45 protein-coding genes, 20 tRNA genes and 3 riboswitches are annotated in these 54782 nt (G+C 47.6%); of the genes, 45 read left to right on the forward strand and 20 right to left on the reverse strand.

The features are described from left to right. Positions 1-37: 37 nt before the first annotated feature. The 20 genes from QD47_RS19585 to QD47_RS19680 all read left to right on the forward strand — a co-directional run bounded on the left by QD47_RS19585 (position 38) and on the right by QD47_RS19680 (position 2031). Positions 38-114, forward strand: a tRNA-Ile gene (locus QD47_RS19585). Positions 115-138: 24 nt separating this feature from the next. Beyond that, positions 139-214: transfer RNA gene (locus QD47_RS19590), tRNA-Ala, on the forward strand. Between the two features lie 4 nt (positions 215-218). Continuing rightward, a tRNA-Asn gene (locus tag QD47_RS19595) sits at positions 219-294 on the forward strand. Positions 295-394: 100 nt separating this feature from the next. Next, positions 395-483, forward strand: a tRNA-Ser gene (locus QD47_RS19600). Between the two features lie 36 nt (positions 484-519). Then, a tRNA-Glu gene (locus QD47_RS19605) sits at positions 520-591 on the forward strand. Positions 592-597: 6 nt separating this feature from the next. Then, positions 598-673, forward strand: a tRNA-Val gene (locus tag QD47_RS19610). Between the two features lie 31 nt (positions 674-704). Beyond that, positions 705-778: transfer RNA gene (locus tag QD47_RS19615), tRNA-Met, on the forward strand. Positions 779-802: 24 nt separating this feature from the next. After that, a tRNA-Asp gene (locus QD47_RS19620) sits at positions 803-879 on the forward strand. An 81-nt stretch (positions 880-960) separates the two neighbouring features. Continuing rightward, a tRNA-Phe gene (locus tag QD47_RS19625) sits at positions 961-1033 on the forward strand. A 25-nt stretch (positions 1034-1058) separates the two neighbouring features. Further along, positions 1059-1134 (forward strand) — tRNA-Thr (locus QD47_RS19630). Between the two features lie 4 nt (positions 1135-1138). Beyond that, positions 1139-1224, forward strand: a tRNA-Tyr gene (locus tag QD47_RS19635). A 20-nt stretch (positions 1225-1244) separates the two neighbouring features. Beyond that, positions 1245-1317 (forward strand) — tRNA-His (locus QD47_RS19640). A gap of 16 nt (positions 1318-1333) precedes the next feature. Continuing rightward, positions 1334-1408, forward strand: a tRNA-Gln gene (locus tag QD47_RS19645). 4 nt (positions 1409-1412) lie between these two features. Further along, positions 1413-1488, forward strand: a tRNA-Lys gene (locus QD47_RS19650). A 14-nt stretch (positions 1489-1502) separates the two neighbouring features. Then, positions 1503-1589, forward strand: a tRNA-Leu gene (locus tag QD47_RS19655). A 6-nt stretch (positions 1590-1595) separates the two neighbouring features. Then, positions 1596-1670 (forward strand) — tRNA-Gly (locus QD47_RS19660). Positions 1671-1680: 10 nt separating this feature from the next. Further along, positions 1681-1752, forward strand: a tRNA-Cys gene (locus tag QD47_RS19665). Positions 1753-1778: 26 nt separating this feature from the next. Beyond that, positions 1779-1855: transfer RNA gene (locus QD47_RS19670), tRNA-Arg, on the forward strand. A gap of 22 nt (positions 1856-1877) precedes the next feature. After that, positions 1878-1951: transfer RNA gene (locus QD47_RS19675), tRNA-Pro, on the forward strand. A gap of 9 nt (positions 1952-1960) precedes the next feature. Beyond that, a tRNA-Gly gene (locus tag QD47_RS19680) sits at positions 1961-2031 on the forward strand. A 106-nt stretch (positions 2032-2137) separates the two neighbouring features. On the opposite strand, the gene QD47_RS19685 is transcribed toward QD47_RS19680, so the two are convergent. From QD47_RS19685 to QD47_RS19695, 3 genes are all read right to left on the reverse strand, one after another. Next, positions 2138-3241: a PAS domain-containing sensor histidine kinase gene (locus QD47_RS19685; RefSeq protein WP_044647720.1), complete on the reverse strand. Its 1104-nt coding sequence runs from the start codon at positions 3239-3241 to the stop codon at positions 2138-2140. Next, entirely contained in the window at positions 3234-3887 is a 654-nt protein-coding gene (locus QD47_RS19690) for a response regulator (protein ID WP_044647721.1), read from the reverse strand. Before QD47_RS19690 ends, QD47_RS19685 begins: the two co-directional genes overlap by 8 nt. Before the next feature lie 143 nt (positions 3888-4030). Next, a complete protein-coding gene (locus tag QD47_RS19695) occupies positions 4031-4480 on the reverse strand; it encodes a GAF domain-containing protein (RefSeq protein ID WP_044647722.1) in 450 nt (149 codons plus the stop codon). Positions 4481-4779: 299 nt separating this feature from the next. Here QD47_RS19695 and QD47_RS19700 point away from each other — a divergent pair, with 299 nt between their 5' ends. Beyond that, a complete protein-coding gene (locus QD47_RS19700) occupies positions 4780-5520 on the forward strand; it encodes a Crp/Fnr family transcriptional regulator (RefSeq protein ID WP_044647723.1) in 741 nt (246 codons plus the stop codon). Positions 5521-5899: 379 nt separating this feature from the next. Here the strand turns inward: QD47_RS19700 and QD47_RS32600 are convergent, their stop codons facing one another. Then, the gene (locus QD47_RS32600; protein WP_014279404.1) at positions 5900-6061 is read right to left on the reverse strand and encodes a lysine-specific demethylase; all 162 of its coding nucleotides are present in this window, start codon (positions 6059-6061) and stop codon (positions 5900-5902) included. A 292-nt stretch (positions 6062-6353) separates the two neighbouring features. Between QD47_RS32600 and QD47_RS19705 the strand changes: the two genes are divergently transcribed. The 5 genes from QD47_RS19705 to QD47_RS19725 all read left to right on the forward strand — a co-directional run bounded on the left by QD47_RS19705 (position 6354) and on the right by QD47_RS19725 (position 12637). Continuing rightward, positions 6354-7685 (forward strand): extracellular solute-binding protein, encoded by a 1332-nt coding sequence (locus tag QD47_RS19705; RefSeq protein WP_044647724.1) that lies wholly within the window; start codon positions 6354-6356, stop codon positions 7683-7685. Between the two features lie 231 nt (positions 7686-7916). Further along, on the forward strand, positions 7917-8807 hold the full coding sequence (locus QD47_RS19710; RefSeq protein ID WP_044647725.1) for a carbohydrate ABC transporter permease: 891 nt from the start codon (positions 7917-7919) through the stop codon (positions 8805-8807). 13 nt (positions 8808-8820) lie between these two features. Then, positions 8821-9645: a carbohydrate ABC transporter permease gene (locus tag QD47_RS19715; RefSeq protein WP_044647726.1), complete on the forward strand. Its 825-nt coding sequence runs from the start codon at positions 8821-8823 to the stop codon at positions 9643-9645. Positions 9646-9675: 30 nt separating this feature from the next. Further along, on the forward strand, positions 9676-11472 hold the full coding sequence (locus tag QD47_RS19720; RefSeq protein WP_044647727.1) for a sensor histidine kinase: 1797 nt from the start codon (positions 9676-9678) through the stop codon (positions 11470-11472). After that, complete coding sequence (locus QD47_RS19725) at positions 11453-12637, forward strand: response regulator (protein ID WP_044647728.1); 1185 nt, start codon at positions 11453-11455, stop codon at positions 12635-12637. Before QD47_RS19720 ends, QD47_RS19725 begins: the two co-directional genes overlap by 20 nt. A gap of 72 nt (positions 12638-12709) precedes the next feature. Here QD47_RS19725 and QD47_RS19730 read toward each other — a convergent pair whose 3' ends face one another. Next, entirely contained in the window at positions 12710-13615 is a 906-nt protein-coding gene (locus tag QD47_RS19730) for a LysR family transcriptional regulator (RefSeq protein ID WP_044647729.1), read from the reverse strand. Between the two features lie 163 nt (positions 13616-13778). On the opposite strand from QD47_RS19730, the gene QD47_RS19735 reads away from it, so the two are divergent. The 5 genes from QD47_RS19735 (at position 13779) to QD47_RS19755 (ending at position 19086) form a co-directional block, all read left to right on the forward strand. Beyond that, entirely contained in the window at positions 13779-14369 is a 591-nt protein-coding gene (locus tag QD47_RS19735) for a flavin prenyltransferase UbiX (RefSeq protein WP_044647730.1), read from the forward strand. 28 nt (positions 14370-14397) lie between these two features. Beyond that, complete coding sequence (locus QD47_RS19740) at positions 14398-15816, forward strand: non-oxidative hydroxyarylic acid decarboxylases subunit C (protein WP_044647731.1); 1419 nt, start codon at positions 14398-14400, stop codon at positions 15814-15816. Positions 15817-15857: 41 nt separating this feature from the next. After that, entirely contained in the window at positions 15858-16094 is a 237-nt protein-coding gene (locus QD47_RS19745; RefSeq protein WP_044647732.1) for a non-oxidative hydroxyarylic acid decarboxylases subunit D, read from the forward strand. Between the two features lie 59 nt (positions 16095-16153). After that, on the forward strand, positions 16154-16615 hold the full coding sequence (locus tag QD47_RS19750) for a hypothetical protein (protein ID WP_044647733.1): 462 nt from the start codon (positions 16154-16156) through the stop codon (positions 16613-16615). A gap of 134 nt (positions 16616-16749) precedes the next feature. Beyond that, positions 16750-19086: an Ig-like domain-containing protein gene (locus QD47_RS19755; RefSeq protein WP_044647734.1), complete on the forward strand. Its 2337-nt coding sequence runs from the start codon at positions 16750-16752 to the stop codon at positions 19084-19086. A gap of 104 nt (positions 19087-19190) precedes the next feature. Here QD47_RS19755 and sdaAA read toward each other — a convergent pair whose 3' ends face one another. Further along, positions 19191-20090 (reverse strand): L-serine ammonia-lyase, iron-sulfur-dependent, subunit alpha, encoded by a 900-nt coding sequence (gene sdaAA, locus QD47_RS19760; RefSeq protein ID WP_044647735.1) that lies wholly within the window; start codon positions 20088-20090, stop codon positions 19191-19193. Next, positions 20080-20769: an L-serine ammonia-lyase, iron-sulfur-dependent subunit beta gene (gene sdaAB / locus QD47_RS19765; RefSeq protein ID WP_044647736.1), complete on the reverse strand. Its 690-nt coding sequence runs from the start codon at positions 20767-20769 to the stop codon at positions 20080-20082. The genes sdaAA and sdaAB overlap by 11 nt, the downstream gene beginning before the upstream one ends. Positions 20770-20978: 209 nt before the next feature. Then, positions 20979-21092, reverse strand: a riboswitch (glycine riboswitch). Between the two features lie 213 nt (positions 21093-21305). Between sdaAB and QD47_RS19770 the strand changes: the two genes are divergently transcribed. From QD47_RS19770 to QD47_RS19800, 7 genes are all read left to right on the forward strand, one after another. Next, on the forward strand, positions 21306-22883 hold the full coding sequence (locus QD47_RS19770) for a DUF6359 domain-containing protein (RefSeq protein WP_044647737.1): 1578 nt from the start codon (positions 21306-21308) through the stop codon (positions 22881-22883). 324 nt (positions 22884-23207) lie between these two features. Continuing rightward, positions 23208-24239, forward strand: a complete 1032-nt coding sequence (locus QD47_RS19775; RefSeq protein ID WP_082067243.1) for an ABC transporter ATP-binding protein — start codon at positions 23208-23210, stop codon at positions 24237-24239. Beyond that, positions 24217-25143, forward strand: a complete 927-nt coding sequence (locus QD47_RS19780) for an ABC transporter ATP-binding protein (RefSeq protein WP_044647739.1) — start codon at positions 24217-24219, stop codon at positions 25141-25143. The genes QD47_RS19775 and QD47_RS19780 overlap by 23 nt, the downstream gene beginning before the upstream one ends. Positions 25144-25157: 14 nt before the next feature. Further along, a complete protein-coding gene (gene opp4B, locus QD47_RS19785) occupies positions 25158-26126 on the forward strand; it encodes an oligopeptide ABC transporter permease (RefSeq protein WP_044647740.1) in 969 nt (322 codons plus the stop codon). Positions 26127-26166: 40 nt separating this feature from the next. After that, entirely contained in the window at positions 26167-27066 is a 900-nt protein-coding gene (locus tag QD47_RS19790) for an ABC transporter permease (RefSeq protein ID WP_044647760.1), read from the forward strand. A 42-nt stretch (positions 27067-27108) separates the two neighbouring features. Next, entirely contained in the window at positions 27109-28929 is a 1821-nt protein-coding gene (gene opp4A, locus QD47_RS19795; protein ID WP_044647741.1) for an oligopeptide ABC transporter substrate-binding protein, read from the forward strand. 101 nt (positions 28930-29030) lie between these two features. Further along, complete coding sequence (locus tag QD47_RS19800) at positions 29031-29924, forward strand: LysR family transcriptional regulator (RefSeq protein ID WP_268794261.1); 894 nt, start codon at positions 29031-29033, stop codon at positions 29922-29924. 21 nt (positions 29925-29945) lie between these two features. Here the strand turns inward: QD47_RS19800 and QD47_RS19805 are convergent, their stop codons facing one another. The 4 genes from QD47_RS19805 to QD47_RS19820 form a co-directional block, all read right to left on the reverse strand. Further along, complete coding sequence (locus QD47_RS19805) at positions 29946-30596, reverse strand: amino acid ABC transporter permease (RefSeq protein ID WP_044647743.1); 651 nt, start codon at positions 30594-30596, stop codon at positions 29946-29948. A 14-nt stretch (positions 30597-30610) separates the two neighbouring features. Further along, entirely contained in the window at positions 30611-31270 is a 660-nt protein-coding gene (locus QD47_RS19810) for an amino acid ABC transporter permease (protein ID WP_044647744.1), read from the reverse strand. A gap of 18 nt (positions 31271-31288) precedes the next feature. After that, a complete protein-coding gene (locus tag QD47_RS19815) occupies positions 31289-32119 on the reverse strand; it encodes a transporter substrate-binding domain-containing protein (protein ID WP_044647745.1) in 831 nt (276 codons plus the stop codon). Positions 32120-32202: 83 nt separating this feature from the next. Then, entirely contained in the window at positions 32203-32961 is a 759-nt protein-coding gene (locus QD47_RS19820) for an amino acid ABC transporter ATP-binding protein (RefSeq protein ID WP_044647746.1), read from the reverse strand. Positions 32962-33268: 307 nt separating this feature from the next. Between QD47_RS19820 and QD47_RS19825 the strand changes: the two genes are divergently transcribed. Then, complete coding sequence (locus tag QD47_RS19825; protein WP_014279425.1) at positions 33269-33733, forward strand: cupin domain-containing protein; 465 nt, start codon at positions 33269-33271, stop codon at positions 33731-33733. Positions 33734-33823: 90 nt separating this feature from the next. Here QD47_RS19825 and QD47_RS19830 read toward each other — a convergent pair whose 3' ends face one another. From QD47_RS19830 to QD47_RS19855, 6 genes are all read right to left on the reverse strand, one after another. Then, positions 33824-34423, reverse strand: a complete 600-nt coding sequence (locus tag QD47_RS19830) for a GGDEF domain-containing protein (RefSeq protein ID WP_235332308.1) — start codon at positions 34421-34423, stop codon at positions 33824-33826. Between the two features lie 181 nt (positions 34424-34604). Then, complete coding sequence (locus QD47_RS19835; RefSeq protein WP_044647747.1) at positions 34605-38195, reverse strand: collagen binding domain-containing protein; 3591 nt, start codon at positions 38193-38195, stop codon at positions 34605-34607. A gap of 215 nt (positions 38196-38410) precedes the next feature. Beyond that, positions 38411-39037, reverse strand: coding sequence for a class D sortase (locus tag QD47_RS19840; protein WP_044647748.1), 627 nt, complete (start codon positions 39035-39037; stop codon positions 38411-38413). 103 nt (positions 39038-39140) lie between these two features. Then, positions 39141-42839, reverse strand: coding sequence for a collagen binding domain-containing protein (locus tag QD47_RS19845; RefSeq protein WP_044647749.1), 3699 nt, complete (start codon positions 42837-42839; stop codon positions 39141-39143). Between the two features lie 211 nt (positions 42840-43050). Continuing rightward, entirely contained in the window at positions 43051-43818 is a 768-nt protein-coding gene (locus QD47_RS19850; protein WP_044647750.1) for a transglutaminase domain-containing protein, read from the reverse strand. 51 nt (positions 43819-43869) lie between these two features. Next, positions 43870-43951, reverse strand: a riboswitch (cyclic di-GMP riboswitch). Positions 43952-43993: 42 nt separating this feature from the next. Next, positions 43994-44074, reverse strand: a riboswitch (cyclic di-GMP riboswitch). Positions 44075-44173: 99 nt separating this feature from the next. Next, positions 44174-45061, reverse strand: coding sequence for an AraC family transcriptional regulator (locus tag QD47_RS19855; protein WP_044647751.1), 888 nt, complete (start codon positions 45059-45061; stop codon positions 44174-44176). A gap of 724 nt (positions 45062-45785) precedes the next feature. Here QD47_RS19855 and QD47_RS19860 point away from each other — a divergent pair. From QD47_RS19860 to QD47_RS33340, 5 genes are all read left to right on the forward strand, one after another. After that, a complete protein-coding gene (locus QD47_RS19860; protein WP_044647752.1) occupies positions 45786-47042 on the forward strand; it encodes a DUF445 domain-containing protein in 1257 nt (418 codons plus the stop codon). A gap of 41 nt (positions 47043-47083) precedes the next feature. After that, positions 47084-47491, forward strand: coding sequence for a TIGR02328 family protein (locus tag QD47_RS19865; RefSeq protein ID WP_044647753.1), 408 nt, complete (start codon positions 47084-47086; stop codon positions 47489-47491). Beyond that, positions 47475-48092, forward strand: a complete 618-nt coding sequence (locus QD47_RS33330) for a hypothetical protein (protein WP_044647754.1) — start codon at positions 47475-47477, stop codon at positions 48090-48092. The genes QD47_RS19865 and QD47_RS33330 overlap by 17 nt, the downstream gene beginning before the upstream one ends. Positions 48093-48628: 536 nt before the next feature. Continuing rightward, positions 48629-50053, forward strand: a complete 1425-nt coding sequence (locus tag QD47_RS33335) for an ATP-binding response regulator (RefSeq protein ID WP_268794259.1) — start codon at positions 48629-48631, stop codon at positions 50051-50053. Beyond that, positions 50050-50562: a sensor histidine kinase gene (locus QD47_RS33340; protein WP_268794260.1), complete on the forward strand. Its 513-nt coding sequence runs from the start codon at positions 50050-50052 to the stop codon at positions 50560-50562. Before QD47_RS33335 ends, QD47_RS33340 begins: the two co-directional genes overlap by 4 nt. Before the next feature lie 107 nt (positions 50563-50669). On the opposite strand, the gene QD47_RS19885 is transcribed toward QD47_RS33340, so the two are convergent. Together QD47_RS19885 and QD47_RS19890 are read right to left on the reverse strand one after the other, a co-directional pair. Then, complete coding sequence (locus QD47_RS19885) at positions 50670-51818, reverse strand: response regulator (RefSeq protein WP_052646817.1); 1149 nt, start codon at positions 51816-51818, stop codon at positions 50670-50672. 222 nt (positions 51819-52040) lie between these two features. Beyond that, complete coding sequence (locus QD47_RS19890) at positions 52041-52715, reverse strand: NAD(P)H-dependent oxidoreductase (protein WP_044647757.1); 675 nt, start codon at positions 52713-52715, stop codon at positions 52041-52043. A 187-nt stretch (positions 52716-52902) separates the two neighbouring features. On the opposite strand from QD47_RS19890, the gene QD47_RS19895 reads away from it, so the two are divergent. After that, on the forward strand, positions 52903-53286 hold the full coding sequence (locus QD47_RS19895; RefSeq protein WP_044647758.1) for a winged helix-turn-helix transcriptional regulator: 384 nt from the start codon (positions 52903-52905) through the stop codon (positions 53284-53286). Between the two features lie 105 nt (positions 53287-53391). On the opposite strand, the gene QD47_RS19900 is transcribed toward QD47_RS19895, so the two are convergent. Then, entirely contained in the window at positions 53392-54639 is a 1248-nt protein-coding gene (locus tag QD47_RS19900; protein WP_044647759.1) for a stalk domain-containing protein, read from the reverse strand. Between the last annotated feature and the right edge of the window lie 143 nt (positions 54640-54782).

The raw sequence follows: 54782 nt of genomic DNA on the forward strand, positions 1-54782 counted from the left end.
AATGTCCCTTTAGAGGATAATGAAGACATACATATTAGGGCCTTTAGCTCAGCTGGTTAGAGCGCACCCCTGATAAGGGTGAGGTCGGTGGTTCGAGTCCACTAAGGCCCACCACTTCTTGATTAACACAAAATGACTGGGGCTATAGCTCAGCTGGGAGAGCGCCTGCCTTGCACGCAGGAGGTCAGCGGTTCGATCCCGCTTGGCTCCACCAATATTCCCTGATAGCTCAGTTGGTAGAGCACTCGACTGTTAATCGAGTTGTCACAGGTTCGAGTCCTGTTCGGGGAGCCAAATCTTGAATATTTTCCAATTTTATATATAAGGCGGCGTAGCTGGTTGAGGACTACAGTCTATTCCAGTTAGGTAGGGTTTAATCCATATGTTGCTTGTTGGAGAGATACCCAAGTGGCTATAAGGGGACTCTTTGCTAAGGGGTTAGACTGCGAAAGTGGTGCGAGGGTTTGAATCTCTTTCTCTCCGTCATAAAGTTTGAAAATTTCAAGGATTCTTTTGTAAGGCCCGTTGGTCAAGCGGTTAAGACACCTCCCTTTCACGGAGGTAACAGGGGTTCGATTCCCCTACGGGTCATAGTATGGAGGCTTAGCTCAGCTGGGAGAGCATCTGCCTTACAAGCAGAGGGTCGGGGGTTCGAACCCCTCAGCCTCCACCATTTATGTTATACAAGTATTCCCTTTTAATGTCGCGGGGTGGAGCAGTTCGGTAGCTCGTCGGGCTCATAACCCGAAGGTCACAGGTTCAAATCCTGTCCCCGCAATTGATTTTCCTTAGGATTATCTATGGAACTGTGGTGTAGAGGCCTAACATGCCTGCCTGTCACGCAGGAGATCGCGGGTTCGAATCCCGTCAGTTCCGCCATTTTATGAAATATATAACTGGCATTTTTGTGTATTATACATATAATGTGGGTTTGTATATTGCAGCTATAAAACAACATATGGCTCGGTAGCTCAGTCGGTAGAGCAGAGGACTGAAAATCCTCGTGTCGGCGGTTCGATTCCGTCCCGAGCCACCTTTCAAGTGGGAATGAGTAATGTGCCGGTGTAGCTCAACTGGTAGAGCAACTGACTTGTAATCAGTAGGTTGGGGGTTCAAGTCCTCTCGCCGGCACCATTTTGGAGGATTAGCGAAGTGGCCAAACGCATCAGACTGTAAATCTGCTCCCTTACGGGTTCGGTGGTTCGAATCCATCATCCTCCACCAGTCTTTTCATAATCATTATGGCGGTCGTGGCGAAGTGGTTAACGCACCGGACTGTGACTCCGGCATTCGTGGGTTCAAGCCCCATCGGCCGCCCTTTATTTTCATTTAATGGGGATTAGCCAAGCGGTAAGGCAACGGACTTTGACTCCGTCATGCATAGGTTCAAATCCTATATCCCCAGCCATTAAGAGCCATTAGCTCAGCTGGTAGAGCACCTGACTTTTAATCAGGGTGTCGAAGGTTCGAATCCTTCATGGCTCACCATTTATATTTATTTTGCGGTCGTGGCGGAATTGGCAGACGCGCACGGTTCAGGTCCGTGTGGGCTAACCCCCGTGGAGGTTCGAGTCCTCTCGACCGCACCATATTTTGCGGACGTGGCTCAGCGGTAGAGCATCGCCTTGCCAAGGCGAGGGTCGCGGGTTCGATTCCCGTCGTCCGCTCCATTATCCATTCGGCGCCATAGCCAAGTGGTAAGGCAAAGCTCTGCAAAAGCTTCACTCCCCAGTTCAAATCTGGGTGGCGCCTTTACTGCTCATTATGGATTACATTTTGCGCCCTTAGCTCAGCTGGATAGAGCGTTTGACTACGAATCAAAAGGCCGGGAGTTCGAATCTCTCAGGGCGCGCCATTTTCTTAAAAATGTATAATATCGGGATGTAGCTCAGCTTGGTAGAGCACCTGGTTTGGGACCAGGGGGTCGCATGTTCAAATCGTGTCATCCCGATACTGATTTGCGGGTGTAGTTCAATGGTAGAACTTCAGCCTTCCAAGCTGATAGCGTGGGTTCGATTCCCATCACCCGCTTTTTGCTATAGCGGATTCTTGTTGCCTCAGTGGTGACACCTTATAAATAAAGAGAGCCTGTCTGGGGACAGCGCTCTCTCTTTTTTTTGTTTATGCGGCTATATCTTTACACAGGAATGGTCAGTTGGATGGAGGTCCCGTGTTCCGGTGCAGAGGTTAAGCTAATCCATCCTCCTACGCCCCTGGCTCGTTCCTCCATGCTGAACAGTCCCACTCCTTCCCCTTGAGATTGCTCAGAGAATCCGATACCCTCATCCCAAATGGTCACTTGTATGACCTCACCCTGATCCTCTACGTCGACATGTGCCTCAGCTACGTCCGCATATTTGGCTACATTCGTCAAGGCTTCCTGTACAATCCGATAAATCGCTATTTCCTTTCGGATATCAAGGCGTTTACGCAAATTACATTGAAAATGTACCTCAATTCCATAATGAGAACAATAGTTTTCAATATAGGTCCGTATGGCTGGTACGACGCCCAAATCATCCAGAACTGAGGGGCGAAGTTCCCACGCCAGTCCGCGGACATCCTTAATAATGTCAGTCACCTGTGAACGCAGCTTTTCCAGAGCAGGACTAGGCTGTTCAGCAAGCTGGCTATCCAGTTGAATAATCAGCGCAAACAAGCTTTGCCCAATTCCATCGTGAAGCTCTCTTGAGAAACGCTTGCGCTCTTCCTCCTGTATTTGCATCACTTGCGTCATCATCGTCTGAAGCTCAGCCTCTACTTTTTTTAGTTTGGTTACCTCATTACGGATCGCCAAATACTGATAGGGCTTACCTTCTTCGTCCATGAACGGAACGATGGTGGTATTCACCCAATAGTAGGTGTTGTCTTTGGCTCGATTACGTATCTCTCCCTGCCATACCTCGCCTGAACGAATTGTGGTCCACAGGTTTTTCATAAAGGCAGGGGGATGATAGCCCGAATTAATGAGGCGATGATCCCGACCGATCAGCTCTTCACGACTGTATTGCGAAATCTCGCAGAACTTGTCGTTGACGTACTGAATAATGCCCCGGTGATCGGTCAAAGCAACGATAGAGGACGTATCCAACGCAAATTTCAGATTAGATAGCTGGTGAAGTGAGTTACGCAGTGCATGGAGAAAAGGGGATTCCGGTATATGCGCTTCCAAATTATCCAGCAGCTTATCGGCTGACTCGCCAAAAGCATGCTGGAGCAAAGGATTAGAAGGTTCATTCATAATGCAGCAGCCCCTTTTTTAGTGCAAATTTGACCAGCTCGGGCCGTGTTTTCAGGTTAAGCTTCTCCATCAGGTTACTTTTGTGGGACTCAACGGTTTTGACGCTGATCACCAGACGCTCGGCAATTTCCTTGTTTGCATATCCCTTGGCTACCCACGAAAGGATTTCCTTTTCACGTTCAGAAAGGGACTCATACGGGCCGGCTATGCCTTCCTTTTTGATCTTATCCAGATATTCACTCATTAGCCGTTTGGTCGCATTCGGGTACAGATAGGCGCTACCTTCGGCCACAGACTGAATGGCAGCAAGTAATTCCTCGTGAGGTGCGCTTTTCAAAATATATCCGGAAGCTCCGGCCTGAATGGCCCGGAACAGATATTCTTCATCGTCATGCATCGTTAAAATAAGGACTTCCGTATCGGGCAACTGTTTTTTCAATTCAGTGGTTGCCGTAAGACCGTCTTTGCCAGGCGGCATACTAAAATCCATGAGTACGACATGGGGCTGTAACTCTATCGCCTTGCGAATCGCTTCATCCCCGTCCGCTGCATCTCCTACCACCTTAATACCGTGTTTGCCGTCCAATAGGGCCATGAGGCCGGAACGTACGACAACATGATCATCCACTACAAGTATACGAATCAATTTGTCATCCCCTCGAACGGTAGAACCGTACGTTTTGTCATCATCATAGCAAATTTAAGGGATTCCAATCAACATAGACAGTTAGATATAATTATATTTCGTAATATATATCCGTTTCATTTTCTATAAAAATGCCATTAATCTTATAGAGTAAGAGTGTGGGCACATAGCTGACCAAGCTGCTCGGCGACTTGTGTGGCCCCTGCGACGTCGGAATCGGTGAACACTCTCACATCACGATTACCGAGAAGCAATACACCGTTCGGCAGATCCCCTGTGCTGGAAAAGGGAATAGCCACAGCAGAGTGAAGCTGCTCCGCCAGCATCAGCGCACATTCCTGACGTAAACGGATGCTGCCGGAGAGCATAGCACTTACGGTCACGGTACGTCCCAGACGAACAGCCATCCCGGCAATACCATGTCCTACCTTAAAAGAAATGCGCCGATAGCGTTCGCTACGGCTGCCAGAGGCATAATACCATTGCAACCTGCCGCCCGGCTTGGATATGAGCGCAAGTGCTGTGAGATCCCCATAGATACGATCTCTCAACTGATCCAGTGTTTTGCGCATTTCATCCGTTATTTCTAGCATAGAAGACACATCCTTTTTCGTAACAAAACTGTAGCTCTAACTTATTGTAGTCCCGGCAGTTACAAAAGTAAGTCAGGGAACCCCCTGATCTATAGGTGCAGGAAACACTGACTTTTGAACATGCGGGGCAAGAAGTAGGAGGGAAGCCGATAAATTAGGCTCCGCTTGATGGGAGGAGTGATATTTATCACAGCGAATCAGGGAGTAGGAAGGTGTAAAATCAGGTGTTCTCCTGATAACAACTGATGCGTCAAAACATTATGATATAGATATCAGGTAAACACGAGGAGGACACTAACATGCAAGCCACTTGTACGGAACGGTTTGGGGATGAAGTGGAACGCACGGGAATTCAGCTTTTTTTGACTGAGGAACATTTTGGGCTGCTGAAGGATATCATGTCCTGGAAAAAGGTAAAGGCGGGCATTACGCTTTTTAGAGAGGGCGAAGAATCGGAGCAGCTATATTATATACATTCGGGCCATGTTAAGCTTCGCAAGTCGACAGAAGATGGAAAAGAATTGATTTTGACCATTCAGCATCAAGGCGACTTGATTGGGGAGTTCAGCGGGATAGATGGAGAAGAGTATAGCTGCACTGCAGAAACAGCCGATGCCTGTGAGCTGGGCGTCGTGCGTGTTCAGGATCTGGAATCGCTTCTGTCCAAAAATGGAGCGATGGGGCTTCAATTCATTCAGTGGATGGCTATGAAGCAGCGGATTATGCAATCGCGGTTTCGGGATTTGCTGCTGTATGGTAAAACAGGTGCATTGGCCTCTACGCTAATCCGGGCGAGTAACACATGCGGTGTAGCAGTGAAGGATGGCGTTTTACTGAATATGAAGCTGAGTCACTCCGAGCTGGGCGAAATGATTGGAGCGACGCGGGAGAGTGTGAATCGGATGCTAAGCTCGTTGAAGGAGCAGGGGACGCTTGATACGCGGGATGGCAAAATAGTTATTCATGATCTCAAGGTGCTGCGCATGATGTGCTGCTGCCCTTCATACGGCCAATGTGCACATGAAATTTGCCGACTCTAAAAAATATGAACATGAGGATTTTACAAAAATCCACAAAGCGACGTGTAATCAGGAATATATAGATCGAAATGATTTTATTCGTCTATATATTGTACCTTGGAGCGACTGGAATCGAATTTTGCAAAATCCTGACATAAATAAGGCGGAATCCCTGAGGACCCGCCTTGATTTACGTCTTCTGACAACCTGCACTTATACATCAGCATTTTGCATAATTCGATTCTGAACGCTTAAAAGTACAATATATAGACGAACTAAACCATTTCGATCTTTATATTGCTGATTTAAAATCGCTCTTGGGATTTGTGAGAAATTATAACATTTATAACATAAAAAGGCTAATCAACGCTGTATAGCGGTCAATTAGCTGGGGAGACGATTATTGATCTATTTCAACCTGTTCTGTCTGGAGGACACTTAAGGCTTGAAGTTTACGTGTAATTTCCTTTTGCCACTTTATATCTCCGACTTGTACCGCAAGATTGAGAAGATCCAAATAATCATCAATATGCAGGGAGGTTCTACTAAAAGCTTCTTTCACTGCGGTCTTGCCTCCTTTGGAGTCCATGTATATTTCCCTTTTAATAATGAGAATCATTATCAAAGAATGAGCTTATTCATATTATGCCTGTGTTCGAGATAAATTGCAAGTTATGATATGAATGAGTTTTGAAGCGCACGAATGAGGGCTTGAAAAAACAAACTCTTCTCCTTAAGTTCACACATTGTTCACTTCTTTTCTATAGAACATAATGAAAAGAACAAGCGGGCATTGAGTGTTCACAGACGGGAGACAATTCGCGCAATGCTTCAACAAGAGGAGGAAAAAGATAATGGGCAGAACAAAAATGAAAGCGTTTGCTATTTTGATGGCGAGCGCCTTGGCATTGACGCTGACAGCTTGTAATAACGGACAGAGCGCAAGTCCGGGAAACTCAGGCAGCAAGGGTGGAGACGTTGCGAGTAAAGAAGTGACGATCACCTTCCAGAACATTAATCCTGATCCTAGCACTCCTTCATACAAAATGATAAAGCAAATTGTAAGTCAATATGAGCAGAATCATCCGAATGTCAAAATTGAGCTGGATTCGCTGAATACAGATCAACAAAAGCTAAAGCTGAAAACACAGGCGGCGGCGAAGGAAGTTCCAGATATTACAATTGTAAACCCGGCCGCACAGATGAAGCCCTTCGTAGATGCAGGGCTGCTGGCTCCTCTGAACGATGTGGCGGATAAAGATGGGTTAAAAGATACATTTCAGGATGGACTGCTCAATTATTATAGCTTTGATGATAAGCTTTATGCTTTTCCGGACGGCAACAATATAGAAGTAGTGTTTTACAATAAAGAGCTGTTCACGCAGGCGGGAATTCAAAAGCTGCCGACCACCTTTGATGAGCTGATAACGGCGGTTAAGGCGCTGAAGGCAAAGGGGATTACCCCGATTGCGATTGGGGAAAAGGATTCGTGGACCGGATCACTCCTTTTCATGAATATTTTGCTGCGTACGAATGAAGGGCCGAATTTTCTCAAGGATGTGCTGGACGGCAAAAAGACGTTTAATGATCCGGCCTTTGTGGAAGCAGTGGATGCATTTCAGGAACTGGTGCAGGCAGGGGCTTTCCCGGATGGAGCTACATCCATTGACTATAATGCGGGCGGCAATATTTTTAAAACAGGAAAAGCTGCGATGTATATCATGGGCACATGGGAAACAGGGTCTATTGATGCTTCTTCGGTAGCAGGCAAGGTGGGCGCGTTCCAATTTCCTACGGTGAATGGCAAGGGAGATGTGAATGAGTATGTGATTGCGCCGGGCAGTGCGTTTGCAGTATCGGCGAATAGTGAGCATTTGCAGGAGACAAAGGATTTTCTGCACTATTTTATTACAGAGATGCCCAAGATCCAGTTTGATCTGAAAAATGCGATTGGCAGCGGCCAGAAAATGAAAGGTGATCTGAAGGAAGCGGGCTACTCCGAGCTGGCGATTAACCTCAATGAGCTGTTCAAAAATGTGAAGGGCGGCGACCTCGCATTTGATAATACGATGAATCCGGCTATCGCGCAGGCGCATCTGAGCAGTATTCAAAACCTATTCGTGCAAAAAGAAGACTCTGCACAAGTTGCCAAGGAGCACCAGAGCGCTTTTGAAGCGAATAAATAAGTGAGGATTCTGCAAAAATCCAATAAGCGATTTCCAACGAACAATATATAGATCGAAATGGCCTAGTTCGTCTATATATTGCACTTTGGAGCGACTGGAATCGAATTTTGCAAAATCCTGAAGTTGTAGCTTAACAGGGGAGGGGCGCATTAGTTCCTTCCCTGATTTGGGATAACCATGAGCTGCGAATCCTTAGTAGAAGTTCAGAAAAAACACAAAGGAGATTGGAGCATGAATGTACTGAAGGTGCCGGCACGCACCATTGCCGTTTTCGTGCTGCCCTGCCTGCTGCTGTACACCTGTATGGTGTTTGTTCCGATTCTGGTGTCGGTGTACTGTGGACTACTGGATTGGAACGGAATATCTGAGGCGAAGTTTGTAGGGCTGGCGAATTTCGAGCGAATATTTACAGCCGATCCGGTGTTCTGGCCGTCTGTGAAGCGGACGATGATGTTCGCTGTGTTTTCCATGCTGGAAATTCCGTTCTGTCTGCTGCTGGCTATTTTGCTTAATCGCTATGTGCGTAAGGCGAATACACTGGTTACGATGTATTTTCTGCCAGTCATTCTGTCGGTGGTTATTATCGGGCAGCTGTGGAAGACGATCTATAATCCGGCCTCAATGGGTGGGATGCTGAACGGTATTTTGATGTCGGTCGGGCTGGAAGGCTGGACACGCTCATGGCTGACAGAACCGCAGATTGCCATGTACGCTCTCTATTTTGTGTCGTTGTGGCAGTATTTTGGCTATCATTTGCTGATTCAGTTTACCGGGGTGCAAAATATTCCGAATGAGTTGTACGAGGCAGCCAAAATGGATGGAGCTGAGGGTTTTAAAGCAGACCGTTATATTACGCTGCCGCTCATTGTGCCTATTTTCAAAATATCAATGGTATTGGCCTTTATTGGTTCTCTTCAATCGTTCGATCTGATCTGGGTGATGACGGGTGGAGGGCCTGCTCATGCAACGGATACGGTGTCCACGTATATGTACAACATGTCCTTTTTGTCCATGAAATATGGATATGGCAGCGCATTGGCTTCGTTTCTCGTGATTATCTGTTTGTCATTTACAATTGTGATAAATTTTGTTTTCAAACGAATCGAAAATAAGGTAAGCTAAGGGGGATGAAGCTGTGAACACCATGAAAAAAACATTGGTCTTTTCCTTGCTGGCGGTCTTGATCGTCACGCAGCTGTACCCACTCTTCTGGCTGCTGACCTATTCGTTGAAGACGAATGAAGAGATTTTGAGCGCAAGCTTCTTTGCACTCCCTAAAGTGCCCCAGTGGCACAACTATCAGGAAGCTTATGAATCAGGGAGCTACTTGCGCTATTTGGGAAACAGTGTGCTGGTGACTGGAGTTACGATGCTATTCGTCATTTTGTTAAGCTCGATGACTGCTTATGCGATTACGCGTTTCCGCTGGCGCTTTGGGGCTGCTGTGCTGACCTTGTTTCTGATCGGAATGATGATTCCGATGCAGGCAACGCTGCTGCCGCTGATGGTGATGTTCAAAAACATCAACATTCTCAATACGTATTTCTCGCTAATTTTACCCTACATTGCTTTTCAGACACCGATTGCGGTTTTCATCCTGTCCGGCTTTATGCGGTCCATTCCCCACGAGATTGAAGAATCCGCTTACATTGATGGGGCGAGCATTTATCGTATTTTTCGCAGTGTGATCTTACCCATCTCGATTCCGCCGATGATGACGGTGTGTATTTTGACCTTTATTAATATCTGGAATGAATACATTATGGCTGCCACCTTTATCTCGTCAGAGAAGCTCAAAACACTCCCTTTCGGCGTCTATACATTCGTCAGTCAGTATTCTGTGAATTACGGCAATATTGGCGCTTTTCTGGTCATGGGGGCCTTACCGGTCATTATTATTTATTTTGTCCTGTCCGAAAAGATTACCAAGGGCATGGTAGCGGGGGCGGTTAAAGGGTAGGCGAGCGATTCGAAAGGAGCGCACGGAGGTATGATGCGCCGTTTTCAGTCTATTCACCACCGCTTGTTTATTCTATTCCTGTTGAGCATGTCTGGTATTGTGCTGGCGATCAGTTTGTTATTTTATAACCGTACTACAGTACAGTTCCATGATAAGGTCAGCGAGCTGGCTCGTAAAAATGTTTCCCAAACGGCAGGACTGTTCGAATTGCTGCTCAGCAGCTATAACAGTCTGTCCAAATCGATCAGCAACAATATGGATTTGGTTCGTCTGCTAACGACGGATACCGGTGATTTACCCGCCGTCAATTACATCAATGAACGTACAATTACCAATATTCTGGGAGCTATCTATTATTCGCGGGAGGACCTGATAGGCATTCATGTCATCACAGACACAGGCAAGGTATACAACTACGGTAATTATATGAATGTTATTGATACCGATTACGAACACACTGAATGGTATAAGGAAATTCGAAAGTCAGCGGGCAAAATCGCATGGCTGGGCGTTTATCCTCACTCTGTCATTGACCAGGTGGAAACCAGACCGGTGTTTGCGTTCGGGCGCCAGCTCTATGATCTGGATGAGCATAAGCCGATTGGTATCGTCCTGTTTGAAGCTGAACCGCGCTCGGTTCTGTCCGCCCTCCACAATTTGCGGCTGGGTACCAATAGTCAGGTATATCTCGTAGGCAATGAAAATCGGATTGTGTCGGCTACTTCCTCTGAACCGCCACCGGATCTGCAAAGTCTGGAGCAGCAGGTACCTGAGGATGATGTCATTGTAAATCGGAGTAATGAGAAGGTTGTAATCGCTTCCAAGTTGCCGTTTGCCGATTGGTCGGTCATTAGTGTGACCCCCAGCGGGGATTTGAACGTGGAGTTGGTGCAAAATCAAAGGTATTTGCTCATTGTGGTGCCTGTACTCATTATTTTATCCGCGCTGATTGCCTCCATCGTCTCCAGACGTATTTCGCTTCCGCTGAAGCGGGTCATTCGGGAAATGAAACGGGTAGAGACGGGGAATTTCCGCCATACGGTGGAGATTGAATCGTATGAGGAAATCAACCAGCTGGCGACATCCTTCAACCATATGGTAAGACGGATTGCCGAACTGATCGAGCTGGTTCGCATATCATCGGTCAGTGAAAAAAATGCCGAGCTGCACGCGCTCCAGACGCAGGTCAATCCGCATTTTCTGTATAATACGCTGGATATGATCTATTGGATGCTGGATGAAAAGGGGCAGGATCAGCTCGGGGAAGTGGTGCTCTCCTTATCCCATATGTTCCGCTACAGCAGTCATTGGGAGGAAGGGACCGATGTCAGCCTGCGCGAAGAAGTGGAGCAGATCGGGCATTACCTTACGATTATTCAGGCACGGCTGGAAGGCAGGGTATCCGTAGACATCGGTATTGATGAGCGCTGGATGGATATCCGCTTGCCGAAAATGACCTTACAGCCGTTGATTGAAAATGCGGTCAAGCACGGACTGGAGCCTCTTCATGCGAATACAGGCGGCAAGCTGCTCGTCAGGGCAGAGGAATATGACGGAGTATTAAGCCTGCATATTATGGATAATGGCGCAGGGATGGAGTACGAACGATGGGAGGTGGTTCAGGTTGCTTTGGCAGAACCCGGCAAGCAGACGGGCAGCGGGCAGGCGGGAGGCATCGGCCTGCAAAATCTAAATTTACGGCTACGGCACATGTTCGGAGAAGAGTACGGCCTACGGATCTCCAGCGTACCTGGGGCCGGAACGACAGCCACTGTAAGTGTGCCTCTGCCACAGAAGGAGGAGAATCATGAATATTCTGATAGCTGACGATGAAAGTATGATTCGGCAGGGGATTCGGCGCACCATTGGCCAGGCTCTGCCAGCCTGCGGCATTCATCTCGCTGCTTCCACCGAGGAAGCAGCAGGCATTCTGGCGGAGCATCCCGTGGATATTGTATTGACCGATATCCTGATGCCCGGTATGGATGGTCTGGAATTCATGCGCATTTCCAAGCGAAAGCATCCTCATCTACAGTGGGTTGTTATTTCGGCCCATTCCGACTTCCAATATGCACAAAGAGCAGTAAAGCTGGGTGCCAAAGACTACCTGTTAAAGCCGATCGGCAAAAAAAAGCTGCTGGAATGCATTGAAATGCTGGCAGCCGAAGCACTTGTCGCTTCACAGCAGGCGAGCGAGGGCAAGCTTCTCAAGTCCAATATGGTCTATTTGCGTGAAGCTGTTTTTCAACGCTATGCACTTGGACTGGATACTGGGAAGCTCGATATACAGCCGTTTGTGGAAAACTATCCGGAGTTTCATCTCTTCATGGTTCGTATGGAACCTGATCACAGGCAGACGCACCTGGAGCATTTTATGATTGAAAATGTACTATCCGAGCTGATTGAGGCAGGCGGCAGTGGCTTTGTCGTCAGTCTCGACCGCCATAGCCTGCTGGGCATTGCACGGCTGCGGGATGAGGCAGAGGCGGCACGGCTGGAAACGTTGCTCGAATCCCACTTGAAGCGTTATGTGAAGGTGCCGTTACAAATTACGCGTTCGGGGGTTCACCACAATTTTGCGTCCATTCCCGAAGAAGTGGCACGGCTAAGACGAACGCCCGAGGAGATTGCAGCGGCGGCGGTGGATGCCGGAGAATGTTTGCGAAAAGGCATGCATACGGTGGATGTGGCGTTGCAATATATTCGGACACATTTTACAGAGGAATTGTCGCTGGAGAAGGTGGCTTCGGTCGTCTTTTTGAATCCGGTGTATTTCAGCCAGTTGTTCAAGCAAAAAACCGGACAAGGCTACAAGGATTACGTTATTTGCTTGCGGATGGAGGAAGCGAAGCGGCTGCTCGGTGATCCTCATCTTCGGCTGGCTGATATTTCCGAGCGGATTGGCTATCAGGACATGCGGCATTTTACACAGGTGTTCCGGCGCAAATGTGGAATGACTCCGACCGAGTATCGGCATCAGGGAGTCAAATAAGGCGGTATCAACGAAGGAATGATGGAAGTTCCTCCAGCATAAGGCTGTTTCATGAGTAGAGCCGTAGAGCATCTACTCGGGAGCAGTCTTTTTCGTGTCTCCAGCCTGTAGCTGTTCAACCAATTTGCGAGCTGCATTGGATAAATAACGATCCTTGCGCCATACGACGGCAGGCCGTGTGAAGGGGAACGGCTCCTTAATGGAGAGTGTGCGAATTCTGTCCCCGTATTCTTGTCCCAAGCCAGTGTCTGGAATGATGGTAATCCCCATGCCTGTGGATACGAGCGCGAGAATGGTCGATATTTCAGGACAGTCCAGTACGACGCGCGGAATAAGATGGTGTTCCTGAAATTTTCGGATGACAGTTTCGTATAGCCCGTGTCCTTCTGTTCGGCGTGCCAACAAAAGGTCATAGCTGGCTGCTTCCTGTAACGTAATTTGTCCACTCGTATGACGATCTGCCCATTCACACGGAAGTACCGCAACAAAAGAGACGCCCTCCAGTTCAATCGTATGGTACGAGCAGTCGTCTACCGGAAGCAGCAGCAGAGCCAGATCGACTTTATTTTGATGCAGCAGTTCCTCCAGATGATGTGTGTCTCCGTGTCCTATTTTAACGTATACCTCTGGATATTCCTGGTGAAAGCGGCTGAGTTGTTCGGTAATCAGAGACATACAGACCGATGAAGTGCCTATGGACAGGGTGCCGGTTACGTTGCTTTCGAACTCTCCAATTTCTCTACAGGTATCCTCCATTTCGGACAATAATCGCTTGGCGCGGGTGTATAGTGCGTATCCGGCCTCGGTGACCTCCCACTTCTTTCCTTCACGGTAAATCAGCTTTACGCCAAGCTCATCCTCCATATTTTTTAGCTGTTGGCTCAGCGGTGGCTGGGCCATGTTAAGCATTCGGGCGGCCTTCGTGATTTGTCCTTCCTCGACGATGACGCAAAAGTAATGCAGTTGCTTCATATCCATTGGGGGATTCCACCTCATTTCTGAACAACCACTTCAATTTGAATACTTTTAAAGTATGCATTACATATATTATATATATTTTTCGTGTGCAAGGAACAAGCGTATAATTTTTGACAGTGATGCATTGGTGAACATAAAACGATGGGGTGGAAGGAGGGGACATATGAAGAAAATCATTGTAGGAATATCGGGAGCGACAGGGTCTATCTTCGGTATCCGTATATTGCAGCAATTACGGGAGGCCGGAGCCCAGAGCCATCTGGTGCTATCCCCGTGGGCTATTGCGAACATTCCCTATGAGACAGGCTATACGGTGAAGGAAGTGGAGGCCATGGCGGATGCAGTTTATTCGTATAAGGATCAGGCTGCGCGTATTTCCAGCGGCTCTTTCCGGGTAGACGGCATGATCGTCGCTCCTTGCAGCATGAAGACGCTCGCCTCCATTCGTATCGGTATGGCGGACAACCTGCTCACCCGATCAGCGGATGTGATGCTGAAGGAGCGAAAGAAGCTGCTGCTCATGACCAGGGAAACACCATTAAGCAGTATCCATCTGGAAAATATGCTGGAGCTGTCACGCATGGGCGTGATGATCCTGCCGCCGATGCCTGCTTTTTATAATCATCCTGCAAGTATCGAGGAATTAGTGGATCATATTGTTTTTCGCGCATTGGATCAGTTCGGTATTGTCACAACCGCAGCCAAACGCTGGGATGGAATGAAGCAGGCTGACTCCAGACTGCACCAGAATTGAGAAATCGGAAGATGAAGGAGAATGAAAGATGGCTTATAAAGACTTTCGCGATTTTCTGCATACTTTGGAGAAGGAGGGACAATTGCTTACGATCAGTGATGAGGTAAAGCCTGAGCCGGACCTCGCAGCAGCTAACAGAGCGTTAAACAATCTTGGAGATAAGACGCCCGCCCTCTTTTTCAACAATATCTATGGTTATACGGATGCTCGTATTGCAATGAATGTGATGGGCTCCTGGCCCAATCATGCCCTCATGATGGGAATGCCCAAAAACACACCGCTCAAGGAGCAGTTTTTTGAGTTTGCCAGACGCTATGAACAATTTCCAATGCCCGTGAAGCGGGAAGAAACCGCTCCTTTTCATGAAGTGGAGATTACAGAGGATATTAATTTGTTTGATATTTTGCCATTGTTTCGTTTGAACCAGGGAGACGGAGGGTTTTATCTGGATAAAGCGATTTTGGTGTCACGCGATCTGGATGACCCCGACACCTATGGCAAGCAAAATGTAGGCTTGTACCGGATGCAGGTGAAAGGAAAAAACCGTTTGGGTATCCAGCCTGTACCGCAGCATGATATTGCAATTCATATTCGTCAGGCCGAGGAGCGCGGCGAAAATCTGAAGGTCGCTATTGCTCTCGGATGTGAGCCTGTGATTACCACGGCTGCTTCTACGCCGCTGCTGTACGATCAATCGGAATATGAGATGGCGGGCGCCATTCAGGGTGAGCCTTACCGTGTGGTCAAAGCCAAGGATGCAGATCTGGATCTGCCTTGGGGAGCCGAGGTTATTCTGGAAGGTGAAGTGTTAGCGGGTGAGCGTGAGTATGAAGGTCCATTCGGTGAATTTACAGGTCACTATTCCGGCGGCCGCGCAATGCCAGTCATTCAGATTAATCGTATATATCACCGCAAACAGCCTATATTTGAGCATTTGTACATCGGGATGCCTTGGACGGAAACGGATTATATGATCGGTGTGAATACAAGTGTACCGTTGTTTCAACAGCTCAAGGATGCATTTCCTAATGAAATCGTAGCCGTTAATGCCATGTATACGCATGGGCTGGTCGCTATTATTTCCACGAAAACCCGTTATGGCGGCTTTGCGAAGGCTGTGGGGATGCGTACGCTAACGACTCCGCATGGATTGGGGTATTGCAAGCTGGTGATTGTGGTGGATGAGGATGTCGATCCGTTCAATCTGCCGCAGGTCATGTGGGCGTTATCCACCAAGCTGCATCCGAAGCATGATGCTGTCATTGTGCCGGGCCTATCAATTTTACCGCTTGACCCTGGCTCTGATCCGGCAGGCATGACGCACAAAATGATATTGGATGCGACGACACCCATAGCACCGGATATTAGAGGCCATTATTCCCAGCCGCTCGATTCCCCGCTCGGTGTAGCGGAATGGGAGAAAAAGTTGAGTCACATGCTTCGTTAAATATTTTTGAAAATAAAGAAAGATTAAAGGAGTGCTGACAGATGCATATTTGTCCCCGTTGTGAATCTAATCGTTCGGAGGTCGTTACCCGTTCGCCAGTTAAAGGCGCCTGGGAGGTCTTGCTGTGTCCTGTATGCATGTTCACATGGCGCACCTCGGAACCTGATAGCATTACTGATCCGGCAAAGTATAAATCGGCGTTCAAGGTGAACCCCCAAGATATTCCGAATGCCGCCCATGTCCCTCCTATTCCAGAGCGGGTACAGCGTCGTTCGTAAGCAGCCGTAAATTATGGTACTTTGAAGATATAGGCCAAATGTAAAGGGGATTATACTTCATGCAGACACCAAGGATCGGTAAGAAGCTGTTCTCGCTGCTGGATGGCAAGGGGCTGGAAAACAAGCAGCATGAAGCGATGATGCTGCTGACGGTCACGGAGGACCAGTGGCCGCATATTGCAATGATTAGCGTAGGTGAGATTGTGGCGCTGGACGAGAGGAATTTGCGGCTGGCACTATGGCCAGGGACGACTACGACGAGCAACATGATCCGCACCGGGAAGGCAACGCTTGCGGTGTTCATCGGCGGGAAGGCACATTATGTCCGATTGTCGCTGGAACACCTGCCGGCTTTGCCCGGGGCCAAGCATGTACGCGAGCGGTTTGCAGCACAGGTATTCGCAGCCCGAGAAGATTCGGCCCAATATGCGGATATTGTGTCAGGTGTTACAGTCCGACTCAAGGAGCCGGAAGCAGTGTTAAATCGCTGGAAGGAAACAGTGGCAGAACTGTTAATGTAAAATTTAGTAGTTAATAAGGACCAAATTTTCTTTAAAGCCTAAACTATTCTTTTCCACATGTCGACATAAAACGTAGGTATAAGGATTTTGCGAAATCCTTAATTTTAAGTTTCGAAATGGGAGGGAATTAGATTTTGAAGAATAGATGGTCCGGTTTCTTGGCGTTGGTCATCCTGATCTCAAGTTTTACATCATACGCAGGGTTTGCATCCGCAGCTGATCCGGTGCTTTCCAAGATTGTCCTTTCCTCTAACGAGGTAACTGTGCAGCAGGGAGATACGGCTGCGTTGACGGCTACGGCTATTTATGCCGATGGGACGACTTCAAATGTAACTGTAAGCACGGATTGGAAAAGTGATAATGCTGCTATTGCTACGGTATATAACGGTACAGTTTCTGGTAAGGGCGAAGGGGATGCGACTGTGGTTGCTACCTATAAAGATAAGATACAATCGGTTCAGGTACATGTAACGAAAAAGGTTAAGGCGCTCACATCCAGTGTACAAAGCTTGAGCTTGCGTTCAAGCGGCACAGGACAGATCAATCTGACAGCGACTTACAGTGATAATACAACTGCTCAGGTTTCGGGCGATGCTACCTGGACCTCGGATAACCAGAAGGTAGCAACCGTAGTTAACGGATTGGTTACCGCTCAGGGAGCAGGTACAGCCAACATTAAGGCCGTATACGGTCAACAAACCGTAACGATTGCTGTGCAGGTAGAACAGGTTAAACGTTTGGAAGTCAGTTCATCTGAGGTTTCCCTTTTGTTGAAGGATACCGAGAAGGTTAAGCTGACGGCAACATTCCCGGATGGAACGGTGCAGGATGTTACTGAGTCGGCAGACTGGAGTTCCAGCAATGCAGCCGTGGCAGATGTACTGAAAGGCACCATTACCGGCTATAGCGCGGGAAAGGCGACAATTACCGGTAAATACGGTACGATGTCTGCTACCATTTCAGTGGATGTGGATCAAACGAATAAGCTGAAAGCCAGCGAATCCAATATTTTTCTCCGTTTGGATGAATCCAAAAAAGTACAGGTTTCTGCGGTGTACCCGGATGGAACGGTAACGGATGTCTCGGATAAAGCTACATGGTCCACAAGCGATGAAAAAATTGCGACGGTGACCAAAGGAACGATTATGGCGATTGGAGCGGGTTCGGCTACGGTGACCGCGAAGTATGGCGATAAGACGGTTTCGATTAAGGCAGACGTGGAAACGTCCAGATATCTGAATTTGAGCGAGGACAAGCTAAGCCTGAATGCCAAGGAATCCAAGAAGCTCAAGCTAACCGCGACGTACGTAACAGGTACGGAAGAAGATATCACGGATAAGGCAGAATGGAAATCCAGCAATGAAGATATTGCTTTTGTCAGCAAGGGTGAAGTGACGGGCTATAAAACAGGTGAGGCTACGATCACTGCTTCTTATGGCGGCAAAACAGTCACAGCGACGGTATCTGTGAATGTGCCTGGTGATCTGGCATTGTCCTCCAAAACGGCAACGATTGATATTAATGAGGACTATGTTGCGACTCTGACTGCTACCTATGCAGATGGTCGTAAGGAAGATGTTACACAGGATGCAGAATGGACTTCAAGTGCGGAAGATGTTGCTTCGGTATCCAAAGGTACAATTACAGGTAAAGCAGCGGGTAAGGCGGTTGTTACAGCCACTTATAATGGCAAAAAGCTGACCATTAATGTACAAGTCGGTCTCGTAGACCGTTTGGAAACAGACACACGCGTGATTGCGCTTGGTGCCCAGGAAACGAAGCAGTTGAAAGTAACAGGCGTCAAGAGCGGCGGTACAAAAACAGATGTAACCAAGGATGCCACCTGGACGACCAGCAATGTGAAAGTGGTCGAGGTTAGCGAGGGTTTGATCAAAGCGAATGGCAGTGGTAAGGCTACTGTTACAGCTTCTTATGGCAAGCAAAGCATTACATTTACAGTAGAAGTGGATGTAGCGCAACAGATTGAGGCGGATGCTATCGCGTTATCGCTTAAATCAGGAGATCAAAAAACCATCGCAATTGTGGTCAAATCCAGTGACGGCAAAGAAAAGGATGTTACGGCCCAAGCCGAATGGAAAACGTTAAATTATAAGGTAGCTACAGTCAAAAAGGGCCAGGTTACCGCGGTAGGCTACGGTAAAACCAATATTCAAGCGAAGTTTGGCGGGAAATATATCACCGTACCGGTGGATGTCGATACGCTTAAATATTTGCAAACCGACGAAGTCTCGCTGAATTTGAAAGCAGGACAGGTAGCTAAGGTTACGGCTACAGCTACGTATAAGGATGAGTCGGAGAAGGATGTATCCAAGCCGGCAGTCTGGTCCTCGTCCCGAATTATTGTTGCCACGGTCAAAGACGGCAGCATTAAGGCACAGGGTAAAGGTAAAGCTGTGATTACCGTGAAATATGCAGGGAAAACAACGAAGGTACAGGTGAACGTACAGTAAGAAAAATGAGCAAGCATACGTCTAAGGACGACATGCTTGCTCTTTTCTTTATAAGGCGACTGTTCTCTCCCCATGTGTTATTTGGGGTGGCAGTCGCCTGAAAGCTATGACTTATCCTTTTTGGCTGGTATGTTGCGCGTAAGCGACTCCGTCAGACGCTTGCCGGTCGGCGTTTGGGCCAGGCCGCCTTTGGCGGTCTCGCGGTGCTTGGATGGCATCGCGCTGCCGACTTCGAGCATCACGTCGATGACTTCGTCAGACGGGATGGCGCTGCGCACACCCGCCAGAGCCATATCCGCGGCGGCAAGCGCGGTCACGGCTCCCAGCCCGTTGCGCACGATGCACGGAATCTCCACGAGTCCGGCGACGGGGTCACAAATCAGGCCGAGCGTGTTCTTGAGCGCGAGGCCTACTGCATGGATGGCCTGCTCTGGCGTACCGCCACGCAGCTCGACCATGGCCCCTGCGGCCATCCCGATGGCTGAGCCAATCTCGGCCTGACAGCCTCCCTCCGCACCGGAGATGAAGGAATTGTTGGCGATCACGTAGCCAATCGCTCCAGCGGCGAACAGTCCGCGAACCATATGCTCGTCATCCCAGCCGAATCGCTCCTGCGCGCTGATGAACACGCCGGGGATGACCCCGCATGAGCCTGCGGTGGGCGTAGCGACAATGCGCCCCATAGACGCATTGACCTCCGACACGGAGAGGGCATACGCCATGGCGAGTGCCGAGGCATCGCCAGAGCAGGTTTCTCCAGCACGTAAATATTCCGCCAAGCGTTTGCCGTCGCCGCCCGTCAATCCGCTGCGGGATACCGTGTCCTGTGTTTGCCCGCGATGAACGGCTTCCTTCATGACTTCATAATAATCAGACATTTGGCGGAAGATTTCTTCCTCCGGTGTGTTCGTCTCTTGTACCTGTTCCTTGATCATCAGGCGCCCAATCGTAGTGGATTCCTCGGCGCACAAGGCACCTAATTCATGCAGATGGCTAAACCGCATCGGATTCAGCTCCTTTTTTCAAATTAATCATTTTGATTTCATACATATAAGGCAAAGCCCGCAGCTCGGCAATTAATTCAGCCGGAGCGGGGCTATCGGTTTCAATAGCAGTGAGCGCTTCGCCATCCCGGCCTTTGCGATCCACGTGCATGTAGGCAATGTTAATGTCAGCTGCGCCCAGCGCCGAAGTCACCGCGCCCAATGTTCCGGGCTTATCCGAGTGAAGAAGCACCAGCGTAGGCAGCTCTCCGGTCAGATTAACCCGGAATTCGTTGAGCTGCTGGACATGAATGTTTCCGCCGCCGATGGAGGAGCCTAGCAGCGTGCGCTGATCTTCACCCTTCCATAGCTCGAAGCGGACCGTGTTCGGATGAGGGGCGGGCAGTCCGCTGACAGCGAACTCTACTTCCATCCCGGCCTGCTCTGCACATTGCTCGGCATCCGGAATCCGGTAGTCGTCTGTATCGTAATTCAGCAGTCCGGCAATGAGTGCCAGGTCTGTGCCGTGTCCCTTGTACGTATCGGCAAATGAGCCGTACAGCGTCATGCGGGCACGGTCAGGTTGCACACTGAGCCAGTGCCGGGCAACACGTGCGAGCCGCACTGCGCCTGCGGTATGCGAGCTGGAGGGTCCGGTCATAGCCGGACCAATAATGGAAAATACATCTTTGAAACGCATGGTGTGGCCCCCTGTATGTTTGAATACCATAGTATATGGTGCTGCCTCGTCTTGCGCGGGTGCGACGGTTTCTAATGCTGACGCAGCATGTAAGCACAAAAAAGGACAGGATAAGGAAATTTCCCTTATCTCTGTCCTCGTTACCTGAGAGTTTCGTGCGGGTGTATACCGCCTTACCCCTTGGGTGGCTTGCGCTCTCTCCAGAGTTGCGTCAGATGGCGATTCATGGACCTGAGAGATTATCCGCCAGCCGGGTGCTGACGTCTTGCTCCTTCGGTGCTGCCGGGATGTGATTCCCGGACAGACTCTCCCGTCATCTTCATTCGCGTATACCGCTCAACAATTCCTCCTAAGCGTAATGTATGCCATGCCCGGTGTCAATCACAGGTTGGAATTTTACATAATCAGGAATCTTCTCGATAAAAAGGATTAAATTTTACATAATTATGGATGAAAACAGGAAGGAATTAGAAGGTTGATAGCTAATCTGATAGAGGACAAGCTAATCTATGGAATAATGGGAGGGACATTTACGTATGGTAAAAGGTTTCCGGTTCACAGGTTCACGCTTAAAAGGAATGCTGCATCTGGCGGCAATCGTATCACTGCTGGTAGGACTCTTCGTTCCATTCGGCCAGGCCAAGGCAGAGGGCGCGTTGACAGTAGCGGAAGCGCTTCAGCGTCAAAGTAGCGGAGGTACGGTGACGGTAGAAGGCTACGTCGTCGGACACGCCACCGGATCGAAAACGGCTAATTTCTCTGCCCCGTTTGCAAACGATTTTAACGTACTGATTGCGGATCAGGCGAGTGAACGCAATACATCTAATCTGTTAAATGTACAACTGACATCCGCGTATAGAGGACCATTCGGGCTGTCAGGCCATCCTGAGCTGATCGGCAGCAAAATTCGCGTGACGGGTGCGCTGGGTGCCTATAACAATTTTGGTGGAGTGAAAAGCCCAAGCGCTCTGGAACTGGTAAGCGGAAGCGAGCCTGGGAATCCTGGCGAACCTGATCCTGGTACTACATTGCCGGATGGAAAAGGCAAAAAAGTGCTGTTCGATAATACGCACGCACAGACAGCGGGAGCAGCGGATTGGGTTATAGATGGAGCCTTTTCCGATTTTGCCAGCGGACTGCGTAATGCTGGTTTTACCGTGGACCCGTTGAACCGTTCCATTCCTTTTACCTATGGCGAGCAGGCTATAACGTACGACAAGCTGCGTCCATACGATGTGTTCATCATTGGTGAAGCCAATGTTGCCTTTAAGGCATCCGAGCAGGCCGCACTGGTGCAATATGTGAAGAATGGAGGCAGCATTTTCTTCATTTCTGACCACTATAACGCTGACCGGAACAAAAACCGTTGGGATTCCTCCGAGGTTATGAACGGCTACCGCCGTGGAGCCTATTCCAATCCGGCCAAAGGCATGACTACAGAAGAAGCTGCATCACCAGCTATGCAGGGATTAACCAGTTCCGACTGGCTTGCAACGAACTTTGGCGTTCGTTTTCGCTACAATGCACTCGGTGACGTAAATGCGACCGATATCGTAGCGGCAGATCAATCCTTCGGCATTACGAAGGGTGTACGTTCGATTGCGATGCATGCTGGTTCTACATTGGCGATTATTGATCCGACCAAGGCTAAAGGAATCGCTTATATTCCTACAGGCACGAAAAAATGGGGCAATGCCGTGGACCAGGGTGTCTATAACGGCGGGGGACGTGCTGAAGGACCTTATGCTGCTGTAGCCAAGGTAGGTCAGGGCAAGGCAGCGTTTATCGGTGATTCTTCGCCAGTTGAGGATGCTACGCCAAAATATGTGCGTGAGGAAAACGGACAGTCAAAGAAGACGTACGATGGCTTCAAGGAAGTCGACGATTCCACCTTCCTGGTACAGACGGTCCAATGGCTCGCATGGAAGCAGGACTACACGAAGCTGTCCGATGTGGCGGGCCTGACGCTGGACCAGCCAACACAGTTGCTGCCGTTCGAGGAGCCTGCGGCTTCTACAGAACCGCAGCCTGAGCCTTGGGCTGCTCCGGCAGCGGGCTACAAATGGTACGATCCAAGAACGTTCAAATCCGGCTCCTATGGAGCGGCTTCGTAACCAGCGAAGAGAGTACAATTTGAGCTGGACCAGCCAGTCGCTTGATCCCTTTAAGGGGGTCAGGCGACTTTTTTTGTGCTGAAAATTAACCTGTGGTTGGTTATTTCATTACATTTTGTGCCAGAAAGGTCGCGCTACTGCTGAATCATTGGTTTTTTCAATGATCGTGATAGTCTATTCTTAATTGATATATCCATATACTGGTGATAGGATAAGTTCAAATTATTCCGACTAAAACGGTGTGTAATGTTCATGAGAGGTTTAACATCAAGCGTGGCGCGCATAAGCAGGACAAGGCCATGGAGAATGGAGGAAGCATATACATTGAGTAGCGAGTCGGTGTTGGAGATCAAAGGGTTAACGGTATCTTTTCGCATTAAGGATGAATATTACCCCGCAGTCGACCATCTGGATCTGACGGTCAATCCCAATGAAGTGCTGGCTGTGGTCGGAGAGTCCGGATGCGGCAAAAGCGCGTTGGCGCTTTCGATAGCACAACTGCACGATCTGGAGCGTACCCGCGTGCAGGGACAGATTCTTTTTAAAGGCACGGATCTGAATCGTCTCTCCACAGGGCAAATAAACAAAATCCGTGGAGCAGGCATCGGCATGATTTTTCAGGACCCGCTGACCGCGCTGAATCCGCTAATGAGCATTGGTAAGCAAATTGAGGAAAACCTTGATTATCATACGGCCCTCTCTACGAAGCAGAAAAAGGCACGTGTGTTGGAATTGCTGGAGAGTGTGGATATTCCGAATCCCGTACGTGTATACGACCAGTATCCGCATGAGCTGTCAGGGGGGATGCGGCAGCGTGTGATGATCGCGATTGCCATCGCTTGTCGTCCTGCCCTCATTATTGCAGACGAGCCGACTACAGCGCTCGATGTAACCATTCAATCTCAAATTCTCGACTTGCTCAAGCAGCTTCAACAGGAGACTGGAAGCGGCATTATCCTGATTACGCACGATCTTGGCGTTGTGGCAGAGGTGGCGGACCGCGTGGTGGTCATGTATGCCGGAGAAATCGTGGAAAGCGCCAATGTTTTTGAATTGTTCCGACAGCCGCAACATCCGTATACGCGCTCTTTGCTTGCATCCATGCCGGGATCGGATACCAAGGGAGAACCGTTGCACGTCATCGGAGGAATCGTCCCTTCCTTGCAGAATATTCCCCGCAATAGCTGCCGCTTTGCTCCACGTATCCCCTGGATTCAGCATGAGGCGCATGAGGATCATCCCCATTTAAGTGAGGTTTCTCCCGGGCATTGGGTCCGCTGTACATGTTATCATCATTTTCATTTTGAAGACGAGGCAAAGGGGGAAGCTGCTCATGGCACTGCTGGAGCTAAATGATCTGAGAGTCCATTATCCGGTGCGCGGTGGTTTCTTCCAGCGTGTGGTCGATCAGGTAAAAGCGGTGGATGGTGTGTCCATCAGCATTGAGGCGGGTCAGACGTACGGGCTGGTTGGAGAATCCGGCTGCGGAAAAACGACTACAGGAAGGACGATCATCGGTCTAAATAAGCTGACGAGCGGACAGATTCTTTTTAAGGGAAAGGACCTTGCGGCTCTGAGCCGTAACAACCGCCATCCGCTGCGGAGAGATATTCAGATGATCTTTCAGGACCCGTATTCCTCGCTCAATCCGCGTAAGCGTGTGCTGGATGTCATCGCCGAGCCGTTGCGGAATTTTGAAAGGCTGAGTAGTGAGGAGGAACGCCGAAAAGTTCAGACGCTACTGGAAAAGGTCGGCTTGAACGCCGATGCGGCCTACAAATATCCGCATGAATTTTCCGGGGGACAGCGGCAGCGGATCGGCATTGCACGTGCGCTCACGTTGAATCCAAAGCTGATCATTGCCGATGAGCCGGTATCAGCGCTGGATGTGTCCGTTCAGGCACAGGTGCTTAATTTTATGAAGGATGTGCAGCGGGAATTTAATTTGACGTATTTGTTCATCAGCCACGATCTCGGTATCATCCGCCATATGTGCGACCAAATCGGGATTATGTACCGGGGGCGTCTGGTGGAGCAGGGAAGCGAGCAGGATATTTATGAGCATCCACAGCACTTGTATACCCAAAGGCTCATTGCGACCATTCCGAATATAGATCCTGCTAAACGGCTGGAAAATGCTCAAAAAAGGCGAACGCTGTTGTCCTCCTACAAAACAGAGCTGCCCAAACATTTGGACGAGAACGGCAAGCCGTTTGTGCTAAAAGCGGTAAGCCCGTCCCATCAAGTCGCTTTACCATAAAGGGGGGACGAAATATGTGGAAATTTACACTGCGTCGGCTGCTGATCATGATCCCTCAGCTGCTTGCTTTGAGCATACTTATCTTTTTTCTGGCAAAGGCCATGCCGGGGGATGCCCTGACAGGACTCATAACCTCGACACCCAATCTGAATCCGGCGGCGCTGGAGGAGCAACGGCAAAGGCTGGGGCTGAATGATCCGGTGTGGGTACAATATGGCAACTGGCTTGCCCAATTGGCTCATGGGGATTTGGGAAAATCTTATGTACATAAAATCGGCGTCACCGATCTGATCGGTAGCCGTCTGGGGAACACGTTCTTTTTGGGCGTGGTGATCCTGATCTTGACGTATCTGATCGCGATTCCGCTTGGCGTACTCAGTGGACGTTATCAGCATAGCCCGCTGGACAAAACCGTGGTTGGCTATACCTATCTCAGCTTTGCGACCCCCTTATTCATACTCGCGTTGCTGCTGCTGTACGTGTTCGGCTTCAGGCTCGGCTGGTTTCCGACCAGCGGCAGTGTGGATGTGGGCGTGGAGCCGGGAACCTCGGCATATTACATCAACAAGGCTTACCATCTCATATTGCCAGCGGTTACAGGAGCATTGCTCAGTACAACAGCCACGATTCAGTATTTGCGCAATGAGGTCATCGACACACGGTTAAAGGATTTTGTGAAAACAGCGCGCTCCAAAGGGGTACCCGAGGGGAAAATCTATTCCCGTCATATTTTCAAAAATTCGCTGCTGCCGATTGCCGCCTTTTTGGGCTATGACCTGACGGGAGTGATTGCGGGCAACATTTTCCTTGAATCCATCTTTGGGTATCCGGGGCTGGGGCAGCTATTTCTCCAGTCTATCACCCAACGTGATTTTTCAGTCGTGACCGCGCTGGTGATGATTTCCGGCTTCCTGGCATTATTGGGGACCCTTTTGTCTGATGTCATCCTGAGCAAGGTCGATCCCCGCATTCGGATCGAATAACGAACAACTTCAGAAGGAAGGGGAGGGATGTAAGGTGTCCATACAGGTGGAGGAGGTTTTCACGTCGGAGATCATTCGTAAATCACCATCCAGCTGGTCTGTACTGCGCCGCGAGCTGGTGCGTGACAAAATGGCGCTGGTGTCCATCGCGTTTGTGGTTTTGTTTTTGCTCTTTATTTATTCATCCGTTCTGTTTGTGAATCAGGATGTAGTTACGACGGTCGATTTGGGCGCGATCCGTGAAGCTCCAAGCTCGGTGCATTGGCTGGGCACGGACCGGGCGGGCAGAGATATTTTCGGTCAGCTGGTCATTGGGGCGCGTAATTCCTTCACGATTGGCTTCACGATTACGCTATTATCCGCTGCCATCGGCTTGACGCTGGGACTGATGGCCGGTTTTTATGGTGGCTTGGTTGATAACATCATCATGCGGATCATTGATTTTATCCTGGTGCTTCCGTTTTTGATGCTGGTGATCGTATTCGTCAGTATTGTCCCCAAGAGCGGCATAGGATCTTTTATTTTCATCATGACCGCTTTTTTGTGGATTGGAAAAGCACGCCTGATTCGAGCCAAGGTACTGTCGGAGCGGGAGCTGGACTATGTGCAGGCCTCCAAAACGCTCGGCACACCTAATTGGAAAATTATCTGGTTTGGCGTACTGCCCAATCTCAGCTCGGTCGTGATCGTCAATCTGACGCTCAGCCTCGCGGGAAATATCGGGATTGAAACTGGACTTTCCTATCTCGGCTTTGGGTTGCCAGAATCCACGCCAAGCTTGGGTACGCTGGTGAGCTACGCCAATGACCCGGATGTATTACAGAATAGCTGGTGGATGTGGTTGCCTGCATCTTTACTTATTTTGGTGCTAATGCTGGCGATCAACTTTATCGGCCAGGCGCTCAAACGCGCCACGGATGCCAGACAACGATTGGGTTAACCGAAGTTCCATAATAAGGACAATGACAAGGAGGGGCTTACAATGGTTAAACACTGGAAAAAAGGAATTCTGCCTGTTCTATCTGCAATTTTGGTGCTTTCTCTGACCGCATGCAGCGGCGCGCCATCCGCTTCAAATGGAGGAAAATCGTCTGATGGTACAGGCGGCTCAGGATCAGACAGCAAGCAGGTGAATGCGACAGCGCTGGCGAAGGCGGTCAAGAATGATACGGCACCGATTAAGGGCGGTGTCATCAATTATGCACTTGTGTCCGATACCCCTTTTGAAGGAATTTTGAACCCTGTATTTTATGATGGCAACCCGGATTTTGAAGTCTTCCAATTTTTCTATCCTTCTTTGTTTTCGATTGACTCCAATCTGAATATTGACGATAAAGGGGCGGCGACGATTTCCTTTTCCGCAGATAATAAGGCCGTGACTGTCAAAATTGATCCCAAGCTAAACTGGACGGATGGTAATCCGGTAACGGCGGAGGACTATGCTTTTTCCTATGAAGTGATTGGTCACAAGGACTACGAGGGTCCGCGTTACGATAGCTTTATGACCAATATTGTGGGTATGGAGGAATATCACGCGGGCAAGGCCAAAACGATTTCCGGCATCAACGTGCTGAATGAGAAAGAGGTTACCATTCACTTCAAGGAGCCTAATCCATCGGTGAAATCGGGACTCTGGTCTACGCCACTGGAGAAAAAGGTATTCCAGAACATCCCGGTGAAAGATATGGCCGGATCTGATCCTGTCCGTAAAAATCCGATTGGCTATGGGCCGTTCAAAATTAAATCTATGGTCACAGGTGAATCTGTGGAATTTGTCAAAAACAAGGATTATTTTCACGGTGAGCCCAAGCTGGATGGCCTTCATTTGAAGGTTGTGAACCCGAATGTCATTACGGAGGCGCTGAAAAGCGGAGAGATTGACTGGGCCAGCTATCCAACCACCCGTTATGATGAGGCCAGCAATCCGAAAAATGTACAGTTTCTCGGTCAGGAGGAATTGTCTTATAGCTATGTAGGCTTTAAACTGGGCAAATTCGATCAGGCCAAGAGTCTAAATATCATGGACCCGAACGCCAAGCTGGCGAACAAGTCATTGCGTCAGGCCCTTGGCTATGCGCTGAATAATGAGCAGGTCGGCAAGCAGCTCTTTCACGGGCTTCGGGTTCCGGCAACGTCCCTGATTCCGCCTGCCTTTAAGGGATATCATGACACGAACGCGAAGGGCATCACATATGACCCGGACAAGGCGAAAAAGCTGCTGGACGAGGCAGGATATGTGGATACCAATGGAGATGGCTACCGTGAGGACCCTAAGGGTAAGGAGCTGGTGCTCCATTATGCAGCGATGAGCGGGGATGCAACAGCCGAATCACTGGCGAAGTTCTATTTGCAAAACTGGAAGGATGTCGGGCTACATGTCGAGCTGGTAGACGGTCGTCTGCTGGAGTTCAATTCTTTCTATGACCGTGTGCAAAAGGATGATCCCGGCATTGATATTTTTGGCGGCGCATGGGGAACAGGTTCAGATGTAGATCCTGGTGGATTGTATGGACGCGGAGCCAGCTTTAACTATTCGCGTTTTACGAGTGAAGAAAATGACAAGCTGTTGAAGGAGGGGGTGTCGGTCAAAGCCTTTGACGACAACTATCGTAAAGATATATATAATCAGTGGCAGGCGTATATGAGTGAGGAAGCTCCAATCGTACCGACGTTATTCCGCTATTCGCTGGAGGCTCTGAATAACCGGGTAGCCAATTACGACATTACCCGTGGCAAGGAGTATGGTGCAGACACGTTTGCCAATATTACGTTGACGGCGGAAAAAGCAGAAGCAGCACAATAATTTAAAAAGAAGCTCGAACCGGAGTGATCCGATCTCGTGCTTCTTTTAGCCTTTTAATGTAACCATCTGCGGAATTTCGAAGGGAGAGAAAGAAGACGGAAATACGCCAGCTTCAATACTTCATAGCCGTATGCGAGGAACTGCATTTTACGAAAGCTTCTGAAAAGATCGGAATCTCCCAGCCTACGCTCAGTTTGCAAATTAAGGCGTTGGAGGAAGAACTGGGGATGACTCTCTTTAATCGTGCAGGCAAAAAGATCAAAATGACAGAGGCTGGAAAACTGTTGCTACAGCACAGCGCTCATGCGCTCAAGGATCTACAGCAGGCGAAAGCTTCCATTGAGGAGCTTCGCACCGAGCAACGGGGAAGCTTACGGATCGGTATCGCTTTGCCGGAGCTTGAGGAACCCTTGCAAGAGATGTTTATGGATTTTCATCGTTTGTTTCCTAAAATCAGTCTGCACATCCACCCCTCGTTTGAATTGCTGGAGCAGGTGCTGGATAACCGGATGGACCTTGGCATTACGCTGCACTCAGGTATAGATGAAAGGCTCGTCCAGCTACCGCTTCGGACGGAGAGCTACTGTCTTATTGTCCCGGCAGGACATGCGTTTGCCAACCGTTCTTCGATTGCACTGGACGAATTGAGGCACATGCCTTGGGCTATGCAGCCAGGGGATCATCCGGGTAGAAGGCACATTGAAAAATGCTTCTGTGATCGCGGGTATCCCTTTGCCACTGCTATGGAGACCCATTCCATTCCTGCGATCCTGCGTTGGGTACAGGAGGGACTTGCAGTGACTATCCAGACCAAATCCCTCGCAGTATCCCTGGACCGTTCATCCCTTTGCGCAGTGCCTATTTCACGGGGAGTACCCGAGGTTCGGCTGGAGCTGATTCATCGGTCAGATCGTTACACGGGAGAAGCCATTAAACGGCTGATTGAAAAAATACATGCTGTGCTGACAGAACGTTCAGTCTGGCGGCAGCTCTGATCAAGCTATGTGTGCTGAATGCTAATGAGTGCGCACCTCCAGCCTGCGTGCAAGCAGTGACATGCTGTAATTGACAGCGAAGTACAGGAAAGCGGCGAACAGCAGAGCCGGAATGACGAAGGACTGATTTTGACCTCCGACAATCTGAATGTTATGCGTCAGCTCCGGCAGACTGATAATGACCGCGAGAGAAGTATCCTTGAGCAGGGAAATGAACTGACTGACGATAGGTGGCACCATGCGGCGGAGCGCTTGCGGCAGAATGATATGCCATAACGTTCTGGAATAGCTCAGCCCGGAGGACCGTGCGGCTTCAATCTGTCCTTTATGAACGGAGTTCAAACCGCTACGGACAATCTCGGCGATCATGGCCCCCTCAAAGATCGACAGGCCCGTAATGGCTGCCCATTTAAGTGAAATGGAAAGACCAATGGACGGTAAGACCATACCGATGAAGAAAATAATGAGCAATAACGGAAGATTGCGTATCAGATCAATCAAAAAGGCCGCTACTTGTGAAATGACAGGTAAGCGCGTATAGCGCAGGATACCGAACACGATACCGAGCACGAAGCTGAACACGATGGAATAAACGGAGACCTCCAGCGTTAGCAGGAAGCCCTCCAGTATAAAACGCACATTAGGCCATACAAACAAGCCGCTGAAATCCATACGGGCTTCCCTCCTTAGGATATTTTGGACAGACGACGCTCCATATACAGGACAAGAAAGCTAAGTGGAACCGTCAAGGCAAGGTATAGCAACGCTGTGATGGCATAGACGGTGATGGGCATAAAGGTATCCGAGTTAATCAGATCCGAATAATACATCAGGTCCAGTCCGGCAACTATGGCCAGTACGGAAGAGTTTTTGACCAGATTGATGAACTGGTTGCCAATCGCAGGCAGTACAATTTTAATCGCTTGCGGCAAAATAATGCTGATCATCGTCTGGTTGTAGCTCAGCCCGGAGGAGCGCGCGGCTTCAAATTGCCCCTTCGGTACGGACTGGATGCCGGCACGTATTGCTTCTGCAATAAAGGAGGCGGTGTACACGGTCAAGCCAAGCGTTCCAGACACAAAACCATCCAAAGGAACACCCAAAGTAGGAAGTCCCAGATAAAAGAACAATACAACGATCAGTAACGGGATATTACGAATGACCTCTACATAGACAGTCCCAATCCAGTTAAGCCATTGAAAGGGCGCAATTCGGAGGATAGCGATGATCGCCCCCAGAATAAAGCTTCCGATCAAGGCAATGACACTGGCTTGAACGGTATGAAGCAAGCCTTCTCTAAAGCGGTCGCCGTGGTCGAAAAGTACGTTGATATCAAAAGTAAGCATCTGCGGACACTACCTCCATTATTCGGGTTTAACCCCAAGCCATTGCTCGTGGAGCTTATCGTATTCACCGTTGCTTTTCAGTTCCTTGAGCGTATCGTTAATGGCTTGCAGCAATTCGGTTTGTCCCTTCTTCACCGCAATGCCGTAAGGTTCCTCAGTGAAGTTTCCGCCTACGAGGGTGTAATTCGGATCTTGCTGTTGCATGCCGAGCAAAATAGAGTTATCGGTGGTCAACGCTTGCCCTTGACCTGCCTTGAGTGCATTAAATGCATCCTGGTAGTTCTCAAACTCCAGTACAGTCGCTTTGGGTGCTTTTTCACGGATATTTTTGGCGGAGGTGGAGCCTTTAACTGCGAGTACCTTGGTATCCGGGGTCAGGGACTCCAGACCGGTAATCGGGCTTCCTTTTTTCACGAGCAGGGATTGCCCGGCGTTAAAGTAGACGTCGCTGAAATCGACCTGCTTTTTACGTTCGTCCGAAATGGTCATGGTCGCGATAATGGCGTCGATGTCCCCGTTTTGCAGCAAGGTGATTCGTGTCTTGGACGTGACTTCCTTCAATTCAAGCTTGGTTTCGTCTCCAAAAATATGTTTGGCTACCGCCTTGGCAATGTCGATATCAAAGCCTTCTACTTTCCCGCTAGCCGGGTCTTTCAGACCGAACAGCTTGGTGTCGTATTTCACCCCAACAACCAGCTTGCCACGTTGCTTGATGGCTTCCAGCCCGTTGGCTGCCGCCGCCTCATTCCCCGACGTTGCCGTTCCTTGCTTGCCTCCACAGCCAGCCAAAACGAGTAGACAGGACAGTATAAGCAGCATAAGGGCACTCCATGAATATCTTTTTCTCATTTGAACAATCCCCTTTCGATTTACATTCTGAATTTACACTCCAGAGGAGTTTGCAAAAATCCTGAATCCATTTAAAGGTCTGTTTAATGATGAATTAGACGGCTCAGGAACAGGCGCGCCCGCTCTTCACCCGGATTCTGAAAAAACTCGGCAGGCTGACTGTCTTCTAAAATCTGTCCTTTGTCCATGAAAATGACGCGATCCGCTACTTCACGGGCAAAGCCCATTTCATGAGTCACAATGACCATGGTGATGCCCTGATGGGCGAGCGAACGCATAACATCCAGTACCTCCCCGATGGTTTCGGGATCCAGAGCGGAGGTAGGCTCGTCAAACAGCATAATTTTCGGATTCATCGCAAGGCCACGGGCGATAGCAACCCGTTGCTGCTGTCCCCCGGACAATTGGGCGGGGTAGCTCTGTGCTTTTTCCTCGATTCCAACACGCTTCAAATAGGTGATGGCTGTTTGGGTAGCCTCTTTCTTTGAGATGCCCAGCACCTTCATGGGTGCGAGTACAATGTTCTCAATTACCTTTTTATGGGGATACAAATTGAAATGCTGGAATACCATACCGATATTGCGCCGGAACGCGTTAATATCAATCTTTTTGTCATGTACAGGTATCTCGTTGACGATCAGCTCCCCGTCCGATATGGTTTCCAAACGGTTGATGCAGCGTAGCAGGGTGCTTTTACCCGAGCCGGAGGGTCCGATGATCACGACGACCTCGCCCTCCTTAATCTGAAGATTGATGTCTTTAAGTACATGGAAGTGACCAAAATGCTTGTTGACGTTGCGAAACTGGATCAGAAGGCTCACCCCTTTCAGGCTTGGATACATAGCTTGGTAGATTGGCTGGCATGATCAAGCTCTATCAAAATTTCAAAATTTTCTCTCATGATACTATAAGCTTACAATAAAAAACAAGATTTTATGTCATAAAACTTCACTCAAAATATATTTTTATGTAATTATTCATGAGTGAATCGCTATTTTCACATGTGAACGAGCATGAATACACAATTTAATGTTATTTTATTTGACATAAAATAATCTCCTTCGACATTCCAAAGGAGAAACGTGACAAAAGCAACGCTATGTTTTACAGTAGGGGAGAAGGAATTTAGGGTAAAGGAAGGTTAGTGCAATGACGAAAGCTATTTCACCGCTGGTAACCGCATTGGGCATGGAGCCCCATCCGGAAGGCGGCTGGTACAAAGAAATGTGGAAGTCCCATTTTCAAATTCCGAAGCCTGTACTGCCGGATGTGTATTCCGGTCCGCGCTTTGCAGCTTCATCGACGTATTTTTTGCTGCATCCGGGCGAGTTCTCCGAGTGGCATGTCGTGCATTCGGATGAGCTGTGGCTGTATCATAGCGGAAGCCCTGTGGAGTTGAAATTGGGTGGAAGCGGAGAACAACCTGGTGAAGAAACGGTGATTATCGTCGGTGCCGATGTGGAGGCAGGACAGCATCCACAAGCGCTGGTGCCGGGCACAGTATGGCAAACGGCACGTCCGCTTGGGGATGAGCCTGTGCTGGTAACCTGTGTCGTTGCTCCGGGATTCCACTTTGACGATTTCAAGCTGATTGCAAAGGGTAAAACTGAATAAAGAAGTTTTTATTGGCGGGTGTGTTCCTTAAATCAACAGGAATGGCCCGCCTGATTTATATTCTCAGCTGGGTTTGGATTGTTTCCTAGCTTATAGAGGTGCAGGTTGTTTTTTGGCATGGGCATTATGGCGCTTTCGAATGTCTTTTGCGAGGTTTTTGATCCGTGTAGTGTTGTATGAACTGCTCTGTTTCCGGCTAATCCTGGAATACACGGCATAACGATTTCTTCCCATTCGTTTGGCATGGTACATGGCGATATCCGCCTCTTTGAGCAATGTCTGCAAATTCCCCTTCTGGGATGGGTTCAAACTAATGCCAATACTTCCCGTGACAGATAGTCTGTGTCCATGAATGCTGTAGGCGCTGCTGATTTTTCTTAGGAGGAGTTGCGCCAAAATTTTTACCTGGTCGGAATCAAAATTTTTTATAATGAGTAAAAATTCATCCCCTCCAATTCGAAAAGCCTTTTGGTTCGCATTCATGACTTGTAGCAGATGAAGGCTAACTTCATGTAACAACATATCGCCAACCTTGTGTCCATAAGCATCATTAATGGCTTTGAAGCCGTCCAGGTCAATGTATAAAATAGCAGTGCTTTCTTTGCCTTTATGTTGCTTCCAAAAGTGGTTGAGCGCATTCCGATTGAACAAACCTGTTACAGGGTCTTGGTAAGCAAGTTTCCTTAGCATAGTTCTTTCCACAAATACAGACCTTAAAAAAATCCCAAGGCATGTCCATACGATCAGGTTTAAGATCAATAAACACAAGAGCATATAGGAGTTTTGAGCTAAATTCAAGTTCATGTCACCACCCATATCATGATAGTACCCCTTCCTCGCTTTGTGTAAGCCAAGAAAGGGGATTGTTTGATTATTTCATTCTTTTATTTTTGTGCATCCGTCTGTATTTCAAATAGGCACCCAGAAGAATGAAAGACATTCCGCTCAAATAGAAGGGAGCAGGACTGTTTTCTCCTGTCTGCGGTAATTTATTTACCTGCGGAGTACGACCTGAATCACTTGGGTCCTCGGGGTCCTCAACAGGGAACTTGATGCCTCCTTTGGGTATGGGTTCATCTTCAATCTCTACAGGTGGAGACGATTTCTGAGGAGGATCCATTTCTGGCGATTCCGGCAGCGCATCGGGTTCTGCAGGAGGCTGCTCAATCTCTGGAACACCCAATGGCACATCTTCATCTTCAACGATCTGTGGCTCATTGGTTACTGGCTTAACGGGTACATTCGGCGTTTCTGTGGGTTCAGGATCTTTATCGTGCTTTTTACCTGAACCCGGATTGGTAGGCGTTCCTGGATTCGTAGGCGTTTCCGGATCAGTAGGTTTACCCGGATCGACAGGGGTCTCTTTTTCATTAGTTACCACAATCTGCTTAATACCTGAGCTTTGTTTAACCGTGGCGTCTATTTTGACCGCTGTCTTCGAGGCTATTATTTTATAGCCTGTTGGAGCCGCAAGTTCCTCCAGAATATATTCATCATACAGCAATGAATTGAACAAAATTTTCCCGTCTGCATTGGTAGTTTGAATGAGCGGGGCTCTTTTTTGGTTCTTATCATAGAGTGCAAAGCGCGCTCCAGGCAACACCTTGTCAGGATGATCCTGGTCAACCTTGGTCACTTCCAGGCTTCCTGTTATGCCTCCCCCTGAACCTGAACCGGAGGATGTCCGCACGATGATTTCTTTACTGGTTTCTCTCAGCTCCGTAGTTAAGCGGTCGCCTTCAAAATAGACGCTGTTACTCACTTTCGCTTTATCATCCGCTTGAATAAAAGATTGATATTCCAAAATATAGCCGGATGAAATGGCCTGTGTGAAGCCAAGCTCAAAGGATTGCTGACCTTGATCGTTAGTCGCAATTTTCAGCTTATAGTCCTGATCTTTGACTAATTCAGTGTCTTTGGCAGCTTCTCCGTTGGCTGATACTCTGGTGGAATACAAATGAAAGGAATCTTCAATCAGGATTTGGTTGCTGCTGGGTGTATCCACGATTTTGGCGTTGGAGACATAAGATTGCCCTTCATTGATACGGATCTGCCAGTCAATCTTATTACCATTCTGGCTACCGGCTTTTGTAACGTATTCTCCCCCATGAGGCACAGTTACTTTGGCTGCCCACTCAGAGATCATGTTTTTTCCATCCATCAGCAGAGCCTTATTGTTGATTTCTTTATCAATAATCTCTCCCTCCAATGTGGTCTGGAAAGTGATCCAGTAGGGAGTGTTGATCTGTTCATTAAAACGGATACGCAGCTCATTGCCGTTATCAGCGGTGGGAAGAACAAGGGTGTATTGGTCTGCCGACAGTTCAGCTCCCTTTTCCACACCATTCCACCATCCAAGCAGTGTCATGTCATACACTTTGACAGAGCCGGGAACCAGCTTCTGACCTTGCTGTAGCGTATCCTTTATTTCAGCCTGATTCAGGGTTTTACGGTTATAGTTCGTCAAGATGTCCCATGTGATGTGCTTGGAGGTAGCGTTATAGCTTCCTTGCTTGGCACCGTTCTGCTGTGTCAGATTGTCAGGCCATAGCCGGGCTTCGGCTTCAGCAGAGTAGGGCGTTCCATTTTGCACCCATGAGATGGAAGCTTTATTCCAGAACTCCGGCTTGCTCGTATCCTTTTTCCATTCATTGTTAAATGTTGTTGAATAGCTGATGGTATACGCGTCCTGGATCGTTTTATGGAAACGTATCGTGAATCCTTGCTTATAGTCTTGCGATAAAGGAATCAGTTCATAATCTGCTGGTGATGTTAGCGTTGATTTTCCGTCCGCGCTTTGGATCTTTAATGTATCTGGTAAGAGAGCCAGACCGCCATTCGGAAACGTATCGTTGATCACAACCTGATTCATCGTGTATTTATCCGTATTGATGGCAATAACCCAGGGAATCGTTTTTGTGTTGTAGTTCGGTTCCTTGAAGCCTTTCACAATGACCCCGCTTTTTAGCTCGGTAGTGGTATCTTTGGTTACTCCATCAGACGTTACGGTATTCGTTATCCGTTCATTTTTAAGTACACGATCTACCGCCTTGGTTTGATAACGGATCGTGTATGCTGTCTCCACATCGGAGTTGAAGCGTAAATCGAAGCCGTTGGCCGTTCCATTGCTAACCAGTGAGACGGTATATTCAGAGGAAGAAAGTTCCTCTGAAGTAGCTCCTTTGTACACTTTAAGTGAACCGGCCACGAGCTGCTGGCTTTTGTTGAAACGGTCAGCTAACACGGCTTTCCCGGCGGGAATTTTCTTTTCGCCAAAATTATACTTGATCGCCCAGGATACCGTTTGAGTAACCGGATCGTATTGCTCCACTTTTTTGGACAAAAATTCGCCGCGTTGAACGGTTACTGTAGCTGTTGCAGAAGCTTCTTTCGTATTGCTGCCTGAAAAAGTAGCTGTGTTGGAAAAACGGGATTCTTCGCTGGTGATGTTTGTGGAGTATTGGATTCGGTATGCGCTGCGGATGTTTTCATCTTTAAAACGGATGATGAAGCCGGTACCAGCCGAATCGGCTTCCAGCGTATACTTATCCTTATCTACCGGATCACGCAGCAAGGTTGAACCATCCACGTTGATTTGTAAATGGTATAACCGGATAGAATCCCTTACCAGCTCCAATCCTTGGGGAGTCGGGTCGGTGACTACAGCATGTTGAACCGTATCCAATTGTTTATTTACGTCAATCGTCCAATCAATCTGACGGGTTCCATTGGCTTTCCCTTGCTTATCCAGGGAAGAGCCTGCCGCAGGCTTGATATTTACGACTGCTGTTTGTACGCCACCCTTGATCGGGATGGCGATAATGACCTCTGTACTGCCTTTTTCTATTTGCTTGCTGAACTCGGTCTTAACCTCCAGTTTTCCGCTGACATTGGAATGGCTCTCCACGTAATCGTTAAAAGTCATGACCACTTTGCCTTGGCGGTCTACCGTGAAATGGCCAACATTTCCATCTGTCGTAACCAAAGGAGAGGAGATATCTGTGTAGATTTCAAATTGCTCGGGCAATTGAAAGGTAAAAGTGTCTCCGGCTTTGTACGTATTGTTGGGAAGCTCCCAGTCATAAATGAGATGGACTGCATCGTCAATGTCCAAGCGACTATCGGGATTATATACCGCATCAATCACTTGACCGGTCGCATCGGTCAGGGTAAGTTTCGTTAATATACTCGCTTGAGCAGCTTTTTCAGAATTTGTGGCGACCGCTGCTTGAACAACAGGAGCTGGTAGGGAAGGAGGCATCTGCTGTTCTGGTTCTATGACTGGTTCTGTTTCGGGTACTACGATATCATATACATCATTTGTAACGGTTTGCCCTGCCTCGGTTCCAGCAATCTCCGGCTGATCCGGGGCAGGGATTTGAGCATAAGCTTGGGTGATACCAAAAAAGCTTTGTAAAATGAGTAATAGTGCAATAATCATTACATTCCATTTTTTTCTCATACTCTATTTAAGTCTCCTTTCTAAAGATTACTGTATAAAGATTACTGTATATTGTATTCATGTCCGGGCGTTTATAGCATCCCTCCTTCTTTCCCGGAAGTAATATATTCAACGGACTAAGAGTCTGCCCAATGAAATAGAGATACCCCCTAACGCTGCAAATTAAGTAAATCTGAGTAGCAAAGGGTGTTCGGATATGGCGAACAGATCCAGCTTTAGGTGCTTTGTCGGGCCTGAACAATGAGGCGATGTGTCGGATTTACAAGAGGGTCACATGTAATTAATGTGAGCAGCTTTTGATTTTCAAAGCTTTTCAGAACGGAGACGTCTGTAGGAGCGACAATCGAAATTTTATAGACTGTATAACTATATTGTTCACCCTTGGTATTAATAATGATTTTATCTCCAATCTTTACCTCGTTCAGCCGATTAAATAAACGTCCTGCTGTACGCGCACGGTGGGCTGCTATGGCGGCGTTTCCTGTCTGACCCAGAGCTGCCGTTTCCGACATATGTACAGATGCGTGCTTCATATTATCCCGAGTTGCACCCTCCAGCACAGGAAGCTTCAAATCAATGCGATTAATGCTAATGGTGGCAATGGGGAGTTGCCTAGGATCTGTTTCATTTGCAGGTACCGAAGGACCTCGTGTGGTTTCGATGCCCGTGTTTTCTGCAAGCTTGCTGGACAAGCGCTTATAGCCGTCGATAATGCTAGGGTTCAGCACCTCTGCTTCTTTCAAAAGCTCGCTCTGCTTCCGATCTTCGTTCCATTCATTGGCTTTAGGAAACAAAATAACGAGTATTCCCAAGGCGATGAACAAGTATGATAGCTTACGCAATCTAAAAAACCTCCCTAACTTATGTAAGTGTATCACATACTGATTTTAAAAATCCCCCCTTTCTCATTTAGTGTAGTCTGAGAAAGGGAGGGGATGATTATTTTTATTTTTTGCCCATCCGTCTATATTTCAGATATGCGCCACAAATGATCATAGCTAGACCTGTTAAATAGAAGGGAGCAGGGCTGTTTTCTCCTGTTTGTGGCAATTTATTTGCCAATGGTGAAACATTCAGATCTTTCGGTACATCAACAGGAACTTTGATTCCACCACGAGGCAGAGAGTCGTCATCACTTTCCACGGGGGGATTAGGTTCCTTATTAGGTTTAATGATTGGTAATTTCGATTTTGCTTTCGGTGCAGGTGTAGATTCAGGCACAATACCACCCGTTGGCAGGCCCCCATCATCATCCGTCTGTTTTTTGTCAGGTGTAGATTCAGGCACGATGCTATCTAATACCGGGCTCTCACCATCCACAGTCTGTTCTTTATTGTCCACTAAAGGAACGGGTATAGACGGTGTAGTTGTTGTTTCAGGCTCCTTGTCGCGTTTTTTGCCTGATCCCGAGCTGGTAGACGTACCTGGATTAGTAGGCGTACCAGGCGTACCCGGGCTGGTAGGTGTACCAGGCGTACCTGGGTTGGTAGGTGTACCAGGCGTACCTGGGTTGGTAGGTGTACCAGGCGTGCCCGGATTAGTAGGTGTACCAGGTGTACCCGGATCTGTGGTGTTTTCTTTTTTGTTGGTTACCACAACCTTCTTTATGCCGGCACTTTGTTTGATCGTTTCGTCTATTTTGATTTCAAGCTTACTATCCATTATTTTATAGCCTTGGGGAGCTACAAGCTCTTCCAAGATGTAATCATCATGGAGCAATGCAGAGAACACAATTTTCCCTTCCGCATTGGTAGTTTGAATGATTGGGGCTCTTTTTTCCGCTTTATCATAGAGCGCGAATTTTGCTCCGGGCAGTACCTTATCAGGCTCATCTTGATCAACCTTTGTAATTTCGAGGCTTTCTTTAATACCGCTGCCTGAACTGGAGCCGGAAGAAGTCCGCACAATAATTTCTTGATTCATCTCCTTCTGTTCTGTCGTTAAGCGATCCCCTTCAAAGGTTACTTTGTTGCTCACCTTTTCTTTGTCAGCTGCATCAATGAACGCTTGATATTCCAGAATAAAGGCGGAGGAAATCTCCTTCGTAAAAGCAAGCTCAAAAGTTTCCTGACCTTGAGCATCTGGCTTGAAAATGAGCTTGTAATCAAGATCCCTGGTTAGTTCTGTACTCTTGGTAACCTTCCCGTTTTCAGACACCACAGTTGAATACAGATGAAAAGAATTCTCGATCAGAATCTGATTGCTGCTGGGATGATCCACAATTTTAGCATTTGTTACTTGAGACTGTCCTTCGTTTATACGGATTTGCCAGTTGATTTTATTCCCGTTCTGGCTGCCGCTTTTAGAAACATATTCTCCACCGTGAGGTAAGGTTACTTGGGCTGACCATTCTGAGATTATATTTTCTCCATCCAGAAAAAGGGCCTTATTGCGGATTTCTCTTTCAATAAGTTCTCCTTCCAGCGTCGTTTGGAACGTAATCCAATATGGGGTTTGAATCTGATTGTTAAATTGGATACGCAACGTGTTGCCATTTTGTTCGGATGGAAGAATAAGTGTGTACTGGTCTGCTGGTAATTCGGAGCCCTTTTCCACGCCGTTCCTCGATCCAGTCAGTGTCATGTCGTACACTTTAACGGAGTTTGGCAGTAGCCTCTGACCTTGCAGCAATGGATCTTTTATTTCCGGTTGTTTCAGGGTCTTACGGTTATAGTTGGCCTTAATGTCCCATGTGATGTGCTTGGAGCTGGCATTGTAGCTTCCTTGCTTGGCTCCATTCTGCTGGGTCATGATGTCTGGAAAGACCCGGGCGTCTGCTTCTGCAGATTTTGAATCTCCGTCCTGTTGCCATTCAATGACGGATTTATTCCAGAACTCAGGCTTTGTTGTATCTTTTTTCCAGTCATTATTGAATGTGGTTGAATATTTGATCGTATAAGTATCTTTAATCGATGTATGGAAAATGATATTAAACCCTTGTTTATAATCCGGTGATAACGGAATCAGCTCATAATCTGCGGGGGCTTGAAGCTCCGTTTTTCCGTCAGCGGATTGGATTTTCAAAGTGTTCGGCAACAAGGCCAGGCCGTCGTTGGGAAATACATCCTTGATGACGATATCGTTCATAGTATATTGATCTTCATTGATGGTAATAACCCAAGGTATGAATTTTGCGTTGTAGTTCGGCTCCTTGGATTCTTTAATAATAATTCCACTTTTAAGTTGTGCGGTGGCATCCTTAGAGACTCCACCTGAAGTCACACGGTTCGTTACCTTATCATCTTGATATACACGTTCTTTGGCTTTCGTTTGATAACGAATGGTATAGGCTGTATCCACATCGGAGTTGAATTGGAGATCAAAGCCGTTGCTGTCCAGATCATTCGTAACCGGAGAGACGGTATATTCTGAGGATGGAAGCACCTCTTGAGTGTCGTCTTTGTATATTTCAAGTGAATCGGGAAGCCATACCTGACTGTTGTTGAACCGATCACTTAACAAGGCTTTGTCGGCAGGTATTTTCTTTTCGCTGAAGTTGTACTTGATCACCCAAGATACCGTTTGTGTAACAGGGTCGTAACTTTCCACCTTCTTGGACAAAAATTCTCCGCGATCAACCTGTACGGTAGCGGTAGCAGAGACACCATTCATAGAGTCTCCCGAAAAAGTAGCTGTGTTGGAGAATCGGGTCTCGTCACTTGTAATATCTGTAGAATACTGAATCTGATAGGCTTGGCTGATGCTCTCGTCTTTAAAACGAATAACAAAGCCCGTACCGGCTTGATCTGGTTCGAGCGTATACTTGTCCCCACTGATTGGGTCCTTAACTACCGTCGAGCCGTCAATATTGACTTGCAGATTATACAGTTGGAAGGAGTCTCGCAACAGCTCCAGCCCTTGAGGAGTCGGGTCAGTTACGATCGCATTCTTTACGGTGTCCAATTGTGTATTCACATTAATGGCCCAGTCAATCTTGTTTTTGCCGTTAGCTTTTCCTTGTTTACTTATTGGGGGACCGGACACGGGTTTGATGTTGACGATGGATGTTTGTACCCCGATCTTAATTGGAGTCGAAATAATGACTTCTGTGCTGCCTTTTGCAACTTCCTTACTGAACTCGGTTTTTACTTGCAGTTTTCCGCTTACGTTGGAATGATTCTCTACGTAATCGTTAAAGGTCATAATGACTTTCCCTTGGCGATCTACCGTAAAGGTACCAACCTCTCCATCTGTTGAAATCAACGGAGACGAGATATCTGTGTAAATTTCAAATTGTTCCGGTAAGTTAAAGGTGAAGGTATCGCCTTCTTTATGCTGATTGTCCGGAATCTCCCATTCATAGCTCAGCTGGACTGCCGCGCCAATGTCCACACGGACGCCAGGATTATCGACAGCATCAATGATACGGCCGGTTTCATCCGTCAAGATCAGCTTGGTTAAAATATTGTCTGCTTGAACTGAGTTGGCCGCTGCCTGAATCATGGGAGCTATGCTGGGAGGTGCCTCTAATGGTTCAGGGTTTGGAATACCGTATACATCTTCCATAACTGTATTCGCAGGATCGCTTATAGCGCTTTCTGGTACAGCCGTGGTTGAAGTGTCTGCGTAAGCCAACGCTGCACTAAAAAAACTTTGGAAAATAAGCAATAGTACAATGATCGTTGCGTTTATTTTTGTTCTCATACTCTTAAGTAAGTCTCCTATTCATCATAATATTATGGAAAGTACCCGGGCGGATTTGGTTCCCCCTTCTTTCTTGTCCCGGAAATAGTATATTCAACAACTTAGTTTTTAAATGACTGACTAGATATACAATACCTTCCTTATCTCAACAATTTCTCAACAAGAATAGAAAAAAGCCCTGATCGCAGTGATCAGGGCTTTCTAAAAGAAATTAATATTGCTTTGTTTTTGTGTATTTGGAGGGTTCTTTGGCCATTGCAAACTTCTGTTTTCCGCTTTTTAGAGCGGCATCTACTGTAGTGTCAATGATAACCCATTGATTGTTGATATTGACTTCATTCCAGGCGTGGTAAGTTTTCACATAGGAGGATTCACCCATAACCAGCTTCGTTGGAACATCCACACTTCGAAGCATGGCGGCGAACAGTGAAGCGTATCCATAGCAAATGTCTTTTTGCGAAACTATTGTACGATCAATTTGTGGAAGGTAGTCTGTTGATAGGTTGAAAGGCTGATTGGAATCGTATTTAATATGACTAATGACATACTCGTAAATACGTTTCACCTTTTCATCATCTGTCGTTGCACCCTTGGTTAATTCCTTGGCTTTCCGAATCGCCTGATTCGTATCGCTCCAGTCAATATTTTGAATAGAATTGAGGTATATGGTTTTACTGTCATTCAAATTTAACTGGACCGTTTCTTCACCTATCACTTTATACTGGTTGCCAGTTAACTGTTCCAATAAACGAATGTTATAATTGCCATTGCCCATTTGAAGAGCAAATGCTTCCTCAGGCTTGCTCGAATTCAGATAATAAGAGTATTTCTCCGCATCCTTGGTAATTACAATCTTGGTTTTGACATTGGAGTTGACAGGATAACGTATACTAACAATACCGTGGTTTACGTTGTTTTGATTCAGCCATGCCTGACTTTCGGCAGCAAATGCTGTCGTATGTAGGGGGATGGATAACAAAAAACCAAAATAATTAAAAAAGATGACATTTTCCTCATAGAAAAACTTCCTTTCGGCGGCCAGGCTGCCATCTTAAAAAGAAGGCCCTATAGCTTTGCGTCCCTGCCTTTCGACAGGTTTGCTATTATCGTATAAAGTTTTTCAGGAAAAAAAGACACGACAAAAAGCCTCTCCAACCGGTAGCTGGCTGCCATCTTAAAAAGAAGGCCCTGTAGCTTTGCGTCCCTGCCTTTCGACAGGTTTGCCATTTATCCTGAACAGTCTATATCTATCATTCTATCAGTTGGACTTCCGATTAGGCAAGCACAATCTCAGATTTTCTCTGTTTTTCGACAAAGTCATATAATAGATGAGTTTATAGTTTGGTTCGATTCCCCCATTTTTTGCGGAAGGAATGTGGGGTTTCTCCGACATGTTCCTTGAACAGGTTGATAAAATGGCTAGTGTTGGGAATCCCTACAAACCGTGCGATATCCACAATGGATTCGTCACTGGTTTTAAGCCAGCCTTGAGCCGCTGTGATGCGGACATTAATGAGATAATCAATTGGAGAAAATCCAATCTGTTTCTTGAAGTTTTTAGCGAGATTGAATTTGTTCAACTCAAACATGTCTGCCAGCGAATCCAGCGTAATTCGTTCACTGTAGGATCGATCCAAATATTGCTGAACCTTGCGTACCTCGGTGATCGTATCCTGATTTACATACGGATGATCGTAGGGGTGCTGCAAAATATACGTCAGCAACTCACTGATGAGTCTGGATGTCAACAGCTCAGCAGAGAGAGTTCTGTCAGATTGTACGCATAAGAGGGAACGCAGCTTGTCCAATATGGTGACTGGATCGTTGAGTGATATTACAGGCTTGTTGTGCTTGGCAAATTGTTCGTAGAAATTGTCGATCAGATTGCCGTACACATTTACACTGATAAACTCCCATGCTTCATGACCAGCGCTGCTGTACTGTACGAATTCCTCACAATTAACAAATAACATATCATGAGGCTTCAATATGTATTTTTTCTCCCGGTACAGTAATTCCCCTTGTCCTGATAACGTAAAAACGAGCAGAAACGAGGTGAGTTCCTTCCGTTCCATGGCATAAGCAGATGTTTTTTTGAAATAACCTATTTCCTGTATATAAAAAAGGGATCGCTTGGCAAAAGCGGAGGGAGTACGTGCAATGACGACTGGATCGCTACTCCAAGGGGTCCCATTCCCGTTGTTTTTTTGGTCTGTTGTCATATCCAATTCCTTTACAAAAGAGCAAATTTATCAAGCTAATCACTGTTTGTTTAACAAATAAAATGGTGGTTTACACATGATTTCCTATGAATACGGTTTATTTTATCACATCACATAAATGCATGTAGCGAATAATATTTTGAATTATTTTCCATTTGAATTCAGGTTGTACTATTATGGTGAAAACAGCCTCGTTTCCTCCATATTTTTAACTCATTCATCCATAAGAAAAAGTTAAATCATGTTGAAAAAATTCGGAGATGCTATGGTTTCAATTCAATTCTGGAATAAAATCCAGGACAGGATGCTAAAGGTATTCTATGCCCATTCCACCTTCCAACGCGCATATCCTTTCGTTTTGAAAAAAATGGGTCTTTGTTCTACCGAAATAGTTCATTAGGCTTATCGTGAAGAAAATTAGATTGGGTCCAATGTTGTGATTTTGTTCACAAATATGTAGGCGCACGAGGGAGATATATGAACTCTTTTTATGCTGATTAGTGTACTGTGAATATATACAAATCATATGATAAATAACAGCATAAAAGTACAAAATCACACAAAAAGTGTATTCACTTATTTGCGTGATTTTCTGCTTCGGTGCGTTCTAATATAATTAGGAAATAGAGTGCTGTTAGCTTTGGAATTCATACAGGCAATGATATGATGGGTAATACAGATATAGGGCTTCACTTACTCGACAGTCAGTTTGGAGGATTATAGGATGGGAAAACCAAAAAATACGAAAACCGCAGCGGCTTGGTCGCTCGTTATTCTGGGAGCGGGCTTTGCAGCGATGTTGCCTTTTCAGCAATATGGCTGGGCTCGGTTGTTAGCAGGTGCTTTCGAGGCCGGGCTTGTCGGAGGACTGGCGGACTGGTTCGCCGTCACCGCATTGTTCCGTCACCCGCTGGGCATTCCGATTCCACACACAGCACTTCTTCCCAAGAACAGGGACAAGCTAACGAGTACCTTGGTGAGTACGGTGGAAAATAACCTGCTTAATAAAGACAGTATCGCATCTAAAATTGCCGATATCCGGCTGGCCGATTTGATGCTGGATGGTGTGGAAAAGGGCTTGCGCACGCCAGAAGCGGCCGCATCCATAGATGTTCTCGCCAAACGACTGGTCCGGTCGCTTCCGCTTGCGGAGCTGGCCCCGGTAATTGCGGCCGAGATCAAGCGGCAGGTGACAGACTTCGACGCCGGACCGCTGCTGGAGGCGCTTGCCCGTCAAACCAGTGAGAAGGGCTATGACCGCCGCGCGCTGGATTACTCGCTGGAGCAGGCTGAATCCTGGCTTTTGAAGCCGGAAACGGGCTACACGCTGGGTAGCTTGGGAATGCAGGCTATTAGCGGTTTGCAAGTGAGCGGGCTGATGCAATTCGCCCTGAATGCGTTCCTTGGCTATCTGAACGAAGAGCGCATGGGTGAAATGATTCGCCATTTCCTGCTGGATCAGGTTGCGGAGCTGCAAAGGGAAGAACATCCACGTCGTCAGGCCGTGCTGGATGGTCTGAAAACACAGCTGACCCGTCTGGCGACGAAAGATACGGTTCAGGAAGGCTTGAACAGCTGGAAAAACAACCTTGTGGGAACCTGGGAAGGCGATGCGTCGGTGCTTCATAAGATGGAAGAGCTGCGCGTACGCTTATTGGACTATATGGAAGACGGCAGCTATGTGCCGACCAACATTTTGCCGCTATTGGATCGGATGCTGGCTGATTTGAGAGGGAATACCGAGCTGCTGGACAAGATCAATTCTAGAATTGTGGCAGGCATTACCGGGCTGGTGGAAGCCAACCATAGTCGAATTGGTAATCTGGTACGCGAAAATGTAGATAAAATGGATAACGATTCCCTGATTGCTCTGATGGAGGACAAGCTGGGGCAGGACTTGCAGTGGATACGTATTAACGGCGCGGTTACGGGCTTCCTGATCGGTATTGTCCTGACAGGTATCCGTATGTTGATCGGTTGATTCATTAGAGAAGAAAATGCTACAGATAAGGTTGTGGAAGCATGAGACTTTGGCACGAAGAGTTGATCGACAAGCTGCCGCGGCCGCAACTGCTGGGGCAACACCGCGAGTGCTGTGCACTGCGTGGGAACGGGTGGGGAAAGCGACATGCTACGGTTAATTATGTGTTCGACTATCACCCGATGCTGCTCGTCCGCTACCATAAGCTCATCATGGACGAAATGAAAAGTCGCGGTTACAACGTTGATCCGCTATGGGAGCAGCCGTTGTATCGCGGCAAGCAGTGCGAACCGTGGGCGACAGAGCTTGGCGAGGAACTGGAAGCTGTCGGCGCGTATGCGGAGCATGACGATGCTTATATGCAGGAATGCCTGGATAATCTGGCCTCCAAGGGTATTCTGATCTTGGAGCAAGGTACAGGAAATTTAAGAAATGGATCGAATGTATAAGTACATGATGACTAAACGAAAAATATTCCTGATTACGGTGTTATTTGTGTTTGTGATCACTGGTTTCCGTATGCTGTGGTTTCATTATTATCAAGGACAGGGGTATCCCGAGGCCAAAAAAGGAGTATTGGACTTGCGGGGCTGGGAATTGCAGGGCCGTGAGACTATTCCGTTAAAGGGAGAATGGGAATTTTATGCAGGGAATCTATCAAATCCGGATCTTTTAAAATCATTACCAGCGAAGGAGCAGCAATGGATTCGTGTTCCAGGAAAATGGAATGCTGCTTTGCATTCACCTGATTCTACTGCATATGGCTTCGGGAGCTATCGTCTGTTAATCTTGGTTGATCCCCAAAAAGCACCACTGTACGGGCTTCGAATTCCGTCGATTTACACCGCATCCAACCTGTTTGTAAACGGGCGGTTGATAAATAGCGAGGGCCAGGTGGCCGATCATCCTGAACAACATACAGGAAGTTTCTCCCCTTATTCTGCTGCTTTTGAAGCGCATGGAAATTCTATTGAAATTGTTATACAGGCATCCAACTTTGATTTCCCCGCCAACGGAGGAATCATGAAGTCCATCATTTTCGGAAGCTAGGAGGCTGTTAACTACCGAACTAATTTTTCAATTACTATGCAGATGATCGTATGTATTATTTTGCTGCTCCATGGAATGTATACGGGTGCCATCTTTTTTATGGCGTCTCGTAAAAAGCTGCTATTCTATTTTTCAGGTATCGTGGTGTGTACCGTTTTAACCATCATGATGAACGATGACAAGCTGTTACTGAGCGTGTTTCCGCTCAGTTTGGAGCTTTCACTTAAAATACATTTGCTTTCCTATATGGGCAGCCATATATGCATACTCAGGGTTGTGCAGTTACTATTGGGCAGGTCCAGAATTGTTCAGACTGTTTCGTGGGACAGTGTATTTTTGCCATCCTGATTTTATTTATACCTTCACAGGAAATCCGTTCTTATCTAATGTTGATAATGGTGTTTCAGGGAAGTACGTTTGGTGTCATCATTCCCTTGTTTGCCTTTCTTAAGATATTCAGAGGTCAAAAAGACGCCATATTTCTATTGCTAGCTACCATAAGCGCCGGCTCCAGCATATTGTGGGGCGTTTTCAAAATGATATGGTGGAATGATCTTCCATACTACCCTTGGGATGTCGTGCTGTCCTTCCTGGGCTTCGCCTCATACTGGTTCAAGCACTTCTTCCAAACGAACACCGAACTGAGAAGTTTGTCGGACAGATTGCAGCGAGCTGATCAGGTTAAGAATGATTTTCTGGCGAATACCTCACATGAATTGCGAAATCCTCTGCACGGAATGATCAATATAGCGCAGTCTGTGCTGGATAATCAGACCCATACCTTGGATGAACGGAACAGGAGCAACATGCAGCTGCTCATCACCGTGGGTCGGCGGATGTCTCTGCTGCTTAATGATTTGCTTGACGTAACGCGCCTGCGAGAATGGGATATTCGCCTGGAAAAACGAAGTTTGAAGCCCCAAGGGGTAGCTTCCGGTGTACTGGACATGCTCCGGTTCATGACAGATGGTAAATCGTTGGAAATGGTTATCTCGATTCCAGATCATTTCCCCAATGTGCTGGCGGATGAGAATCGGCTGGTGCAAATCTTCTTCAACCTTCTCCATAATGCGGTCAAGTATACGAATGCAGGAACGATCTCGATTCAAGCAGATATTCGGGACGGGATGGCCCATATCCACGTTCGGGACACGGGAGTTGGCATGGATGAGGAGACGCAGCAGAGAATATTCCAGCCCTATGAACAGGGAACGTCACACTTGACGGTGATTGGAGACGGGCTGGGACTGGGGCTAAGCATCAGCAAGCAGCTCATTGAGCTGCACGGGGGAACCTTGAGGGTTCACTCTGAGGTGGGAAAAGGTTCGGTCTTTACCTTCACTCTTCCTCTGGATCATTCCCCTGTAGTCGGTGAGATACCAGGAGATGAGGGGGCTTATATGGAGTATGCAGCGAGCGCTGCTCCTATACTGTCCCCTAAAAAGGCCGTTATGCCAGTCGCAACGGCAACGGGTACTCCAAGATCCAGAATATTAGCCGTCGACGATGATCCTGTGAACCTGAAAATTCTGGAGGAAATTCTCGTTACGGACGCCTATGATATAGTCACCGTTACCAGTGGTGAGGAGGCTTTGCGGATACTGGATCATCAAGAATGGGATCTGATTATAGCGGACGTGATGATGCCGCAAATGTCTGGTTATGAATTAACTCGTCGTGTGAGGGAGTACTTCGCAATTTCCGAGCTTCCTGTTCTTTTGTTAACTGCACGTAGCCAGCGGAAGGACTTGTATACAGGCTTTTTAGCAGGGGCTAACGATTATATTACGAAGCCTGTGGATTCATTGGAATTAAAGTCAAGGGTTCATGCCTTGACGGAAGTGAAGAGATCCGCAAGTGAACGACTTCGTATGGAGGCTGCATGGCTGCAGGCACAAATCAGGCCGCACTTTTTGTTTAATACCTTGAATACGATCGTGAGACGGATGGAGCAAGAATGATCGTTCTGATCGAGGAATTTGGAAAATACCTAAGAGGAAGCTTCAATTCCCGAAACCTGGATCGTGTCGTTTCACTGGAATATGAGCTGGCACTCCTTCGATCCTATCTGTATATCGAGAAGGAGCGCTTTGGAAACCGATTGAATATCGTCTGGGAAGTGGATGAAGAGTTGAGCCTGCATCTCCCGCCCCTTTCGATCCAGCCACTTGCGGAAAATGCCGTTAGACACGGCATTCTGAAGCGTATCCGTGGAGGGACATTGCATATTCGTATCACGGATCATGCGAAGGGTACAGAAATAGCAATCTCAGATGATGGAGTGGGTATGGATCAGGAGAAGCTGGACAATATACTGACCCATCAGGATAAAGAAGGAGGAGTCGGTTTGCTAAATACAGATCGGCGCCTAAAGCAAATGTACGGTGACGGACTGCATATCAGCAGCCATCCCGACCAAGGAACAACCGTCAGCTTTCATATTCCCCACGTGCAGAAAAAAGAAGACTGACGGCTTTTGTCAAGTACGGATATCATGCAGGATCGGCTGGAAAAAGCACGCTTCTGCATGATATCCGTATCATATATAGGTTGCAGCTTGTTAGTTGACGCACGCAACTAGACATGCGTCATTTTCCATCGATTATACCAATCGGTGATCTGTTCATTTGGCTTCACATGAAGTTCTTCCCATAGAACGGATAATAATAAATCATACCACTGGCTAACCAAGGTATCCTTTTTCATATCCGCATATATTTTCATCAAACCCCAATACGCATCCTCTGCTTGAGGGTGTCGGTTACAGATATCCTCATAAAGCGAGATAGCTTTGTCAGGCTGAGCGTTTTTGTTATACCATTCTCCCATTTTTAATGAGGTGGCTATCCACATTTTTTGAAGTCTTTGACGTTCGCTTTCAGCCCACCAATAATCGTATTCTTGTAAATAATCGCCTCTGTATAGCTTCATTATTTTGGTATAGTCATCAATCGTTTCCTGGCTAATCGGCGGAGCAGACGTCAGGCTGTACTCCCATTCCTCTTTATCCAGTAGTATGTTTGTCGTATTCAGAATATATCCGCCGCTGGTATTATCAATTTTTAAATAGTCCTTATAGGGGCCCATAGCTTTTCTGAGGTAATAAGCAGCAGTATATAAAAGAGAGTAAGCCTTCTCCTCATCATGCTCCGACCAGAGCAATTCAATCAGTGCTGATTTTCGAACCAACTGGTCATGGTGCAGAAGCAGGTATAGAAACAACTCCTGTGATTTTTTTGTTCGCCACTGTATAGCCGTTAACTGCTGATCTGTTAGTTCAACCGCGACTTCCCTGAAGACTTGTAACCGGAGAGGAGGATCACTGGAAGGCTGGAGCGCAGGGTGACCATCACGTTCCAGAATACGGTTTAGGGTCTTAATGAGGCGATCTGTGGTGACTGGTTTGATCAAATAATCCAGTGCATTAATTTCGAAGGCCTGAATGGCATATTTATCGTAGGCCGTTACGAATACAATATGGAGACGAGGCTTTTCAACCTGAATTTGCTTTGCTAGCTCAATGCCGTTCATTTCAGGCAGGCTTACATCCAGAAAAGCTACATCTATATTTTCGAGAAGAATGTGCTCTTTTGCTGCCAGTGGATTCATAAATGAACCTACTATATGTATGTTTTCAATTTTACTAAATAAACGCTTCATATAATCTAAAGCCAGCTCTTCATCATCTAGAAGAATAATTCTTGTGAATTTATCTGATCTCCCCACAAATAGTCTACTCCTTTTTAAGCGGATACATACCATTATATATGATAACTTAGCTCCAGATATAAACAAAAGTATCGAAATAGAAAAAATTTTAACGAATCATTATGATCACATGAAACAGGCGGGCTGTGGCATATTCATGATTAAGATGAAATGCCGCAAGCCCGCCTGTTTGTTATTTTGTTATGTTCCAGTGTCATTGTCTAATAGGGGGATAATTAGTTACAGAATCCAGCGTGTGATCTGTTCCAGCGGCAGTCTGGATTTTCCCCGCTTGGGTTCATCGGCCCGATAACCAAAGGCAGCGATGACCGAAATATCCAGCAGTCCGTTCTCCAACAGTCCTTCTTCCTCCAAAATGGCATGCACCTGATCGTAGTTAAATCCCTCAATCGGGCAGGAATCAATGCCGATCTGAGCCGCCGCGGTCATCATATTGCCCAAGGCAATATAGGTTTGCTTGGAAGCCCAGTCGAATAACGTACGTTCGTTTTCCAGCAGGCGTTGATTTTCACCCTGAAAGATTTTATATCGGCCCGGCAGTGAGGCAAAGTCTTCCTCGGACATCCCTTTAATCTCTTTATACATATACTCCACATACGGGGAATCATAACGAACATCCTTGCGTGCCAAAATCAGGACAACATGGCTGGCAGCAGGGATCTGTTTTTGGCCCCCGCTTGAAACCGCAGCCAGCTTTTCTCTCAATGCCTGATTTTGTACGACCACAAATCGCCACGGCTCAAAACCGACAGAGCTTGGGGAAAGTCGTCCGGTTTCGAGAATAAATTGAAAATCTTCCTCCGGTATGATGCGATCAGGATCGAATTCCTTGGTGGCATGTCTGAACAGAAAGGCATCCAGAATCTCCTGTTTTTTAGCTGATGTATTGGACATGAAGTGTACTCCTTCCGTTTTGGGTTAAGTTGGTGCTCCATTTATTTTCTGCTACTATAATGAGAGCTGATATCGAATGTATAGTCATCATATAAAAAGTTTTTCGCAGGAACAAGTACGCACATATTTGTTCCTTGTCATAAGTCTGAGATTTCGGGTCTACAATCGGTAGAAAGAAGGGGAAACCATGACGCAAGAGATGGAAAATACAGTCAGCGTGAACTTTGGATGTCCGGTAGCGAAAACCGTAGGGGTTATCGGCGGAAAATGGAAGGGAGTCATTTTATATCATTTGACCACGGGACCGCGCCGGTATAACGAAATTCGACGAACCTTGCCCAATATTACGCAGCGTATGCTGACCCTGCAACTGCGTGAGCTGGAACGTGACGGTATCGTACACCGTGAAATCTATAACGAGAATCCGCCGCGTGTGGAATACTCGCTTACTCCGTTGGGGGATACGTTGAGGCCGTTGCTGGATTTTATGAGAGAATGGGGTATCTTCTATGGGGAACAGACCTGCGAGCCGGTGGCGGCAAATTCCAAGTGTGGGGAGCCTTCTTGTTGAAGTGAAAAATGGAAAGCCCGTTGATGATCTCATGAGCTTCGCATGGAAGATGCATGAAATTCATCAGCGGGCGGAATAAGAGCGAGACGTTATTGTGAGGTTTACTTATTTGAACTCGATAGATTCGTTCATCTTCGTCCAGGCAGTTTCTCCGATGATGCCCAGCCGCCAGATGGCGATGCCTTTCAGGTCATAACGTTTGGCCAGACCGATCTTGGCGTTGACGGTGCTGTCTTTTTCGCTACCCATAGAGATGCCTAAAATCAACTTGTCCCGCGAGGTTTCCTTCAAGGCCAGTCGAATGGCTTCGTCCACTTTATCGAGTGGCTCAGGCGTTGCCTTTTGTCCGTAGTCATAGGCCATGATGATCAGATCGTCCGCCAGATTACCCAGCGTCTTGTAGTCGTAACCTGAGTAAGAGCTGTTCAGCGGGTGCAGGACGACAGTGAGCTTGAGTCCGGCCTGATGCGCTTTGGCGGACAGCTTTTGGATGAAGGCGTTGTAGTCTGAACGCGCCTTGGCTTTATCTCCGCTCCAGCCCAGCCCCTCGAGATCCAGCGTGATGCCTTTAAACTGCTTGTCGGTGGCGGTGCTGACGATTTGTGAAATCGTCTGCTCCTGAAGCTGTGCATTTTCCAAAACTTTGGTCAGCTCGTGATTGCCATCTCCAGAATAGACCATCAGGTAAGGGGAAGTCCCCTGACCGTCTGCCTCCTGTACAATGGACTCTGGTGTCACGGTGTCGGCGGCTTGAGGCCATTTGTATTCCTTGCCGCTGGTCGTAAATTGTCCGTTCGCATCAATTCGGCTCCAGCCGAAGGCTACCGCGTTAAAATCCGGTATTTTGGATTTTTGGTCGAAGGAAGATAGCGCATAAAATCCCACTGTATACATAGGCTCACGCGGCGATGTAATGGATACTGTCCGCGTTCCCTGATTCCAGTTGACCGTGGCTCCAAACTGCTGCCCGAAGAAGCCTAACGGAATCATTGTGCTGCCACGCACGGTTTGCGGTGCGGCTGTTAGTTGCACCGTTTGCCCGTCGACTGTCGCATTGCGGCTACCCATTTTCAGCACCACCTGCTTGGTTGCAGAGCCCTGTGATTTGGTAGCGGTAATGCTTTGGCTGGCTTGATCCCATTTCACCGTAATGCCAAGAGCCTCAGAAATAGCACGAAAAGGGACCATGGTCGTGCCGTTCATCATTGCGGGCTGTACGGGGAACGGTAACGGATATCCGTCCAGCACAATGCTGACCTGCCCCGCATTGGCCTGCGCCGAAGGGCTATAGATGCCTGCGGCGGCACTCAGAAAGATGGCGCTGGATAACAGAGCCTTATTTACGATTTTCATCTTATACTCTCCTATGCATCATAGATTACAAAGCTATCATGTTAGAATCGTGAGGTTTCTACCATTTTATCAAAAAAAATGATAGATAGGTTAATGTTAAGTTCGTACATACAGTTTCGAATTCTATGCAAAATACAAAAAAG

The organism is Paenibacillus terrae, assembly GCF_000943545.1.
Lineage (GTDB): Bacteria > Bacillota > Bacilli > Paenibacillales > Paenibacillaceae > Paenibacillus > Paenibacillus terrae_A.

Bases quoted from the DNA above. Each gene is read 5' to 3' on its own strand.
- QD47_RS19700 (WP_044647723.1), top strand. From the start codon at position 4,780: ATGCAAGCCACTTGTACGGAACGGTTTGGGGATGAAGTGGAACGCACG.
- QD47_RS19805 (WP_044647743.1), bottom strand. From the start codon at position 30,596: ATGGATTTCAGCGGCTTGTTTGTATGGCCTAATGTGCGTTTTATACTG.
- QD47_RS33330 (WP_044647754.1), top strand. From the start codon at position 47,475: ATGGATCGAATGTATAAGTACATGATGACTAAACGAAAAATATTCCTG.
- QD47_RS19725 (WP_044647728.1), top strand. From the start codon at position 11,453: ATGAATATTCTGATAGCTGACGATGAAAGTATGATTCGGCAGGGGATT.
- QD47_RS19750 (WP_044647733.1), top strand. From the start codon at position 16,154: ATGCAGACACCAAGGATCGGTAAGAAGCTGTTCTCGCTGCTGGATGGC.
- QD47_RS19815 (WP_044647745.1), bottom strand. From the start codon at position 32,119: ATGAGAAAAAGATATTCATGGAGTGCCCTTATGCTGCTTATACTGTCC.
- QD47_RS19740 (WP_044647731.1), top strand. From the start codon at position 14,398: ATGGCTTATAAAGACTTTCGCGATTTTCTGCATACTTTGGAGAAGGAG.
- QD47_RS19810 (WP_044647744.1), bottom strand. From the start codon at position 31,270: ATGCTTACTTTTGATATCAACGTACTTTTCGACCACGGCGACCGCTTT.
- QD47_RS33335 (WP_268794259.1), top strand. From the start codon at position 48,629: ATGATATGGTGGAATGATCTTCCATACTACCCTTGGGATGTCGTGCTG.
- QD47_RS19845 (WP_044647749.1), bottom strand. From the start codon at position 42,839: ATGAGAACAAAAATAAACGCAACGATCATTGTACTATTGCTTATTTTC.
- QD47_RS19780 (WP_044647739.1), top strand. From the start codon at position 24,217: ATGGCACTGCTGGAGCTAAATGATCTGAGAGTCCATTATCCGGTGCGC.
- QD47_RS19695 (WP_044647722.1), bottom strand. From the start codon at position 4,480: ATGCTAGAAATAACGGATGAAATGCGCAAAACACTGGATCAGTTGAGA.
- QD47_RS19890 (WP_044647757.1), bottom strand. From the start codon at position 52,715: ATGTCCAATACATCAGCTAAAAAACAGGAGATTCTGGATGCCTTTCTG.
- sdaAB (WP_044647736.1), bottom strand. From the start codon at position 20,769: ATGCGTTTCAAAGATGTATTTTCCATTATTGGTCCGGCTATGACCGGA.
- QD47_RS19825 (WP_014279425.1), top strand. From the start codon at position 33,269: ATGACGAAAGCTATTTCACCGCTGGTAACCGCATTGGGCATGGAGCCC.
- opp4B (WP_044647740.1), top strand. From the start codon at position 25,158: ATGTGGAAATTTACACTGCGTCGGCTGCTGATCATGATCCCTCAGCTG.
- QD47_RS19735 (WP_044647730.1), top strand. From the start codon at position 13,779: ATGAAGAAAATCATTGTAGGAATATCGGGAGCGACAGGGTCTATCTTC.
- QD47_RS19830 (WP_235332308.1), bottom strand. From the start codon at position 34,423: ATGCTAAGGAAACTTGCTTACCAAGACCCTGTAACAGGTTTGTTCAAT.
- QD47_RS19835 (WP_044647747.1), bottom strand. From the start codon at position 38,195: ATGAGAAAAAAATGGAATGTAATGATTATTGCACTATTACTCATTTTA.
- QD47_RS19860 (WP_044647752.1), top strand. From the start codon at position 45,786: ATGGGAAAACCAAAAAATACGAAAACCGCAGCGGCTTGGTCGCTCGTT.
- QD47_RS19705 (WP_044647724.1), top strand. From the start codon at position 6,354: ATGGGCAGAACAAAAATGAAAGCGTTTGCTATTTTGATGGCGAGCGCC.
- QD47_RS19900 (WP_044647759.1), bottom strand. From the start codon at position 54,639: ATGAAAATCGTAAATAAGGCTCTGTTATCCAGCGCCATCTTTCTGAGT.
- QD47_RS19855 (WP_044647751.1), bottom strand. From the start codon at position 45,061: ATGACAACAGACCAAAAAAACAACGGGAATGGGACCCCTTGGAGTAGC.
- QD47_RS19820 (WP_044647746.1), bottom strand. From the start codon at position 32,961: ATGTATCCAAGCCTGAAAGGGGTGAGCCTTCTGATCCAGTTTCGCAAC.
- QD47_RS19720 (WP_044647727.1), top strand. From the start codon at position 9,676: ATGATGCGCCGTTTTCAGTCTATTCACCACCGCTTGTTTATTCTATTC.
- QD47_RS19865 (WP_044647753.1), top strand. From the start codon at position 47,084: ATGAGACTTTGGCACGAAGAGTTGATCGACAAGCTGCCGCGGCCGCAA.
- sdaAA (WP_044647735.1), bottom strand. From the start codon at position 20,090: ATGCGGTTTAGCCATCTGCATGAATTAGGTGCCTTGTGCGCCGAGGAA.
- opp4A (WP_044647741.1), top strand. From the start codon at position 27,109: ATGGTTAAACACTGGAAAAAAGGAATTCTGCCTGTTCTATCTGCAATT.
- QD47_RS19745 (WP_044647732.1), top strand. From the start codon at position 15,858: ATGCATATTTGTCCCCGTTGTGAATCTAATCGTTCGGAGGTCGTTACC.
- QD47_RS33340 (WP_268794260.1), top strand. From the start codon at position 50,050: ATGATCGTTCTGATCGAGGAATTTGGAAAATACCTAAGAGGAAGCTTC.
- QD47_RS19770 (WP_044647737.1), top strand. From the start codon at position 21,306: ATGGTAAAAGGTTTCCGGTTCACAGGTTCACGCTTAAAAGGAATGCTG.
- QD47_RS19710 (WP_044647725.1), top strand. From the start codon at position 7,917: ATGAATGTACTGAAGGTGCCGGCACGCACCATTGCCGTTTTCGTGCTG.
- QD47_RS19730 (WP_044647729.1), bottom strand. From the start codon at position 13,615: ATGGATATGAAGCAACTGCATTACTTTTGCGTCATCGTCGAGGAAGGA.
- QD47_RS19685 (WP_044647720.1), bottom strand. From the start codon at position 3,241: ATGAATGAACCTTCTAATCCTTTGCTCCAGCATGCTTTTGGCGAGTCA.
- QD47_RS19895 (WP_044647758.1), top strand. From the start codon at position 52,903: ATGACGCAAGAGATGGAAAATACAGTCAGCGTGAACTTTGGATGTCCG.